Origin of the sequence: Herbihabitans rhizosphaerae, from assembly GCF_004216555.1 — a bacterium.
GTDB classification, from domain to species: Bacteria; Actinomycetota; Actinomycetes; order Mycobacteriales; family Pseudonocardiaceae; genus Herbihabitans; species Herbihabitans rhizosphaerae.
Map to the genome: position 1 here is coordinate 1 of NZ_SGWQ01000011.1, position 56860 is coordinate 56860.

The following is a 56860-nucleotide window of genomic DNA, read 5'->3' on the forward strand; positions in this document are numbered from 1 at the left end:
GACGGCATGGGGGAGCTGCTGATCCTCGGGTCCGCTGACCGCACGATGGCCGCGTTCCAGCTGATTGACCGGTGTGCGCGGCAGATCAAACGCGCTGGCGATGACCGCACGTTGGCGCAGATTCGGGCGGATGTGGCGTTGGATTTGTTGCTGGGTAAGGACAACTGTCGCCGCAAGGTGGTCGTCTACCTAACGGTGCCGGCCACCGTGCTCGCCGGACTGTCTGACCAGCCCGGTGAACTCAACGGGTACGGGCCGCTCACCGCCCAGGCTTGTCGCGAGTTGGCGGATCAGCACTCGACGTGGCAGCGGGTGCTCACCGACCCGATCGACCACACTGTGCTCAACGTCGGCCGCAAACGGTATCCGTCAGCGGCGTTGGCCGAACACGTCCGGGTGCGGGACAAAACCTGCCGCTTCCACGGCTGCCACAGGCCGGCGGCCACCTGCGAAATCGACCACACCCTTGCCTACGACGACGGCGGACAAACCTGTGACGACAACCTCGGGATGTTCTGCCTGCAGCATCACCATGCCAAACACGACAACGGGTGGACCGTCGAACAACCCACACCGGGACACTTCATCTGGACCAGCCCACTCGGGCGCACCTACGACATGCCAGCCGACGACGAACCGCCGCCGTTCTAGCTTGACTTCCTGCGGAGTGCGCCGGCTTTGCTCTGGGCGGCGACTCGTGCTGCGGCCACCTTCTGGGCGCGCAGGGCCACCTCGATGTCGAAGCGCACGTCCGGGTCGTCTAACGCGCCGCCGAACAGCTGCTCCAGTTTGCGGAGGCGGTATCTGACGGTTTGGGGGTGTACGTCGAGGATTCGGGCGATCTCGGGGGCGCTTCTGCGGGTCTCCAGCCAAGCCAGCAGCGTTGTGCTGAGGCGCTCGCGCTGACCCTCCGTGAGGTCGCGCATGGGGGCCAGGGCCGACTTTGATACCTCGGAGGCGAGGAATGGATCGTTCATCAGCCACAGCACTGACAGGTGCTCATCGAACAGGGTCACTGGTCTGTCCGGCAGAACGCCTTGTGCCACGAGGGAAACGGTGCGCAGGGCCCATCGGAGTGACTCTCGAGCTTCCGCTACGGGTACGGCTGGGCCGACCGCGGCGCGCCAGCCGGGGAGGCAGTCGTCGAGGGTCTCCAGCAGTTCTCGATCAGTGTCGGCGAGCAGCAGGCACGGCGCGTCGCCTTCCAGGTCCACCAGAATCCGGCGGTCGAGGGCGGGCGCTGGGGCTTCGGCAACGTCCGCATCTGTGTTGCGGAGGGCTACGAGGGTGACTCGCTCGGGGACGGCCCACTGAGCCGCCTTGGCCAGGCGGGTGATCTCGGCCGGCCTTCGTCCGGAGAGGATCACCTCGAGCAGCTGGCGGCGCCTCCGCTCCAGCACTCCAGCTTCGCGTGCTTGGGCGGTCGCATGGCCCTCGACCGACAGCGCCGACAGCTCGTCGATGTACACGAACAGCGCCTCGGCGAGGAGGCACAGGGTCTGGGTGGGAATCCCGGCTCGCTGGCCCGTTTGGGCCATTCTGCGCCACGCCACTCGGGCGCCGACCCGATACGCCATTTGCAACAAGTCCAGGATCGGAACTCCGTTGAGCTCGCGAACACCGAAGTCCCGGAACACCTGCGCGCGATCGCCCTGCTGGGCATATGGATCTTTCAGCCGATCGAGAAATTGTGCGATCGCCTGCTGGATTCCGTCGATCACCGACCGGCCCACAATGCCGCTGGCGTCCTGGGCGAGCGCCGGAATTGTCCGTTGTATCTCCCGGAGTATTTCGTCGGTCAAACTTGGGATCCCAGGGCGGAAAACCTCGGCGAGGTTGCCCGGCAGGGCGGACCACAGCGTCACTGACCTGGGGTCACGCGGCACGGACGGCGGCGACAGCATTGAGTCGAACGCGATCATGACCTGGTCGCTCGACCCGTGGGTCGGTTCCGTGTCCGTCTCCGGCACTGGCCGGCCTCCCGTGATGTTGTCGCGTGACTGCTGATGCGGCGGGAGTGGCCCCATTAATTCCGCGCGACGCCATCCCCAGCCGATTCGCAACGTACCGGCGCACGCCGTACCGCGAAACCGAGCGAGTCGCGAATGGTCACCGAGCGAATACTGCTTGGCGAAAATCTGTTCGTCCGCGATAAACTCGTCAGCTATCCGAGTGGTTCTCGCGACTTCGACGTCGTCCGGTGTACCCGCTTCTGGTACGGCCAGCCTGACCACGACCACGACGAGCAGGCCGACCTCGATCATCGTTGGGGTCGGTGTCCCGGCTGAACGTGGCGGTCGCTCGGCGTCCTGTGCGGTCGGTGCTGGCCCCGCCGGGTCGTCGGACGACGTGGTCACCATGAAGGCGATCAGCGCGCCAGCGGCACGAACGGCAGCGCGGCGGGACGCGCCCAGCGCCGGTGCTGCCGGACCTTCGATCGCCACCACGGTGGTCCAGACCAGACGACCGCGGCGGCTCCGATACGCAGTGCGCGACACTTCCCGCAGCCGCGCATAACCCCTTGCCGTGCGGGTTGTCCAGCACGGTCATCACGGTCGTGTCGGCGAGCGGACGCGGCCGGTCTCCTGTCCAGCGATCACTCGTTCAGCACCCGTGATTGTCGGCGCGGAACTACTGTGCTGGTCAGCCCGCCTTGCGGCCACCGGTGGGCAGGTGCGGATTGCCGGCCGGCTGCTCCTCGGAGAGCAGGCTGCGCGCGCGCAACGCGATCTCCAGGTCCAGCCTGGCGTCCGGATTCTCCAGCGCCGGCCCGAAAAGCTGCTCCACCTGCCGCATGCGGTAGCGCACGGTCTGGGGGTGGATGTCCAATCGCGCGGCGATCTCCGGCGCACTGCCCCGGGTATCCAGCCAGGCGAGCATCGTGTCGGCCACCCTGGCGCGCTGCTTGGCCGTCAGGTTGGCCAGCGGCGCCAGCCTGCGCTTGATCAACTCGGCGACCAGGAACTCGTCGGCCAGCAACCACAGCGTGGACAGATGATCGGCGCACCAGGTGATCGGCGCGTTCGGGATGATCCCGCGGGTCACCAGGCAGATCGCCCGCCGCGCCCAGCGCAGTGAGGTCGCCGCGTCGGCCAGCTTCACCGTCGGGCCGATACACGCGCGCCGGCCGTCCAGCGCGGTCTGCAGGCCCTTGGCGTGCTTGTCCGGCTCGGACACGATCAGGAACGGCGTCTCGCCGTCCAGGTCCATCAACACGTCGTCCGGCACGTCCGGGCGGGTGAACTCGTGGTGGTCGTCGCGCGACTCGAGCGCGACGACGGCGAGCGACTCCGGCAGCCGCCAGCCGGCCATCTTCGCCAGCCTCGCGATCGCCTGCCGGGACCCGGACGGCTCGGACAGGATCAGTTGCGCGAGCTTGCGCCTGCGCCGTGCGGACAGGTCCGCCGACTCCGCCTGCGCCTCGGTGTAGCCCCTGATCGACAGCGCGGAGATCTCGTCCACGTAGGCGAAGATCGCCTCCGCCGCGACCGTGAACACCGCGGTGGGCAACCGCTGCTGCTGGCCCCACGCGGCGACGTGCCGCCACGCCACCCGGCCGCCCACCCGGTAGGCGGTCTGCAGCGCGTCCAGGCTGCGGCCCTCGTTGAACTCCGTGCGGCCGAGCTGGCGGAACACCTCGGCCCACTTCTCGTCCAGGGCGCTGCCGGTGCCGATCGTGTCCAGGATTCGCAGCACCGACTGCTCGACGCCGGCGGTGAGGATCGCGCCGAAGTGACCGGTCAGTGGGCGCGCGTAGGCGGGGATGGCGAGCTGGATCTCGCGGATCATGTCGGTGGTGAGTTGGCCGACCATCGGACGGAACCTGATGACCAGGTCCTTCGGCAGGGATGCCCACAGCGTGCTGGCCCGGTTTCTGGCCGGACGTGGCGTGCCGCCACGGTACTGGCCGGCACGCCCGGCTGGGCGGCGTACACCCATTTCAGTCGCCATGATCGTCCTCTCGCGAATCGCAATTCCGGCATTCATCAAACCGGCGGACGGGCATATCTTGTCACTCAGACCATAAGTTCACCGGGTTAGCGGTGTCAATGTGAACACTGGGTGTCTTCTTAGTCCATCGAATGACGAACGTCGGCGTTCACTGCTTTTCTGTCAGCGATGTGCAATACCGGCGGTATTGTTTGTGGATCGGTGCTATCTGAGGGCCGGCGGCGCTGCCGCCGGCGGCCGCTCCCTGGTGGCCTCGCAGGCGGCCAGTCTTGCCCTACTTGGCTTCCCGCACCACGTCATACACAAGAAGTCTGGCGTTCCTTGTCACGATGATGACAAGGAACCACGCATGTGGGCGCTCTCACGGCGCAGCCTTGTGGCACCCGGTAGCGCGTTAGTAACGTTCATATTCACGGCCAGGGGGAATGCTCAGCCTTGGTCGGGCCCTGCGCGTCTTCGATCAGTTTGTCAATCGTCAACGATGTCGTAAAGGAACGGAACATGATGAGTCGTCTGTTCGCCGTTGTCACCGCCGCGGCAGCGGTACTTGTCGCCGCGACCGGGTGCGGATCGAGTTCGGCGACGGAGACGAACGAGAAGGCCGTCGCGTGGTCGGAGCAGGTGTGCAAGACCATCGAGGCCGGTGGGCTGAAGCTCTCCCAGCTGCCGAAGGTCGACCCGGCGAATCCGAGCAGCCAGAAGGACGGCGCGCTCGGCTACCTCGGCACACTCGTCGAGTCGCTGGACGGGGTGGCCAACGGCATCCGTGCCGCCGGCGTGCCGCCGGTGACCGATGGACAGTCCACAATGGACAAAGCACTCGGCACGGTGGACAAGGCCAAGGCCTCGATCGAGGGCGCGCGCGCGTCGATCGGGAAGGCGCCGGCCAACGACCCCCTCGCGCTGCAGAAGGCGATGGCCGAGGCCGGCGGCGCCCTGCAGGTCGCCAGTGCGGAAGGGCCGGCCAAGGACCTCAAGGCGAACCCCGAGCTGAGCAAGGCGTTCGCCGAGTCGGCCACCTGTCGCAAGGTTGGAGGGGCCAATGGCTAGCCGAATCGTGATCCCCAAGTCCGACGCCAAGCGTTCGCACCGCGCGTCGGTCGGAGTGCCGGCCAGTGACCTGCTCGCCCGCGAGGGCAGGGAGCCGGTGCAGCACAAGCCGCCAGCGCACGCCGCCGCCTACCGCGGCGCGCTGGCGGCGACCACCGGCGTGATGATCATCGCCGGCGCGCTGTCGGTGGTCTGGTCCGACGGGCAGGACGACGGGCCGAGCTCGCTGCCGAACGGTGCGCTGCCACCCGCCGCGGCCGCTCCCGCGCTGCCGAAGGCGGAGCAGCCGTCCGACGGCCCGCTGGCGAATCCGGTGCAGAACGTGGCCATGACCTCGCCGGCGCCACCGCCACCACCTCCGGCGGCGCCCGCCCCGGCGGCACCGGCACCCGCCGCGGCGGGCCCGGCACCGGCTCCGGTGGCGCGACAGGCGGCGGCTCCCGCGCCGAAGCCGGTCGCCAAGCCGGCTCCACGCCCGGCACCCGCGCAGACCTACGACTACAAGTCGTATCGGCAGTACGTGCCGGTCCCGGCGCTGTCCTACATCGACCGGTACAGCATGGGCTGGGGCTGACCCGCCAAGACTTCGCGAGTCCCGCGCTGTGACACCCCGAGTCCCGCGCTCTGCACGATGCAGGGCGCGGGACTCGCCGGTGCAGGGCGCGGGACTCGCGCGTTGTTACTCGGCCAGCCGTTCGCGGAGGAGTTCGGCCAGCTCCAGGGTGTCCAGCGTCGCCGGCTCGGTGGACTCCAGGAAGTCGATCAGCAGTTGGCTGAACCGGTGCGGGTCGGAGCTGTGTATGAAGTGGCCGGCGCCGCGCACGATCTCCAGTCGTGAACCGGGCATCAGGCGCGCGGCCTCGTGCGCGTGGCTCACCGGGATGATCTTGTCCCGGTCGCCCCAGATGATCATCGACGGTATCACCTCGGACAGGTACAACCGGTCGATCGCGCTGGCCCGCTGGCCGTGGATGTCGGTACTCGTGCGCGCGGTGTGCACGTACGCCGTGCGCTTCGCGGGGTCGGCGAGCGAGGCCAGGTGCTGGGCCAACTCGCGAGTCTCGGCCGACCACGGGCGGCGCATCTTGCCGATCGCCGCGCTCGCGGCGCGCACCGTCGTCCGGTTCACCACCGCCGCCAGGAACAGCTTCGCGCCGGGCAGATCGGTCGCCCGGATCAGCGGGGTCACCTCCTTGCCGAGCCCGCCGCTGCCCGCCAGCACGATCCGCCCGCACAGTTCCGGGAACTGGTAGGCGAACTGCAGCGCGATCCCGCCGCCGAGCGAGTGCCCGACGATGGTGGCGCGCTTGTGGCCGAGCAGGAGCAGCAGATCGCGCAACCCGGCGGCGAACGCGCCCATCGAGTAGTCGCCGCGCGGAGTCGCCGACTCGCCGTGGCCGAGCAGGTCCGGTGCGATCACCTCGCCGCCGTAGCCCCGGTCGGCCAGCTCCTCCATGACGGGCAGCCACGTGCGCCCGCTGCCCGCGATCCCGTGCAGCAGCACGAGTGGGTCCGTGCCACCCCCGGCGAGACGGCGGTAGCTGACCCGGTGGCCGTGGATCTCGATCTCACGGCTGGTGATCGTCATCGGTGACCTTTCTCGATCATCGGGTTCTGCGGAAGTTCCTGGCCGAGATCGCGCCGCCCAGCAGTGCCGCGCCGGCGATCAGGAGGACTGCCATGGCCAGCGCGCTGCCGACCGGCTTGCCGAGCGCCAGCGCGCGGGTGGCGTCGATCGCGTAGGTCACCGGGTTGGCCTTCGACACCGCCTGCAGCCACCCCGGCATCGAGTTGACCGGCATGTACGCGCTGGAGGAGAACATCAGCGGGAACATCACCACGAACGACGCGGCGTGCATGATCTCCGGCTTGTGCTGCCAGGTCGCGAGCGCCACGAAGATCCAGCTGAGGCCCCAGCCGAACACCACGCACAGCAGCATGGCGGCGATCGTGCCCATCGCGTTCGGCGGCTGGAAGTCGAGCAGGTACACCGCCGCCAGCACGGCGACGGCCAGTTGCACCGCGAGCCGCACCGCGTCGGACACGGTGCGCGCCATCAGCACCGCGAGCAGGTTCACCGGCATGGCGCGCAGCCTGCCGACGAACCCGGTGTACACCTCGGCGAGCAGCCCGACCCCGGAACTCATCGCGGTGGCCAGCGCGATGTTGACCATGGTCGCCGGCATCAGGAAGTTCAGGTAGCTCTGGTACTCGGCGACGCCGGGCAGCGTGCCGAGGGCGGAGAACACCTGGCTGAACAACAGCAGCAGCACGATCGGCTGCAGCAGTCCGAAGAACACCAGGCGGTAGTCGGAGAACGCGGCGCGCAGCGAACGTCCGGCCAGCACCGCCACCTGCGTGCTGAGCCGCGTTCCTGTCCACTGTGGACCTTGGCGCTGCGGCGGCTGGTATCCGTTGTGCCGCAAGTAAAGCGTGACCGTCGCCTCGGGGTCGTAGGACCGAGGATCGTGCCTGGCCGGGAGCGCGTGCCTGCTCATGAGGCCGGCCATCCGTGCTCGTGCAGCGTCATGTACACGTCGTTGAGCGTCGGCTCGGCCGTGGTCAGGTCGGTGGCGAACACCCCGGCGGCGTCCAGCATGCGCACCAGCGTGGTGACGCCCGCGGCGCCGGTGACCGGGACGGTGACCGTCCTGCGCGCCTCGTCGGCGGTCGGGTTCGCGGCGAGCCCGAGTACGGCGATCGCGCGCCGCATGCTGGTGTCGTCGGCGAAGGTGACCGTGGCGGTGCGCGATCCGAACGACGACTTGAGCTGGGTCGGCGTGCCGCGCGCGACCACCCGTCCGGCGCCGAGCACCACCACGTCGCTGGCCAGGTGATCGGCCTCCTCCAGGTACTGCGTGGTGAGCAGCACGGTGGTGCCGTCGGCGGCCAGCCGTTCGATGAACCACCACAGCGCCGCGCGGCTCATCGGGTCCAGCCCGGTACTCGGCTCGTCCAGGAACAACACGTCCGGCCGGCCGAGCACACTGGCCGCGAGATCCAGCCGCCGCCGCATGCCGCCGGAGTAGGTGGCCACCTTGCGGGTGGCCGCGTCGGTGAGGTCGAACAGCGCGATCAGCTCGTCGGCGCGCTCCTTGGCCTGCTTGCGGCTGGCGCCGAGCAGACGGGCGAGCAGGATCAGATTTCCGCGCCCGGAAAGGGAATCGTCCAGCCCGACGAACTGGCCGGCCATCCCGATGTGCCGGCGGATGTGCCGGCCGAAGCGCGTCACGTCCCACCCGCAGACGGTCGCCTCGCCGGAGGTCGGAGCGGACCGGGTGGCCAGGATGTCGACCAGCGTGCTCTTGCCGGCGCCGTTGTGGCCGAGCACCGCGAGCACCGATCCGGCCTTGGCGTTCAGCGTGACGTCGATCAGCGCCTCGACCGAGCCGTAGGACTTGCCGAGCGAGCGGACGTCGATCCGCACGTCCCTGCCCGGCTGGTGCATCGCGTCTTCCTCACCGTCCCACGGACCACGGTCGGCTTGACGATACGGGCGAGGGCGGCGTGCGACAGCCGTCGTACTCACCAGAAGCCGGTATTCAGATCCCTTTACACAGGCGGGGCTCGCGGATTTGTCAGTCGGTGACAAGTTCCGCGAGGCGGCGGCGCAGCAGCTCCCGCTCGGCGGTGTTCCCGGTGCGCTCGATCGCGGCCCGGTAGGCGGCCGCCGCGTCGTCGGCGCGCCCGAGCCGGCGCAGCAGATCGGCCCGGATCGCGTGGAACAGATGGTACCGGTCCAGCTTCGGCAGACCGTCCACAATGGACAGACCAGCCGCCGGGCCGTCCACTTCGGACACCGCGATCGCGCGGTTCAGCTCGACGACCGGGGTCGGCGCGACGGTGAGCAACTGGTTGTAGAGCGTGACGATCTGCGGCCAGTCGGTGGCCTGCGCGGATGGCGCGTCGCTGTGCACCGCGATGATCGCCGCCTGGATCTGGTACTGGCCGGGTGCGTTGCGCCGCAAGCACTTCCGCACCAGATCCTGCCCCTCGGCGATCAGCTCGCGGTCCCAGTGCGACCGGTCCTGCTCGGCCAGTGGCACCAGGTCGCCGGACGGTGTGCTGCGGGTGTCGCGCCGGGAGTGGATCAGCAGCATCAGCGCGAGCAGCCCGCTGACCTCCGCCTCGTCCGGCATCAAGTCGGCGAGCAGCCGGCCGAGCCGGATCGCCTCGGTGCAGAGATCCTCGCGGCCGAGCGCGTCGCCGGCGCTGGCCGTGTACCCCTCGTTGAAGATCAGGTACACCACGGCGAGCACGGCGGTCACCCGCTCGGGCAGGTCGGCGTCGCGCGGCACCCGGTAGGGGATGCGCGCGTCGCGGATCTTTCCCTTGGCGCGCACCAGCCGTTGCGCCATCGTCGGCTCGGGCACCAGGAACGCGCGGGCGATCTCGGTGGTGGTGAGCCCGCCGAGCAGGCGCAGGGTCAGCGCCACCCTGGCCGCGGGCGCGAGCGCGGGGTGGCAGCAGGTGAAGATCAGCCTCAGGCGGTCGTCGTGCACCGGGCCGTCCTCGGGTGGCGGCTCGCCGTCCGCGTGCAGCAGCGCGGCCTGCGCGTGCTTGTCCTCGCGGGAGGACTCGCGGCGGAGCTTGTCGATCGCCTTGTTGCGAGCGGTCGTGATGATCCAGCCGGCCGGGCTCGGCGGGACGCCCTTGTCGGGCCACCGCCGAAGCGCCTCGGTGAACGCGTCCTGGACCGCCTCCTCGGCGATGTCGATGTCGCCGAACACGCGCACCAGCACCGACACGGAACGGCCCCACTCCTCGCGAAAGACACGCTCCACCTCCGAGACGTCCACGTTGCGTGCTCCTTCCCTACGAACGGGGGCATGCCGGATCGACACCGGGCACGCCCGATCCTCCTCCACCGTGCGGATCACCGGTGCCGGGGATAGCGGTGCGGCGACTGTTGTGCGGGCGATGAAAACTCGTGGCGAATTCGTACGAAGGGGTGAAAAGTTGGAGGTCCGCCCGCTCGTCAATGGTCGGAACGAGTGGCGTCAGAGGTGCGTAAATGGCGGACGAAATGTGTCACTTCGTGCCAAGAACCGCAGGTCGTACGGTGCATTTGGCCCAGGTCGATCACCCGTCGGGGTAGGTCACATTGACACGTATGGACCAGTGGTCGTTACTTTCCGCATTGCGGCGCTCAGTTAATCGCCAGTGTGGGTGAAATGTGGTGCGCATCGCATTCCGTTACGCCGACCTTCGGGGAAACAAATGCCGACCGCAGACCCGGGAATCGACCCGCGCACCGTCCGCGTGCCACGGCACTCCGGCGCCGGCCGGTGGTACCCGGGCCGGCGTCGGTGGGCCGACCGCGAGACGTGGGCGCGCGAGGCGACCGACCTGCTCACCGCCGGCGAGCGCTCCCGCCGCACGCCCGTGGTCGCCGTGATCAGGTTCGCCGAGCGCGACCGCGTCACGGCCAGGTTCGGCGCCGCCGGGCTGGCCGCCGTGCACGACCGGGTCGCCGCGCAGCTGTCCGCCGACCTCGCCCGGCACGAGCTGATCGGTCTGGACGACGGCGACGGGATCATCGTGCTGCTGCGCGGCACCGCCGACCGCCAGGTCAGCCGCCGGCTCGGCGCGCTGATCGCGCGCATCGGCCGCACGCCGATCGAGCTGGACGGCGACACCATCCAGATCACCCCGATCTGCGGCTGGACCACCGCGACCAGGGGAACCGCCGCGCTGGAGCTGCTGCGGCGGGCGGCCGAGGCGAGCGACATCGCCGGCAACCACCTGGACCTGATCCCCAGGCGCTGGCGGCCCGAGCGCCAGGACGACAGCGAACCCAAGCTGCCGAAGTCGCTGCGCACCGCGGTGCAGATCGCGCTCACCGTGCTGCTCGGCGTGTGCCTGCCGTTCGCCGCGCTCGTCGGGCTGCAGCAGGTGGGCGTCGACCTCGGCACACCGGTGTACCTGCTGGTGACCGTGTCGCTGGTGGTGACCACCGCGCTGATCTGGGCGGAAGGCCTGCACGCGCTGGACCCGGCCCGGCTGCCGGCCGCGCCGAGCCACTACCCGCGCGCGTCCGCGGTGATCGCCGCGTACCTGCCGAACGAGGCGGACACGATCGTCGACACGATCCGCGCGTTCCAGGCGCAGGACTACCCGGGGCCGCTGCAGATCGTGCTGGCGTACAACACGCCGCGCGATCTTCCCGTGGAGGACACGCTGCGCGCCATGGCCGCCGCCGACCGCAGGCTCGTGCTGCTGCGGGTGGACGGCTCGACGTCGAAGGCACAGAACGTCAATGCCGCGCTGCAGGTCGTGGACGGCGAGTTCACCGGTCTGTTCGACGCCGACCACCAGCCGAGCGTGGACGCCTACCGCCGGGCGTGGCACTGGCTGGCCGACGGGGCGGACGTGGTGCAGGGGCACTGCGTGATCCGAAACGGCGGCGACTCGTGGATCGCGCGCACGGTCGCGGTCGAGTTCGAGTGCATCTACGCGGTCAGCCACTCCGGGCGCGCGCAGCTGCACCAGTTCGGGCTTTTCGGTGGCTCCAACGGTTTCTGGTCCACCTCGGTGCTGCGCGATGTGCGGATGCACGGCCACATGCTGACCGAGGACATCGACTCGTCGTTCCGCGCGCTGCTGTCCGGGCACCGGCTGGTGTACGACCCGCTGCTGCTCAGCCGTGAGCTGGCGCCGGTGACCCTGCGCGCGCTGTGGAACCAGCGGATGCGGTGGGCGCAGGGGTGGAGCCAGGTGTCGCGCCGGCACCTCGCCGCGGCGCTGCGGTCGGACCGGCTCAGCCGGCGCAACAAGTTCGGCACCGCGTTCCTGCTCGGCTGGCGCGAGGTGTACCCGTGGCTGTCGCTGCAGATGTTCCCGGTGATCGCGTACCTGGCGTGGCGCGCGGGCGGTCCGCAGAACCTGGACTGGGCGATCCCGACGTTCGTGCTCACCTCGTTGTACACGCTGTCGGCAGGTCCGGTGATGGTGCTGTTCGCCTGGCGGCTCGCGGCACCCGAGGTGCGGGAGAAACGGTGGTGGTTCGCCGCCTACCTGGTGGTGTCGACGCTGCTGTACACGGAGTTGAAGAACCTGGTGAGCCGGGTGGCGCACCTCAAGGAGCTGGCCGGCGAGCGCCGCTGGGTGGTCACGCCCAGGCAGGGTCCGTCGTGAGCGGGCAACGGCAGGGGCGGTTCAACCTGGAGGGCTACCGGGCGCTGGCCGCCGTGGTCGTGGTGATTTTCCATGCCTACCAACACAATCGGTACCCGCCGCAGTGGTTGTGGCCGCTGGACGGCACGCTCGCGCACCACGCGCTGATGAACGTGGACATGTTGGTGGACATGTTCTTCGTGCTGTCCGGGTTCCTGCTCGGGCTGCCGTACGCCAAGGCGGCGCTCGGGGTCGGGCGGCCACGGCCGGCGCGGGTCTTCCTGCTGCGCCGCGCGGTCCGGCTCATCCCGCTGTACCTGATCGTGGTGCTCATCGTGTGGGCGATCAGCAATCCGGTGTTGCCGGGCGACTGGCGGGATCTGTTGCTGCACTTGACGTTCATGCACGTGTGGAGCGACGAGAAGATCTTCTACACCAACGGGCCGGCGTGGACGCTCGGCGTGGAGGCGCACTTCTACGTGCTGCTCGCCGTGCTCGGCGTCCTTGGCCAGCGCTACCTGGTCCGGCTCGGCTCGCGGCGCGCCCGGCTGTCGATCATGGTCGCCGTGCCGGTCGCGCTGGTGGCGATCAGCCTGGGGTACAAGGCGTGGGCGGTCTACGTCATGCGCTTCCCGGTCGAGGGCTGGTCGATCTGGTTCAACCCGGTGGCCAAGCTGGACGTGTTCGCGATCGGGCTGCTGCTCGCGGTGGCGTGCGCCGCCGGGGTGCGCTGGCCGAACGCGGTGGCGCGCGCCGCGGTGGGGCTGGCTGGCGGCGGCGTGATCGCGCTGGGCGTGTGGCAGCGCTACGAGCACATGCCGGACACGTTCACCCACACGTTGTTCGGACTCGGGATCACGCTCGTGATCGCCGCGACCGCGTTGAGCACCGGGCCCGGACCGCGGTGGCTGCGCTGGCGGCCGATGGTGTCGCTGAGCCTGGTGAGCTACAGCCTGTACATCTGGCACGAGCCGGCGCTGCGGCTGCTGGACACCCTCGATCTGCTGCCCACCCCCGGCCCCGGCGCGCCGTTCCCGGTCACCGCCGCGCTGCTGCTGGGGTTGTCCGTTCCGCTGGCGTATCTGAGCTACTGGATGATCGAGGTCCCGGCGACGCGGATCGCGGCGGCCTTCGACGACGACGGGCGCCCGCGCGACTACTACCACGGGCTCGATCCGGCGCCACGCGCGCGCTCTTGACCGTCTGCCAATAAGAGTGCGACAGTGGACTGATGACGCACGTCATCGACACACTTCACCCACTGGGGCCCGGCTCAGTGTCCTGGCGGATCAGCGGCGACCGGCGCGCGGTGCTCGGCGGTGGCGCGGCACTGTTGCTGCAGGTCGGGCACCCGACCATCGGGGCGGGAGTACAGCAGCACTCGAACTTCATCGAGGAGCCGTGGGACCGGCTCGACCGCACACTGCAGTCGCTGTGGCGGCTGATCTTCGGCGGCGAGCGAGCGGTCGAGGAGTCGCGACGGCTGCGCGAGCTGCACAAGACGATCAAGGGTGTGGACCACCACGGGCAGCGCTACCACGCGCTGAACCCGGAGGCGTACTGGTGGGTGCACGCCACGTTGTTCGACGTGCTGCTGCGACTGGAGGAGTTCCTCGGCAACCCGCTGAGCCCGTCCGACCAGGTCCGGCTGTACGACGAGTGGCGCCAGCTCGGCCGGCTGCTCGGCATCCCCGAGCGCCTCATGCCGAACACGCTGGACGGCTTCCAGTCCTATGTGGACGATATGATCGCGACGACCCTGGAGCGCAACGAGACAGCGGCACTGGTGCTCGCTTCCCTTCGCCTGCAAGGGGTTTCCAAGCCGCCGGTGTGGTACGTGCCGGGCTGGGCGTGGCGCGCGGCCAAGCCGTTCGGCCGCAAGGTCGGCCACCTGACCACCGCCGGTCTGCTGCCGCCGGCCGCGCGCCCGATCTTCGGGCTCGACTGGACCGACGAGGACGCGGTGAGGTTCCGGCGTCTCGGCGTGGCGGTGGGCAAGGCAGGCAAGCTCATCCCGCCGAGGGTGCGCCTCTACAAGGCGGCATACGTTGCCAGGCGCGCCGCCGGGTTGCTCTGAGCCGTGCCACAGTAGAAGGCATGAGTGCCGAGGCGGTTCCCCAGCGGCGCAGGCGACTGGACCCCGACGCGCGCCGCGAGCAGATCCTCGCGTGCGCGCTGAAACTGTTCGGCGAGCGCCCGTACGCCGCGGTGTCCACGGCCGACATCGCGGCCGAGGCCGGGGTCGCCCGCGGCCTGTTGAACCACTACTTCGGCACCAAGCGCGAGCTGTACCTCGAAGTGGTCACGGTGCTCGTGCGGATGCCGACCGCGGAGGAGTTCGTCCGTCCACAAGGGACACTGCGGCACCGGATCGACGTGAGCGTGTCGTGGTTCCTGGACATGATCGCCGAGCACGGCGGCATCTGGATGCGGGTGATCGGCGCGGAGGGCGTCGGCGCGGATCCCGAGGTCGAGCGGATCATGGACAGGGCCGACGAGGTGGCCGCGGACCGGGTGTTGGACGCGGTCGGGCTGACCGACGTGACCGAGCACCGCGAGGAGCTGCGCGCGATGCTGCGCTCCTACGGCGGGCTCGCCAAGGCCGCCTGCCGGGAGTGGCTCACCCGGGAGAACCTCGGCCGCGACCAGGTCCAGCTACTGCTCAGCCAGGCCCTGTACACGATCGTCAAGGACGTGTTTCCTACCGTCCGCGAGTGATCAGCTCGCGGTACCAGTGGAACGAGTCCTTCGGCGTGCGGGCCTGGGTCTCGTAGTCCACGTGCACCAGGCCGAACCGCTGGCCGTACCCCTCGGCCCACTCGAAGTTGTCCACGATGGACCAGGCGAAGTAGCCGCGAACGTCCACACCGGACTCGATGGCCCGCGCCACCGCGCGCAGATGCCCGTCGTGGTAGGTGATCCGCTCCTGATCGCGCACCCGGCCGTCGGCGTCCACGGTGTCCGGGTAGGAGCAGCCGCTCTCGGTGACGTACACCGGCGGCAGCGCGTCGCCGTAGCGGTTCTTGAACGTCACCAGGATCTCGCGTAGCCCGTCCGGCACCACGGCCCAGCCGAACCCGGTGGTCGGGTAGCCGGTGATCGTGCGCGGCTCGAACGGCAGGCCCTCGGGCAGGCGCGCGCCCTCCAGGACGGGCGAATCCGCCGTGCCGCCGCCCGGTTCGCCGACCAGGGCCGGCTGGTAGTAGTTGATGCCGAACCAGTCCAGCGGGGTGGAGATGATCTCCAGGTCGTCGGCCACGGTGTCCGGCATGGCCGCGGTGATCAGTGGGTCCGGGTACTCGCCGCGCAGGATCGGATCGGCGAAGGTCCAGTTCACGAGCGTGTCGTAGGCGTCGGCGGCGGCGCGATCCTGCTCGCTGTCCGAGGCGGGCCAGGTCGGCGTGTGGTTGGACGCGATGCCGATGTTCGACGCGCCGGCCGCGCGCAGTGCCCGCGTCGCCAAACCGTGTCCCAGCAACAGGTTGTGCGCCACGGTCAGCGCGCCGAAGCCCAACTCACGGCCCGGTGCGTGCGCCCCGACGGCGTGCCCGAACATCGTCACCACGACCGGCTCGTTCAGCGGCATCCACAGGTGCACGCGATCGGCGAACCGCTCGGCGGCGATCGTGGCGTAGTCGGCCAGCCGGTACGCGGTGTCGCGGGATTCCCAGCCGCCCTGATCCTGCAGCGCCTGCGGCAGGTCCCAGTGGAACAGCGTCACGGCGGGCTTGATCCCGGCGGCGAGCAGCTCGTCGATCAGCCGGTCGTAGAAGTCCAGGCCCGCCGGGTTCACCTGGCCCGATCCGCTGGGCAGAATTCGGGGCCAGGCAAGGGAAAACCGGTAGGAGTCCACTCCGAGGTCGGCCATCAGCGCCACGTCCTCGCGGTACCGGTGGTAGTGGTCGCAGGCCACCGCGCCGGTGTCGCCGTTCTTGATCCGTCCGGGCTGCGCGGTGAAGGTGTCCCAGATGGACGGTCCGCGTCCGCCCTCGGTGACGGCGCCCTCGATCTGGTACGACGCGGAGGCGACTCCCCAAAGGAAGTCCGGCGGGAACTCTTGCGGCACGGGACCCTCCAGACTTGACGATGATTCATGTTCGACTCTAATGCTTCGTCAAGGAAGCGCTGGCGATCCTGATCTTCACCACACGCGGTACTGGTGGTCGGACGGGAGCAAGCTTGCCTGGTCCAACCAGGACTCGGCGTTGTGGCGTGCGGCCGTCATTTCCCGGTTTCCAATTTCTATAGCGGCGCCTGGATGCTTGGAGTTCTCGTCAGTGAACAAGGCCCAAGGATACTTGCCCTCGGGTGTGGCTTTGAGTGTCCACGTGCGACCGTCGTGCCAGGTGGTTTGAAACGTCGTGCGGTCCAGCGTTTTCCATTTCAAGGGCGCGCTCCGCACTGTCCCCTTTGCTCATGGGTCGACGCTAAAGCGGCACGTGTGTGGTCGCCAGTGTCAGTCGCGCACTCACATAAACTGGTCTCTGGCGGAGAGTAGCAACGCTCTCGCTCGCTCGCCCGACAAGGCGTGACTACGAAAGAAGTCGAACAGGTTCTCGTGATGGGAGATATCGCGCGGATCGCTTAGCGCGACCTCTCCCGAGAAGAGTTCTTCGATCACCAGACGATCGTCGTAGATGACGAACGAGTTCAGGGCTGCGCCGGAGACCTCGGCGGTCTGCGGGACTATCGCAATGTCGATATTGGGCCGCAAGGAAAGCTCGGCCATATGCGCGCACTGGTCAGCCATCGCGTGTCGGGGTGCTCGTTTCCAGCGAACAGCCTGCTCGGTGAGCACGAATTGAAACTCGCGGTTTGGGTCGTTCAACACCGTCTGTCGATTCAGGCGGGCGCTCACCGCCTTGTCCACGTCGCGTGCCGGGCTGCTGTCCACCACGGGTGACAGAGCGGCACGCGCGTACTCGGGCACGTGAAGAAGGCCGCTTGGTATGGCAGGGTTGAAAAGACGCTGTAGCGTGCAAAGCTGCGCGAGGGCTTTGAGCTCGGATTGCTTTCGCCACAAGCCGAGTTCGGCTACGGCGCGCCACGACGTGTGTTCGACGTTGGCCTGTCGCGCCAGTGTAATCAGGTCACGCGCGGCTTCGCTGGGGATCTTGAGTGCCTTGAGTACTCGCTCGACATCCAGCACAGATGGAACGACCCGATTGGACTCGATCCGGCTGTACTTCGACTGGGACATCGCACAGCGAACGGCCAGCCTCTCTTGTGAGAGACCGGCCGCTTTGCGAAGCCGTCGTAACGCCTCGGCCAAATCGGCGCGTGACTGCCTCCCGTCAGGTTCGATACTCAAGGAATGATGCAGCCTTCGCAAGTGCTAGGTCTCGCAATGAACGGTACTTGTCCAACTCGGACGGATCGGCAAGTTCTCGGTTGCGTAGGGTGCCGTCATCATTGAAATTGAGCAGCGCGACCGTCGAATCGTCGAACAACCAGAAGTCCTGCTGTGGAAGATCGATGGACTTCTCTGTCAGGTCGAGTATGCGATAGTCCTCGCCCGCCCGCTCTCCCGGGCCGAGCCGCAGACCGTCAGCGCGCTCGACCGGAGTTCCTTGGAAGACCAACGTTCCTGTATCGGAGAGGTAAACGGCGGGGCAGTCTCCGTCCTCACAACCGCCGGACACCTTGCGTAGCTCCATGCCTACAGGCTCGTTGATCGGCTGAGCCGCGACAAGAGCCGACACGCGTCAGTCGCGCTCTCGCATAAACTGCCGCGCCTAATGTGGGCCACGGTGCGACGGCAAGATCTCGGTGCGGCACACTGTCGGCGACCGCCGGGGAGCAGGGGGTGAGCGTTGGACGAGACCGTCGAGCCGTTTCCCGTCCGGCCGGAGATTCCGAGCCGGTATCGGCTGCTGCGCGTGCTCGCCGAGACCGAGATGAGCTCGGTGTACCTCGCCGAGGACACCGAGCTGAACGACCGCAAGGTCGCGATCAAGGCGCTCGGACCGGAGCTGGTGCACCGCGCCGGGTTCCTCGAACGGTTCCGTCGCGAGGTCGACCTGGTCGCCGCGCTCGAGCACCCCAACGTCATCCCGATCTTCGAGGCCAAGGCCACGGCGGACCTGTGCTACCTGGTCATGCCGTACGTCGACGGGCCCAACCTGCGCCGGCTGCTGCACCTGAACGGCCCGCTCGGCATGGACGCCACCGTGCACCTCGCACGCCAGATCGCCGCCGCGCTGGACACCGCACACGAAGCCGGCCTCGTGCACCGCGACGTGAAGCCGGCCAACGTGCTCGTCGAGCCAAGGACGCGGCACGTGTACCTGTGCGACTTCGGCATCGCGACCACCGGCTCGTCCAAGACGATCACGCCGGACGGCCACTACGTCGGCACGCCGCTGTACGCCGCGCCGGAGCAGATCCGCTCGTTACCCGTTGACCGGCGCTGCGACGTGTACGCGCTCGGCTGCGTGGTCTACGAGTGCCTGACCGGCGAGCCGCCGTTCGTCCGGGACAGCCCCGCCGCGGTGCTGCACGCGCACCTGCACGACCAGCCGACCGCGCCGCCCGGCCTGCCGGCGTCGGTCGGCGCGGTGATCTCCCGCGCGATGGCGAAGAACCCCGGCGACCGGTACCCGACCTGCACCGCGATGGTGGACGAGCTGATCGCGGCGGCCGACGGGCGGCCGACGACTCCGCCGCTGCCGGAGTTCCAGCGGCTCAGTCGTTGGCAGGCGTTTCGCCGCCGGCCTGGCCCGCTGATCGGCACGGCCGCCGCCGTGATCGCGCTGCTGGTCGCGGCCGCGGTGATCTTCCTGCCCGAAGGCGAGGGCGGGAGCGGTCCGGAGTTGGATCCGGCGGCGCTCGCCCGAGTCCCCGAAGCCGTGCGCGTGGACTGTCAGGGCGGCGGGTCCGGATTGCCCGGCGCGACGGCGGTGGCCACCTGTCGGGACGCGACGGTGTCCCTGTTCGCCGATCGGGCGGCCATGGACGCTGCGTACGAAGGAGTGCGCCAGCAGGCCGGGGTGACCCGAGGCACCGGCGACTGTGCCAGTGAGACCGGCGCCGAGCACCGCAATCCGGCGACCGGCAGGGCGCGCGGCCGGATGCTGTGCCACAGCCGGGACGGCCAGACCACCGTGCTGTGGACCGTCGACGCGGACACGGTGATCGTCCGCGCGTCCTCCGCCGACGACAAGGCGGTGCGCGCCAAGTGGGCCACCGCTCCGGAATTCCCTACACAGCAAGAGAAAGACCTGATCGACCTGCTTGGCGAGCGCGACTGCAAGCGCCTGCAGGCCGGCCACATGGACCGCGCGCCCGAGGCGGTCGTCGGGCTGGACTGTCCGCCGGACGCGGGCGGCGCCCGGTCGGTCGCGTACTTCCGGTTCGCGACCCTGCCCGAACTGCAGCGCACCTACGACGCGCACGTGACCGCCGTGCGCGCGCCGACCGGCGTCTACTGCCCGGACGGCAAGGCGCCCGGGTTCCTGGCCAACCGCCGCTACGACATTCGCAGCGTCGAGGTGGGCAGCGTGCTGTGCTACCCGGGTCCGCAGAGCACGCTGGTGATGGAGTGGAGTGCCGAGCCGCTGCTGATCCTCGGGCAGGCGATCGGCAGCGACGTCGAGCTGTTGACCGGGTGGTGGAAGAACAACCACGGCCCGCGAACCGCCCCGCTGGTCGCCGCGGTCAACCAGCAGGCCGACCCGCCGTTCCCGTCCGAGCAGGAGCGCGCGCTGCTCGAGCACATCCCGCCGGCGTCGCGCACGAACTGCATCCGGCCCTCGCCCGAACAGGTGCGCGTCAACGTTCCTGGCAGCACTCAGGTGGTCGGCATCGTGTGCGGGCCGACGGCCGGCACGCCGATCGTCTTCTACTACCAGTTCCCCGACGCGGTCGCGATGCGTGCGAACTACGAGGCTGGCGGGTACCCGAAAGGGCCGGACTGCACGACGCTCCCGCCCAACTTCAGCGGCGAGTCGACGTACTCGCGCGGCGGGTCCACCGGCCGGCTGCTGTGCCACACCCACGAGAAGGGCTTCCGCTACATGTCGTGGACCGACGAGCGGCTGGCCATCCAGGCGTTCGCGTTCCAGGGCTACCAGCCCGCCGACATGATCGCGTGGTGGCACACCCAGGCCGGGCCGGTGTAGGTCCGGGAGGGGTCCCGGGGGTACGGGGGACACTGGTGCGGCACGACTCGTGAACACCAGGGAGGCGGCCGTGACTCGAGAGGCGACCAGCACAGCACCAGGATCGCTGAGTGCGCGCGCCGTCACCGGAGAGATCACCGTGACACCGGACCGGGGGCCGGTGCGGTTCGGGCGCAACAAGCCCGACGTGGAGATCTGCATCGGTGAGGACGATCTGCTGGTGAGCCGCCAGCACGGGGTGCTCACACACCGGTCGGGCCGCTGGTGGGTGACCAACCTCGGCCGCACGCCGATCCGGATGACGAACTTCATGATGTTGTACAGCCGCGCCGAGCCGGTGCCGCTGGGGTCCGGCCGCACGCCGTTGTACCTGCGCGGGTCGGACAGCCGCGAGCACGTGCTGGAGCTGTTCGTGGCCGGCGCGGAAGGGGGCACGCCGCCGCCGAGGTACGGGTACGACACCGTCGTGCCGAGGCCGTGGTGCCTCGACGAGGAGGAGCGCCTCGCGGTGGTCGTCGTGGGCCAGAACTACCTGCTCAACGAGCCGCAGCCGAGGCCGCTGGCCCGGCAGAGCGCCGCCGACCTGCTGAACGACCTGCGGCCGGACGACCAGTGGAGCGACCGGCGGGTGGAGCGGGTGATCGCGCGGGTGCGCACGAAGCTGTCCAACGGCGGGGTGCCGTTCCTGATGCGGGAGGAGCTGGAGGAGCCGATCGGCAACAGCCTCACCGAGAACCTGATGCGCGAACTGGTGCAGAGCACCACGCTCACGCCGTCCGACTTGGACCTGCTCGACGGCTGAAACCCTTACGACGCAAGGAAATCCAGCACCAGTGGGCTCGCCGTGGCGCGGAACTCCTCGAAGTAGGCGTGCCGCGCCCCGGCGATCAGCTCCAGCCGCGCGTGGGGAATACGACTGACCAGGATCGGCGCGTTGGCCGTCGGGTTGAGCCGGTCGTCGTCCCCGTGCACGACGAGCGTGGCGGCCCGAATGCCGGGCAGTGCGTCCCACGCGTCGTGCTGATCGCTCGCGGTCAGGTGCCGGCGGCGGGCGCGCACGGACAGTCGCGGATCGCCGAGCGTGCGGTACGGGCCGGGGTGGGTGGCGAGCCAGCGGGCGTGTACATCAGGTCGAGCAGCGCACGGCGCACCGCCGTCTGGTCCGGATCGCCGAGCGACCGCCGCACGTCGGAGTCGCGCTCCACGCCGTGCCCGCCGCCGGGGGAGGTGCAGCCGAGCACCAGCCGGCGGACCCGCTCGGGGTACAGCGCGGCGACCCACTGCGCGACCCGCCCGCCCATAGACGTGCCGTACACGTCGGCGCGCTCGACGCCGAGGTGATCGAGTACGGCGATCACGTCACCGGCGAACTGGCCGTCCTCGGCCTGCGCATGTGACACGCCCGTGACCCTATTGCGCGAGTCCCGCGCTGTGCACCGGCGAGTCCCGCGCTCTGCACGATGCAGGGCGCGGGACTCGGGGTGTCTGAGCGCGGGACTCGCGAGGTCGGGGCAGTCGCTAGCCGAGTGCCGCCGGGTTGAGCAGGGTGCGCGGACGCTCGCCGTTCAGGCCGGCGAGCAGGTTCTCCACGGCGAGCAGCCCCATCGCGGTGCGGGTCTCGATCGTGGCGCTGCCCAGGTGCGGCAACAGGGTCACGTTGTCCAGGTCGAGCAGTGCCTCGGTGACCTGCGGCTCGCGCTCGTACACGTCCAGCCCCGCGGCGAAGATCTCCCCGGAGCGCAGCGCGTCGGCGAGCGCCTGCTCGTCGACCATCGGCCCGCGCGCCGTGTTGACCAGCACCGCGGACCGCTTCATCGCCCGCAGCGCGTCCGCGTTGATCAGGTGCCGGGTCTGCGGGGTGAGCGGCGCGTGCACGCTGACCACGTCGGACTCGCCGAGCAGGTCGCCCCACTCGCGCCACTCGACGCCGAGTTCGGACTCCGCGTCGGCGTCCAGCCGGATCGCGTCGTTGTAGATCACGCGCATGCCGAACCCGTGCGCCCGCCGGACCACCGCGCGCCCGATCCGCCCGCAGCCGACCACGCCCAGCGTCTTGCCGTGCAGGTCGTGGCCCATCATCATCGTCGGGCCCCAGATCCACGGCGTCCGCGCGCGCATCAGCCGCTCACCCTCGCCCAGCCGCCGGACACAGGCCAGGATCAGCGTCCAGGCCAGGTCGGCGGTGGCCTCGGTGAGCACGTCCGGGGTGTTGGTCACCAGCACCCCGCGCTTGGTGCACTCGGGCACGTCGATGTTGTCGAAGCCGACCGCGTGGTTGGCCACGATTTTCAGCTCGGGTCCGGCCGCGTCCAGCAGCTCGGCGTCGACCTTCTCGGTGAGGATCGTGAGCAGGCCCTGCTTGCCGGCCGCGCGGCGCAGCAGGTACTCGCGCGGGATCGCCTCAGGCGGACCTTCGTAGAGATCGACCTCGCAGTGCCCGTCCAGGGCGCGCATGGCCTCCTCGACCAGCGTTCGGGTGACCAGAACCGAGGGTTCGCTCATCGGGCAACCTCACTCAGCAACGTGCGGAACGCGTCGATCGCGGCCTGGATGTCCTCGATCGAGTTGGCGTAGGAGAGCCGCAGGTGGCCCTCGCCGTGCGCGCCGAACGCGGTGCCCGGCAGGCACGCGACGCCAGCCTGCTCCAGCAGCATGGTGGACAGCTCGGCGGCGGGCATCCCGAGTTCACTGATGTTGGGGAAGGCGTAGAACGCGCCGCCCGGCTCGACGCAGGACACGCCGGGCAGGTCGTTCAGACCGGACACGATCACGTCGCGCCGCCTGAGGAACGCGGCCTTCATCTTGTCGACCTCGTCCCACGGCCCGGTCAGCGCGGCGATCGCGGCGTGCTGGCTGAACGCCGACGTGCAGGACGCCGTGTTGATCAGCAGCCGGGTGACCGGCTCGACCAGCGCCTGCGGGAACACGCCGTAGCCGAGCCGCCAGCCGGTCATGGCGAAGGTCTTGGACCAGCCGTCGAGCAGGATGGTCCGCTCGACCATGCCGTCGATGTCGAGCAGGCTGCGCCGGTCGGCCGCGTAGTCCAGTGCCCAGTAGACCTCGTCGTTGAGCACCAGCAGGTCGTTCTTGATCGCGATCTCGGCGATGGCGTCGACCTGCTCGGCGCTCAGCGAACTGCCGCACGGGTTGTGCGGCGAGTTGACGATGAGCAGCTTGGTGCGGTCGGTGACCAGCGAGGCCAGCTCGTCCGGGTCGACGGTGAACCTGTTGCGCTCGCGCAGCGGGATCGGCACCGGGGTGGCGCCGGCGAACGCGGTGAGCGACTCGTACATCGGGAAGCCGGGGTTGGGGTAGATCACCTCGTCCCCCTCCTCGCACAGCGCCATGATCGCCAAGAACATGATCATCTTGGCGCCCGGCGTGACTACGACCTGCTCGGGCGTGGTGCGCAGCCGGCCGGTGCGTTCGAGGAAGTCGGCCACGGTGGACCGCAGCTCGGGGATGCCCGGCGCGGGCACGTAGTGCGTGTGGCCCTCCTCGAGTGCTTTCGCCGCGGCGGCCCTGATGTGTGCCGGTGTGTCGAAGTCGGGCTCGCCCAGCTCCAGGTGGACGACCTTTCTGCCGGTGCGTTCCAGCGCCCTGGCCCTGGCCAGGACCTCGAAGGCGGATTCGGTTCCGAGTCGTTCCATCCGATTCGCTAGCTTCACCGGCGGGTTCCTTTCGCGGCTCTGTGATGATGGCGCGCATGACGCTGCCGCCGGCTCGTGGTCGGTCGGCAGCGTGCTGATCACGATCGGTCCGGCGGTGTCGCCGAAACAACCGGGGTGGTAATCCGTAGCCCTACGTATCTAATTCCGAGATGGGCTCCGGCGCTACCTCCGATGCGACGAAGATCTTGTCGTCTGTTAACTGTCAAACCGTCTGAGGGGTTGCGGGGGCGATCACCGCTTGGCGACGCTGAGTGCGTGCGGGTGGTTCAGGACGACGCGGTCGTCGATCAGTCCCTGCTGGAACGGATTCACGACGAGGTGCGGCCGCTGATCGGCACCGGGCGCGTCGCCGACTACATCCCGGCACTGGCCGCGGTGAACGCGCGCGGCTTCGGTCTGGCCGTCGCGAGTGCGGACGGCGAGGTGTTCGGCGTCGGTGATTACCGGGTGCCGTTCTCCGTGCAGAGCCTGTCCAAGGTGTTCGCGTTCGGGCTCGCGTTGTCCCTGGAGACCGGCCGGATCTGGGACCGCGTCGGGCACGAGCCGTCCAACCACGCGTTCAACTCGCTGCTCCAGTTGGAGCGCGACCGGGGCGTGCCGCGCAACCCGTTCGTCAACGCCGGTGCATTGGTGACGGTCGACCAGTTGCTGAGCCGGACCGGAGACGCGGTCGGGGCGCTGCGCGCGTTCGTGCGCGCCGAGGCGGCCAACCCCGACATCGACGTGGACAAGGCGGTCGCGACCTCCGAGCGGGATAACTGCCACCGCAACGCCGCGCTCGCGCACCTGATCGCCAGCTACGGCAACCTGGACAACGACATCGACGCGGTGCTCGACCACTACGTCGCGCAGTGCGCGCTGGCCATGAGCTGCCGGGATCTGGCGCTGGCCGGCCGGTTTCTGGTGCGCCACGGCGTGCGCGCGGGCGGCGGCCGACTGCTGTCGGCCGCCGACACCAAGCGGCTCAACGCGACCATGTTCGTGTGCGGCATGTACGACGGCGTGGGGGAGTTCGCGTATCGGGTCGGCCTGCCGGCCAAGAGCGGGGTGGGTGGCGGCATCGTCGCGGTGGTGCCGGGCCGATACGTGATCTGCGTGTGGAGCCCCGGACTGGACGCCAGCGGCAACTCGGTCGCCGGCGTCGCCGCGCTCGAAGCACTGTCCGCCGCCACGGGTTGGAGCGCGTTCTAGCACGCGACAGTGTGCATTGTGTTCCGGATTGGTTTGCAATCCGGGTCTACCCATGCTGGCGGGATGTAGTACGGGATCCCATCGCGCATGATGATTTCCCAGTCTTGTTGGTGGATGATGGTGTGGTGGAATCGGCAGAGTAGTGTCATTGTTTCTTCGCTGGTGATTCCGCCGTTGAGCCAGTGGATGATGTGGTGTGCGTCGGTCCATTCTGGTGGTCGGTCGCAGCCGGGGAAGGTGCAGCCTTTGTCGCGTGCGATGAGTGCTGCTCGGATTGCCGGGGTGGCGGTTCGTTGTTCGCGTCCGACGTCGAGTGGTTTGCCTTCGCTGTTGAGCACGATGGGTGTGATTCCGGCGTCGCAGGCGATCTGTCGGATGGTTTGTGGTGTGATCATCGCACCGAAGTCACCATGGCCGAGGCCGATTTGGTCGCGGAGTTGTTCGTAAGAAATTGTGATCGCCAGGTGCGGCCGTCGTCCGCCGTCTTGCGGCAGTGTGTCCGAGTTGAGCACCCGGTGCGCCAACTCGACCAGCGCGTCGGCCCACCTGCGGGCGGCGGATCGGTCGTCGTCTTTTCCGGCGGGTTTCGCCAGCGGTGACAGCGCTGCCTTGAGAACTTCGGCGCACTCCGGCGAGAGCCGTCCGCGCAGCAGGATCATCCCGTCAACGTCCTCGACCATCGAGAACTCCATCCGCTTGCGGGCGGCTTGTTCTTCCAGGACAACTTGTTCGGGTTGCAGGTGCGCGCGGGTGCGGGTGGCGAGCTTGCTGAGTTTGACGGGGTCGAAGCGGTGGGCTTCGTCCACGAGGAGTTGTTCGACCTCGGCGTGATGTTCGTCGGGAAGTTTGTCGAGGGTGGTGCGCACGATCTGTACGTGGTCGCGGTTGATCACGCCGTCGGCTAGTGCTTTCGCCGTGACGGGGAGCTGCGGTTCGATGGGTTGTCCGGTGAGTGTGGTGGAGCCGAACAGGGCGTTGGCGTCGGCTACTCGCCGTCGTGCGTCGGCGGGTGTGATCCGCACGGTGTCCCGCAGGAATGAGGATGTGGAGTAGGCGCCCATTTCTTTCGCGAGGCCTTGCTGATGGATTTCGTGGATGAGTTGAAGTCGTTCGTATTCGAGTTGTTGAATGTGGGTTTCGCGAGCCCGGAGCTCGTGGATTAGTTGTTGTCCCCTCATGCCTCGATTCTACCGAAAAAGGTCGACCACTATGGGGTGAACAATGGGAGCAAGGTGGCGGCGCGGTACGGGCAAAAGGCAGGCGGAGCCTGCCCGTAGCGCCAGCCTTTTAGGGCCGATCGAGGCTCACAAGTCCAGGGCGAGCGAAGCGAGTCGCGTAGCGACGCCGTAGGCGCCCTTGACTTGTGAGTATCGGCCCGCACAATTCCGCGCCGCCACACCCCAAGTGCCACCCCCACCCCGATGCACAGCGCGGAACTCACCAGTGCACAGCGCGGAACTCGCGAACCTAGCTCTCCCAGCTCCAGCGAAAGCCATAGCAGCCAGGAGCGAAGTCGAGCGCCACGCCGTGCACCGAATGCGTCTCGTCCAGCGACACCGCCTTGACCTGCTCGCCGCCGTCGTGCCGGATGACCTGCTCGCAACGCACCGGCAAGGCGGCCGGGTCGAAGCAGACCTCAAGCACGAACTCGCGCGCCGGCAGCCGGAACTTCCGCTCGTAGTTGGTGGCCAACGGATACGGCGCCCGGTTGACCAGCTCGTGCTCGATGATGATCGTCTCGCCCCGGCGCAGCGCGGCCGGGAACAGCAGCTCGGCGACCAACAGCCCGCTCGCCGGCTCGTCGACGACCTTGCCGAGCCGGCAGTTGCGCACCGCCTCGACGATCGGCAGCGCGCGGTCGTGCTCATCCAGATGCACGACGACCACCCACCGGTCCGGGCCGTCGGCGTCCGCGCGCAGCACCTGGCGCGAGGCGAACGAGCGCTCACCCCGGTCCGGCCCCACCGTCACCCGATCGTGCTGGCTGATCCGGGTGAGCCGGTCGTCCCAGTGCGTGTCGACCTGGCTGACGGCCTGCTCCACCTCGCTCGGCCGAGGCCAGAACGCGCCGAACGTGGGGCTCTCGGTCACGCTGTTGAGCCACCGCCCGCGCGGCCGGGGCGGGCCCAGCAGTGCTGCCAGCGAGCCCGCCGGCACCTCGAGTAACGCTTCCAGGTGGCTGATCGCCGCCAGGGAGGACCGGCGCTCCGGGCGGCTGCGGCCGGACTGCCAGTAGCTCAGCGTGGCGAGGCTGATCGTGATGCCGTGCGTGCGCAGGTGCGCCTGCAGCCGTTCCAGGCCGAGGCCGCGCGCCTCGATCGCGGCGCGCAGCGTGTCGGCGAACTGGCGCTGTTCTGGAACCCCCTCGGGTACCCCGTGCCGGGGCAACGCTCCGCCGGACATGCTGACTCCTCGACGTGTCACTCCTGAAAGGACGACCATAAGCCTTGGTCGGGCCGAGGGAAAGAGCGTGCGATGGCGCGCTTCACTGTTAAATGTGAAAACAACGCCAGCGGAATTGGTCCGACGTTAACTGTTAAGCCGGCGTCTCGCTATTCATGTCGCTGCTCCCGGCATAACGTTTCACCACCCTGCTCATCAATTCTCGTGAGGGAGACCAGGCATGCTTTTGCGGAGAAAGGTCATGGCCGCGGTATGCGGCTCGGTACTCGCGACCGGAACGTTCGCGGCCTCCGCCGCCGCGGCGTCGCCGGACGCGTCCGCCGCCAGAGCGCCCGAGGCGACCGTCAGGGGAGTCGCCTCGGCGTTCGGCGTTTCGGAGGAGGTCGCGCGCACCCAACTGCGGCAACAGGACGAGGCGCACCGGGTGCTCGACTCGATGCCGGCGGCGCTGCGCGCGCAGCTCGCCGGGCACTGGTTCGACCCGGCCACCGGGAAGCTGACGGTCGCGGTGACCAGTGAGGGTGCCCGACAGCAGGCCAGTGCCGCCGGAGCCGAGACGAAGATCGTCGTGCGCGGGAAAGCCGAGCTGGATCGGCTCCTCGGCGAGGTCCGTGCCCTGGTCGGCGACGGTGTGCCCGGCGTGTACGGCTGGGGCGTGGACGTGCGGGCCAACGCCGTGCGCGTCGCGGTCAACCGGTCGGTGCGCGCCGCCGCCACGGACGAGTTCACGACGCGGGCGTCGGCGTACGGCGAGGGCGTGCGGGTGGTGGAGACCGACTCGCAGCCGAGGCGGCAGTCGAATGAACAGGCCGGCACCATCCAGACCGGCAACCCGTGGTGGCCGGGCGGCGAGTCGAACTGTTCGGTCGGCTTCAGCGTGACCGACGCGCAGGGCGGCAAGGCGTTCCTGACCGCCGGGCACTGCACGAACAATGCCGATCAACCCGCCTACGGTCAGAGCGGGCAACAGAACAAGATCGGTACCTCGAATCCGGGAAACAAGTACTTCTACAACGGCCGTGAAGGCGATATGGGACTGGTGACGGTCACCGAGCCGGGATGGACGCTTTCCGCCGAGGTGAACACCTGGAACAATCCGGCGATCACCGTGTCCGGTTCGGCCGAGGCGATGGTCGGCGATCGGGTCTGCCATTCCGGGAACACCTCGAAATGGCAGTGCGGCGAGGTGAAGTACACGCACAAGGCGGTCGACTACGGCGGCGGTCTGATCATCGAGGACATGACCTGGACGACCGCCTGCTCGCTCGGCGGCGACTCGGGCGGCGGCTGGCTGCTCGGCGACAAGGCGACCGGTCTGCACGACGGCGGGCCGTCGCAGTGCGTGCCGAACCCGTCCGACGACGAGCTGTCGATCTTCCAGCCGGTGAACGAGCCGCTGGCGCTGTGGAACCTGAAGCTGGTGACCGGTGGCGGTTCGGACGACGCGCAGGCGCCCACCGCGCCCGGCAACCCGCGTTCGACCGGCAGCACGGCCACCAGCGTGTCGCTGGCCTGGGACGCCTCGACCGACAACGTCGGCGTGACCGAGTACCAGGTGTTCAACGGTTCGACGTTGGCGACCACGGTGGCGGGGACCAGCGCCACGGTCACCGCTCTGACCGCGGATACCGAGCACACGTTCACGGTCAAGGCGAAGGACGCGGCCGGCAACGTGTCGGCGGCCAGCGCGCCGGTGACCGCGCGAACCCGGCCAGGGGACTCCGCGCGCACCTTCACCAACGGCACCGATCACCCGATCAGGGACTTCCGGGTGGCGATCAGCCAGATCGGCTCGACCGCCGCCGACTCGGTGAGCGATCCGATCACGGTGGCGGTCTCGGCGACGCACACCTGCTACGAGGACCTGAACATCACGCTGGTCTCGCCGAGCGGGCGGGCCTACGCGCTGGCCCGCACTCCCGGCGGCTACTACGACTGCACGGCGTTCCCGCAGGGCAAGACGTACACGGTCGCGCCCGCCGTGGAGCGGGCCGCCGGCACGTGGACGCTGCGCATCGGGGACAACGGCCCCGGTGACACCGGCACGCTGGACAGGTGGTCGATCACCGTCTGAGCTGACCCAGGACCACCCTGCTCATCGTGGTGCTCGGTGGCGCGTTCCTGGTGCGCTCACGCCGGCGCCGCGACCGCCCGCAGGCGGGGAGCTGACTCGAACGTGTAGTCGTCGAGGCTGAACCAGCGGCTGGTGATCATGGTTTCGAGGGTGGGCGACGCGCGGAACGGGACGTCGCCGTGCTCGTCGAAGTAGTAGCTGTTGGCCAGCGCGCACGAGTCCTGGAAGAACACCTGGTGCTTGCGCCGCCCGAGCATCGACTTGAAGTACCGGTCGTTGGCCTCGCGCGTCACCTCCACCCGGCTCGCCCCGGTTCGCCGCGCGGCGGTCAGGCAGCGCACGATGTGCGCGGTCTGCGTCTCGATCAGGTTGAAGTAGGACGAGCCGTTGTAGCCGTAGGGCCCGAGAATGGTGAACAGGTTCGGGAAGTTCGGGACGCTGACGCCCTGGTAGGCCTGGAACCTGTTCTCGTGCCAGAACTTCTCCAGGTCGATGCCGCCGCTGCCGCGGACGGTGAACGCGGGCATGTTGCCCTTCTCGAAAACCTTGAACCCGGTGGCCAGGATCAGCACGTCGACCGGGTGCTCGACGCCGTCCGCGGTGCGCACGCCGGTGCCGGTGACCGCGTCGATCGAGGTGGTCTCCAGCGTCACGTTCGGCCGGTTGAAGGTCGGCAGGTACTCGTTGGAGAAGCTCGGCCGTTTGCAGCCGAGGGCGTAGCGCGGCGTGAGTTTGTCCCGCGTCTGCTCGTCGCGCACGGCCCGGCGCAGGTAAGCGCGCCCGAGCCGCTCGCCGGCGCCGGCGGTGGGCAGCAGCCGGTGGAAGTGCGCGGCCAGCGGGAAGGTCAACTCCACGTACGCCTGGCTGATCAACCGGGACAGCCGCTTCGTGCCGGGCACCCGGCGCAGCGCGGCGCGCACCGGACCGGACAGCGCGGTGTCCAGCTTGGGCAGGCACCAGATCGGGGTGCGCTGGAACACCGTCAAGTGCTCGACGTCCGGCGCGATCGACGGGATCACCTGCACCGCCGAGGCACCGGTGCCGATCACCGCCACCCGCTTGCCGCGCAGATCGACGTCGTGGTCCCAGCGCGCGGTGTGCATCACGGTGCCGCGGAAATCGGCGAGGCCGTCGATGGCCGGCGGCTTGGGCTGGGTGAGCACCCCGGTCGCGCCGACCACGAACCGGGCGGTGATCGAGGCGCCGCCGGCCGTGTCCAGCCGCCACAGGTGGGTGTCGTCGTCGAACGTCGCGGCCACCACCTTGCTGCCGAGCCGGATCCGGCGGCGCACGTCGTACTTGTCGACGCAGTGCTCGGCGTAGGCCTTCAACTCCTGGCCGGGCGCGTACACCCGCGACCAGCCGGCGACCTGCTCGAAGGAGAACTGATAGCTGAACGACGGGATGTCCACCGCCACACCGGGGTAGGTGTTCCAGTGCCACGCGCCGCCGACGCCGTCGCCCTCCTCGAGGATCACGTAGTCGTCGAACCCGGCCCTGCCGAGCAGGATGGCCGCCCCGATGCCGGAGAAGCCGCCGCCGATGATGGCGATCTCGTGGTCCGCGGTCGTGCTCATGCCGGCCGTCCTTCGGTGATCTCGTCGCGGGCGAAGACGGAACCGGGGCCGAGCACGACGCAGTCCACGTGGTGCTCGACGCCCTCGGCGGTGCGGACGCCGTCGGCGACGAAGGCGTAGACCGGCCAGGTGATCAGCTTGCAATCGGGGTGGCGCAGCGCGGCGTAGTAGCCGACGCTGACGGCCGTCCGTCGAGAGCCGAAGCGGGCGTGCGGCGTGAGCAGCCGTCGAATCCACGGGTCCTTCACCTGCGTGCGCAGGAAGAATCGGGCGACCGCCGCGCTGACCGCCCGCCCGCCGGGCACCCGAACGGGCACGACCCAGTCCGGCTCCTCCTGGAACACCTTCACCGATCGGGCGGTGGCCGCGACCTCCGGCACGATCTGTGCCGCCTCGCGACCCGGCGCGACCACGGCCACCCGTTGCCCGGTGAAGTCGTGGCTGAACCACTCGATGCCGCGGAGCACCTCGCCGCGGAACCCGGCCGTGGTCATGACGCGACCGGCTCGTGGGTGATCTCCTCGGTCCACGACTGCGGCTTGCCCAGCAGCCGCCGGGGGATCTTGCTGGTCAGCTTCACCATCGGGTCGGCGAGGTACTTGTGATAGGCGTGCGAGCGGTCGACCACCATCGCCGCCTGCGCCTTGAGTACGTGGTAGGCCGGGATCCGCTTGGTGTGCTCGCCGCGGCTGCCGACGCTGGCGAACCGCTTGACCGCGTTGTAGAGCTTGTTCTCCGGCAGGCCCATCGCCACGATGTTGTCCCGCATCTTGTTGATCAGCGGCACGAACACGACGATCAGGCCGATGATCACCTGCGGCTTGAGGTTGCCGATGGTCTCGATCAGCAGCTTGTGCCTCGGGCCGGCGCCGATCAGCTCCAGCACCTGGAAGTCGACCGTGATGTGCCGGGACTCGTCGGAGTTGATGTGCTTGAAGACCTGGTGGCAGACCGGATCGGTGACCTCTTCGAGCAGGAACTTCACCAGCGCGCCGTCCAGTGCGCACTCCAGCAGCGGGATCAGCGTGGCAAGGCCGGTCAGCGGCAGCGTGTCGCCGAAGTCGTCGAGCACCTTGATGGCCAGCCGGACGTTGATGTTCGGCTCCGGCATCGCGCCGTTCTCGTCGAGCATTCCCCAGCGCTTCATCAGGGCCAGCTCGGCGTTGGCGTGCTTCTGCTCCTCGGCGTGGAAGTAGCGGTAGATCTCCTGGATCTCGGGTGTCGGGGCTTTCCTCGCCAGCGAGGCGAACCCGCGCGCGCCGATGTGCTCGATCCACACCAGGTCGGCCATGAACGGCCGCATCTTGGCGCGCAGCTCGTCGGTCATCGTCTCGGCGCCGGGAGCGTCCCAGTCGATGTCGGCCAGCGACCACTGCTTGTCCTTGATCGTCTGCAGCATCGCCGCGAAGTCGGTCATGGTCGCTCCTGTTTCTTGCCGGCGTCGGGCACGAGCCGCCCGAGCAGGCCGGCGATCCGGGCGTACGGGGTGGGCAGGAATCGCTTGGCGCGCCAGAGAATCTGCGCGTCGGGCTGGGGCACGACGTAGAGCCGGCCGCGGTCGTGCGCGTCGAGCGTGGTGCGCGCGACTCGTTCCGCCGAGAAGCCGACGACGCCGGCGATCTTGCGGGCCAGTTGCCCGACGCCGGGGTCGATCAGCTCGCCGCCGAAGATCGCGGTGCGCACGAACGTCGGGCACAGCACGGTCACCCGGACGCCGGAGCCGGACAGTTCGGCGGCCAGCGTCTCGGACAGGCTGACCACTCCGGCCTTGCTGACGTTGTAGGCGGCCATCTTCGGCGCGGCGGTGAACCCGGCCGCCGAGGCCACGTTGATCACGCCGCCGGTGCGTTGACGGCGCATCGCGGGCAGGAACTCGTGGCAGCCGTGGATCACGCCCCACAGGTTCACGCCGAGCGTGCGCCGCCACTCGTCCAGCGTGCTGTCGCCGACCACCCGGCCGCCCGCGCCGACACCGGCGTTGTTGATCACCAGGTCGGGTTCCCGGCCGAGCCAGGACCGGGTCGCGGCGGCCAGTTCGCCGACCTCGTCGGGGTCGGCGACATCGCAGGGTACGGCCACCGCCTCGGCCCCGGCCGCCTTGATCTTCGTGACGGTCCGCTCGGCTGCGGCGAGGTCGATGTCGGCGCACACCACCCGGCCGTGACGGTCGGCCAACTCCAGTGCGAATGCCTCGCCGATGCCGCTGCCGGCACCGGTGACCACGGCGTGCGCGCCGTGCGTTCGCTTGCCTGCCATCAGGACGCCTCCTGGACGATCGCCGGGCGCGCGGGTACCCGCGCGGTGAGGAACGCGCAGGCCCGTTCCATCGCGGGCCGGGCGTGTGGGGTCACCTTCGGCAGTGCCTGGAATACGTGCATCTGGCCGGGGACGACGTCCAGTTCGCAGTCCGATCCGGCCCGGCGCAGCGCCCTGGCCAGCTCCACGGCGTCGGTGGCGAGCATCTCCCGTCCGCCGGCCTGGATCAGCGTGGGCGGGAAGTCCGTGACACCGGCGAAGGACAGCCGCAGCCGTGGCGAGGCGGGATCGGCGTCTCGCGTGTACAGGCCGATCAGCCGCCGGGCCGCCGCGGCGGTGACCATCGGGTCCGGCCGCATTCGTTCGCGGGCGGCGGCGAGGGTCAGCGTCACGTCGTACAGCGGGGAGAACAGCGCGAGCCCCGCCGGTGGCACCCGCCGCTCGCGCAGCAGTTGCAGCGTGAGGTCCACGGCCAGGTGCCCGCCCGCGGAGTCGCCGGCCAGCAGGATCCGGTGGTGGCCCTGCTCGACGAGCTGGTCGTATGCGGCGCGCACGTCGTCGGCCGCACTCGGGAAGCGGTGGCGTGGCGCGAGCCGGTAGTCGCACGCGAACACCGGCAGCCCGGTCCCGGCGGACATCCGGGTGGTCAGGCCGCGATGCGTCCTGGCTGAGCACAGCGCGTACCCGCTGCCGTGGATGTAGAGGACGACGGCGTCCTCGCGGGTCACCTCGGGTCCTCGAACCCACTCGCCGCGCACGCCGTGCCGCGGGTCGACCGGCTCGATGCGGCTGTTCGGCAACGGGGGACCGGCCAGGCGCAGGCTGGTGGCGACGAGTCGGCGGGAGAACAGGATGCCGGCCCGGTTGCTCGGGACCACGGCGGCGAGCGGCTTGAGCGTCATCGCGGTGAGGGCCGCGGCGACCTCGGCCCGGGACAGCCGAAAGTGACGCGGGCCATTCTGAAGGCGCATGCCCTCAGAATGAATCTGAGGGCACCTGCTGTCAAGATGGACCGATGACCTCGTCAGCTCGGCGCTATGGCGGCAAGACCGCCGACCAGCGACGTGACGAGCGACGGAACGCGCTGGTCGAGACCGCCGTGGAGATCTGGCAGGAGCAGGGCTGGGCCGCGGTCACCATGCGCGGGGTGTGCGCCAGGGCGAACCTGACCGACCGGTACTTCTACGAGAGCTTCGCCAACCGGGACGATCTGCTCACGACCACCTGGGATCGCGTCCGGGACGAGACCCTCGGCATGGTGCTCGGCACGGTCGCCGAGCACGCGGACCGCCCGCCGCTGGAGCAACTCGACGCGGCGCTCGACGTGATCGTGCGGCACATCGAGGCGGAACCCGCGCGGGCACAGATCCTCTACGGCGACCACTCCGGCAGCGCCGTGCTGGAGCAGCGCCGCCGGCAGAGCGTGCAGCAGGCCAGCGACATCATGATCGACCTGGCCCGGCCGTTCCTGCGCGCCGGCGTCGACGAGCTCGCCTTCCGCACCGCCGTGCTGCTCGGCATCGGCGGCTTCGTGGAGATCATGCTCGCCTGGCGGTCCGGCCTGCTCGACGTGAACGCCGACGTGCTGGTCGATCAGCTCGCCGCGATCGGCCGATCGCTGTCCCGGGACTTCCTGCGCCCCGACTGAGCGCTCAGTCCCACCAGAGCGCGATCGCGGGCCGGCCGTTCAACTCCGCCTTGGCCACGTCGTCCGGTCCGAGACCGGCCACCCACCCGGCGACGTCACCGGCGGATGCGGCGGTGAGCACGTGGACGGTGTCGCTGAACGGCCACTCGCCGTCCGGCATCACCTCGGAGATGCCGACCAGGACGTCATCGACCTCGGGCCGATCCCGTACCGCGCGCAGCACTCTGGCGAACGTGCCGACGCCGGGATGCTCGTCGAGGTTGCAGCCGATCGAGGCCGGATCGTCGTTGCCGTCGAAGAACAACTCCAGGCCGACCGCGGCTGGGTCACCTTGACGCTCGATCTCGGCCAACAGGTCGGTCAACACGTGGCAAACTCTTCCACGAATGGAGATTTGGGGGTGCTCGTTTCGGGTACCCCGCACGCATGGGTGCGCATCCATTGCCGAGATACCGGTACGAAGAGGTCCCACTCGGGCCGTTGTCCAACTATGCGCGGGCCGTGGCGGCGGCGGTCGGCGTGCCCGATCACGGGTACTGGTGCGAGGTCGGGCGGCTCGCCACGATCTATCTCGCGCTGGACGCCCGGCACCCCGAGTTTCCCGATCTCGACCTGGCGCTGGCCTGGAACGAGGTCAACGGCTGGTCCGCCGTGCTGGAGATCCGGCAGGGCGCCGAGACGATCGCCATCGCGTACCGGGGCGAGACGGTGCTCCCGACTCCCCGGGAAGCGCGCACGTTCATGGCCGACCTGCTCGCCGGCCACTGTCCGGGCCAGTTGGAGCCGCCCAGGCTGCGCCCGCCCGGCCGCCGCGACGTGCTGCATCGCGAGCTTCGCCGTTACCGCCAACGGCTCCCGCATTGATGTCGCGTCCTGGTGACCCCTGTCCGTTGGTCATCCGGTTCGCTTGTCGGGATCGCGCCGACGTGTCGACAACGCGGGCGTCAACCGTGCCGCGGGCGGTAGCGGCGAGGCGTCCGACGAGGCGCGGAGTGCCTGGATCGCGAGCGCGGCGAAGCGTCGGGAGGCCGCGATCCGGGCGGCCGGGGAGGTGGCCTGGATGCCGCTGTTGGCCATGAGGATGAGGATCAGGTCGTCCAGGACGAAATCGGCGCGCAGGTGGCCGGTTTCCTTGGCGCGGCGGGCCAGTTCGGCGATCGATTTCAGCGTGCGCTCGCGGTCCGCGGTGAAATCGATCGCGTTGGGGTAGGTCGACATGAAGGCCGCGGTGAAGCCGTGGTCGCGTGCCTGCAGTTCGCAGACCTTCTCGATCACCAGGCAGAAGCCGCGCCACGGATCCGGGTCGGCGAGGCCCTCGTCGGCCACGACGTAGCAGGCGCGCATCTGGTCCGTGAACGCCTCGGTGACCAGCAGCTCCTTGGTCGGGAAGTGGCGGTACAGGGTGGCCGGGCCTACCTCCGCGCCGCGGGCGATCTCTCGCATGGGCGCCTCCAGACCTTCGGCGGCGAACACCGCGCGGGCCGCGTCGAGTATGCGTTCTCGGTTGTCCCGGGCGTCGGAGCGCAAGGTGCGAGGCAAACGGTCGGTCACCGCTCTCACTTTAGCTAAACGGACGGCGGCGTCCGTTAGCGTCGGTGGACATGAGAGCAGTCGCGATCCATACGTTCGGAAAACCAGAGGGGCTCGCGATCGTCGACCTCCCCGACCCGAGTCCGGCTGACGGGCAGGTACTGATCGCCACCGAGGCGATCGGCGTGGGCGGTGTCGACGCAGTGATCCGCAGCGGCATTCTCGGCGCCCGGGGTTTCGAGGAGGGGCACATCCTCGGCAGCGAGATCGCGGGCACGGTGACCGCGGTCGGCGATGGCGTCGACCCGTCGTGGGTCGGTCGGCGCGTCTGGTCTTTCACGGGCCTCGGCGGCGGCTACGCCGAGCAGGTGACCGCCGCCGCCGCGACGCTCATCCCGCTCCCGGCGACCCTGTCGGCCGTCGACGCGGTGACGCTCGGCAGCTCCGGAATGGTGGCCCATTTCGGCCTTCGCCATGCCCACTTCGCTCCCGGCGAGTCGGTGCTCGTGCGCGGCGCGGCCGGCGGCATCGGGATCATGACGGTCCAGCTCGCGGCTCGTGCCGGCGCCAGTGCGGTGGCGGTCACGACATCGTCGGCCGAACGCGGCGGTCGCCTTCGCACGCTCGGCGCGACGCACGTGCTGGACCGCGCCGGCGATGGCGGCCAGGACGCTCCCTCGGGCTACGACGTCGTCATCGACATCGTCGCGGGCGCCGCCACGCCGTCGTTCCTTGCCAAGCTCAACCCGAACGGTCGCATGGTGGCCGTCGGCGCGGTCGCCGGCTTCCCGCCCGCCGACTTCGGCACGGCGATGATCTCGGCGTTCCGGAAATCGATGTCGTTCGCGACCTTCAGCGCGGACACCGTGCCCGAACCCGACCAACGCGCCGTGACCGCCGAGCTGCTCGCCGCTGGAAGTCGCGGCGAGCTGCACCCGGTCGTGCACGAGGTGCTGCCCCTGGAGCAAGCCGTACTGGCTCACCGGAAAATGGCGGCCGGGGAGGTGTTCGGCCGCATCGTGCTCACGCCCTCGGGGGCCTAGACTCCGCCGTCCGACTGTGGACCTAACGTGCCAGTATCCGAACATCGGGGGTCTGGGGGTCGTCCCCCAGAGATACGACGAGCGACCCCGGTCCGCGCTCTCCGCGGACACGTCCCCGGTGCGAGTGGGGCCGGGGGGACTCGAACCCCCACTGGCTGGAACCTAAATCCAGTGCCTCTGCCAATTGGGCTACGGCCCCCAGGTGGGGCCAGCTTAACCAGTGACGGCGTGGTCGATGCACGGGTCAGTGCGGCGTGATCTACCGTGGTGGCTCACACGAGGACGCTCGTAGGAGGACACGTGGCGCGCGATCCGGACACCATCCAGCGTGAGATCGAGCAGGCGCGCGACGCGCTGGCGTCGACGTTGGACCAGTTGAGCGACAAGACGAGCCCCAAGCGGCTGGCCGAGGACGCCAAGACGAGCGCCCAGGCCAAGCTGGACGACCCCAAGGTGAAGTACCCGCTGATCGGGGTCGGTGCGCTGGTCCTGTTTCTGCTGATCCGCAAGCTGTTCCGCTGACGGCGGCGGGACCCGCCGCCCACGCGTGGGGCGGGTCCCCGCTCGTCGTGTTCTCAGTGCCTAAGCCTTTGCCGTCTCGGCCGGTTTCTCGACCGTCTCCGCCGCCGGCTTCTCGGCACTCGCCGCGCCTCCGGTCCTGCGCCGGCGGGGTTTCGGCTTGGCCGCCGGCTTCTCCTTCTCCGCGGGCTTGGCCTCTTTCTCGGCCACCTGCTCGACCGGCGCCGGCTCCCTCGATGCCTCCGGCATGGTCATCCGCGCGGTCAGATACGCCGAGGTGAACTCGAACGCGTCGCCGTCGAGCAAGTGCACCACGGTCCTGTGTTCCTCGTTCGGCGCCAGCTTCTCGACGAGCTGGTCGGCGCGATCGCGCGCCGCGATCAGACCGGGTGCCGTGGCGGTCAGCGTTTTGCCTCTGCCGGTGACCGTGATCTTCCAATCGTCCCCGTCCGGGACGTAGTTCGCTTCGATCGGGTCCATTTTGCGCCCCTCTCCGTAACACCGTGCTCCCACTGTGTTGACCACGACGGCGTGCACCTATGACGCAGCTAAACCGATCCGACGTGATTTCGCGCGTTGGAACACAAGATCACTCTTGCTGATCGATACAGAGAGTGCTTTCGGTACTCGACGCTCGGTTACTTTTCGGCGGGGAGCGAATCCTTCAGCCCGCTCCACATCAGCCGCATTATGTGCTCGGCGGCCTGCTCCGGCGTGACGTCGCCGCGTCGCCCGCACCACAGGGCGAGCCGCTCGCAGCCGCCCACGATGATCTCAGCGAACGCGTCCAGGGCGCCCTGCGCCACTTCCGGCGCGTACGCGCTCATGGTGACGCTGATCAGGTTGGTCTGCTGCTGCCGCACGGCCTCGACCTCGTCGGCGGTCTGTGGACCGACGACGGCGGCCTCCGAACTCAGCAGCGACCAGGCCACGCCGTGGTCGACGGCGAATCGGAAGTACGCGACGAGCCCGGCGCGGAACGCGGTCTCCGGATCGTTCGCGGCCGCGGCGGTCGCCTCGGCGGTGACCCGCAGCAGCTCCGCCCTCGCCTGCCTGATGCACGCGACGAGCAGGCCCTCCTTGGAGCCGAAGTACTCGTAGAGCATCGGCTTGGACACGCCGACGCGCTCGGCGATCTCGTCCATGGAGGCGGCGACGTACCCGCGCTCGGCGAAGACCTCCTCGGCGACCTCCATCATCTGGCGTTCGCGCTCGGCTCTCGGCATCCGGCGCTTGCGCGGGGTCGCCTGTTCGGAGGTCGTCACGAAATTGACTCTACCGCAAGTAACCTACTCCAGGTAAGGTGGACGACGAGTAACACTCGCGGACCTGGAGGACGAACAAGTGGGCGAGCGCACCGATTACGGCACCGTGATCGTCGGCACCGGGTTCTCCGGTCTCGGCATGGCCATCCAGCTCAAGAAGGAGGGCCGGCACGACTTCGTGGTGCTGGAGAAGGCCCACGACGTCGGCGGCACCTGGCGGGACAACACCTACCCCGGCTGTGCCTGCGACATCCAGTCGCACATGTACTCGTTCTCCTTCGAGCAGAACCCCGACTGGACGCGCTCGTTCTCCGGGCAGGCCGAGATCTGGGACTACCTGCGCGGCGTGGCCGACAAGTACGACCTGCGCAAGCACATCCGGTTCGGAGTCGAGGTCACCGGCGCCGAGTGGGACGGCGAGACCGCCACCTGGCGCGTCGCCACCGGGGACGGCCGCACGTTCCGCGCGCGCTACCTCGTGTCCGGCATCGGCGGGTTGCATATCCCGAACGTCCCCGCGCTGCCCGGCATCGAGAAGTTCAAGGGCGAGACGTTCCACTCCGCGCGGTGGAACCACGACTACGACCTGGCCGGCAAGCGGGTCGCCGTGGTCGGGACCGGCGCGAGCGCGATCCAGTTCGTGCCCCGGATCGCGCCCGAGGTCGGCGAGCTGCATCTGTTCCAGCGCACGCCGCCGTGGGTCATGCCCAAGCCCGACCACGCCATGCCGCAGTGGTCCAAGACGCTGTTCCAGAAGGTGCCCGGCGCGCAGCGGTTGTACCGCAACTTCCTGTACTGGCTGCTCGAGGTGCGCGCGGTCGGCTTCAACGGTCACCCCGGCCTGCTCAAGGCCGCGCAGAAGCTCGCCGAGCTGAACATCAGGCGCAACGTGAAGGATCGCGAGCTGCGCCGCAAGCTCACGCCCGACTACGTGATGGGCTGCAAGCGCGTGCTGATCGCCAACGACTACTACCCGACGTTCAACCGGGACAACGTGCACCTGGTGACCGACGGTGTGGCCGAGGTGCGTGCGCACAGCATCGTGGACTCGGCCGGCGTGGAGCGCGAGGTCGACGCGATCATCTACGGCACCGGGTTCCACGTCACCGACGGGTACGACTACCTCAGCATCACCGGGCGGGACGGCCGCGATCTGGCCAAGGAGTGGCGGACCAACGGCATCCACACGCACAACGGGATCACCGTCAGCGGGTTCCCGAACCTGTTCTTCCTGCTCGGGCCGAACACCGCACTCGGGCACAACTCCGTCGTGTTCATGATCGAGTCGCAGATCCGGTACGTCGCGGACGCGATGAAGGTGACCGAGCGCAACGGCGCGGACACCATCGAGGTGCGGTCGGCCGCGCAGCAGGCGTTCAACGAGGAGATCCAGCGCAAGCTGGAGAACGGCGTGTGGACGCAGGGCGGCTGCAAGAGCTGGTACCTCGACGCCAAGGGCGTGAACCGCACGATCTGGCCGGGCTTCACGTTCCGGTACTGGGCCCGCACCCGCAAGGTGGAGCCGTCGGACTTCGAGCTGGTCTCCTCACGGGCGCACCGCGATCCGGCCCCGCGCCGCCGCGGCAAGAAGATCCCCGCCTGAGTCTGACCCCGACGGACTTTAGCGGGCTAAAGTCCGGCCCCACCGGGCGCGTGGGCCGCAACGCTGTGTGATCGCAGCAGGTCGAAGGCCTGTGGATGAGCGATTTGACATGGGCGTCCGCGTGTGCCCGCGTACTTTAGCCCGCTAAAGTCCCGCACGGCGCAAAGGTGCAGGTCAGAGGGTTAGGCGTCGGCGGGGGAGCTGCCGAGGTGGCGCAGTCTGGCGATCAGGTCCCTGGTTTCCATGCCGCACAGTTCGGCCATCCGCTCCAGCGCGGTGATGTCCAGCCGCACCTGCGGACCGTTGCCCCGGCCGTCGCCGTTGCTCTCCGCGAGCTTGCCGCGCGCCCAGCGGCGCAGGGGCAGCAACTCCGGCTGGTTGTCGTTGACCACCTGGCGCAGGTCGAGCAGCAGATGACCGCGCGGGGATCCGGTGAACACGCGGTCGTGCACGCGCGCGATCACCTCGTGCGGGAGTTCGTCGAGCGCGAAGCAGATCTCCACGAGCCGGACCACCGAGCACTGCCGGGTGCCCAGCTCGTAGGTGGCCAGCGTCTGCAGGGAGATGTCGCTCTGCAAGTGGGCGTTGAGGTCCTTGCGGGTCCAGCCGCGCTGCTTTCGCAGCCGGCGCAGCTCGTCGCCGAGCACCCGCTGGTAGGTCGCCGCGTCGATCCGCACTGCCTGCCGCCTTCGTTCTAGCGGGGCCCGCGGTGTCGGGCCCCCTCCCGGCGGGCCAACATCGCGTGCGGCCCGCACTAGAGGAAGCGACGAAGGTCCGGTTCCTTACGCGGTTGACGCAGATCATGCTCCGGATTGCTCCAAATGGGTGGCGAATCCGGGCGTTCAGCGCAGGTCAAGGGGTCAGTTGACGCACCCTGGGGAGTTCGGCTGGGCCGCCATGGCCGGGCCGTTGAGCTGCAGCAGCGGCTCGGGTGCGAGGCGGTTGCCGCCACCGGTGGCCTTGTCCTTGCCCAGCAGCACGACCACCTTGCCCTTGCTCAGGCTGGTGTCCTGTTCGAGCGCGAAGCCGCCGCCCAGCGCCGCGGCGACCCGCTCGGCGCTGGCCCGGTCGCCCTTGGCGTACTGGATCGCCGACTTGGACCGCGACTTCGCGGTGTCCGCGGTGCCGCCGGTGAAGCCCTGGTTGGTCAGCTCGGTCAGGATCCGGTTGGCGAGCCCGTCCACGGTGGTCGTGTTGCGCACGTCGACGGTGATCGCCGCGTTCTGCGCGTTGCCCGGTGGCGTCGACGAGGTGGGCGGCGACTCGCTCGTGGGCTGCTGGCCGCCGAGCATGCTCTTGAAAAAGCCCTGGACGTCGCGTGGGATGACCTCGATCGCGTCGCCGTCCGAGGTGTTCAGATCGAGCCGCCCATGTGGGACCGTCCTGAAATCGACGTTGCCGCCGCTGATGGTCTGCATCTTGGTGGCGAAGTCGATCACGTTCCAGTTCTTGTCCAGCACCACCGACTTGCGCACCGCATCGGCCAGTGCCGTCCGCTTGTCGGAGTCGGTGAGCGTGCCGCTGGACAGCACCTTCTTCGCCATTCCGCTCATGAACACCTGCTGGCGCACGATCCGGTCCAGGTCGCCGTTGGGCAGGCCGTGTCGCTGCCGGACGAACGCCAGCGCCTGCGCGCCCTGCAGGATCTGTTGGCCGGCCGGGAACTTCGCGCCGGAGTAGCGGTCGTTCACCGGTCCGTTGAGGCACACGTCGATTCCGCCGATCGCCTTGCTGATGTCGTAGAACCCGAGCAGGTTGACCGCGGCATAGTGGTCGATGGTCACGCCGGTGAGCTTCTGCAGGGTGCCGATCAGGGTTTTCGCGCCGACCTGGTTGGAGCGCACCTCCAGGTCTGCCTGGTCGGTGACGCCCTCCTTGCGCAGCTTCTCCATGCCGGCGAGCTTGGCCCTGGCGTACGCAGAGTTGATCTTGTGTCGTCCGAAGCCGGGACTTTCGTTGCCGACCGGGGGGATCTCCACGTAGGAGTCGCGCGGGAAGGACACGCCGATGGCCTTCGAGCCGTCGTTCGGGATCCGCACCAGGATCAGCGTGTCGGTGTTCAGCTCGCCGTCGGACTGGCCCGCGCTCAGCTCGGCCAGCTTCTCCTTCGGCAGCGGCTTGCCCTGCGCGTCGGTGCGGCTGTCCATGCCGACCAGCAGGATGTCCACCGCGCCGTCGGCCGGACGCTCGCCGCCACCGCCCTCGCCGATCACGTCGGCGGTGGTGAATCCGCCGGTCGTGTCCGCGTACACGCCCCAGTAGTAGCCGGTGAACGCGAGCACCAGCGCCGACACCAGCCCGAGCACGGTCTTGCCGCCGGTCAGGGCGTTGCGCCGGCCGGGGCTGATCGGTTTGGGGCGCGCCGGTGCCGGCTGGCGGGGGCGCTCCGACGGCCGCGGCTCCCAGCGCGCGTCGGTCGGACGGCGGCGCGGCTGCGGTGCGGCGCCCCGACCCGGTTGACCGCCGGGCTGGCCACCCGGCGGAGGCTGGCGGCGGCCGGGAGGCGGCGGACCGGCGTCACGTGTCGACGGCACCCGCGGTCGAGCCGGGCGGCCTTGGTTGCCCCCGGGCCTCGGCGGCCGGTTGTCCACTCGTCCTCCTCCCGTCGGGTTAGCCCGCGACTGTGAGCGATCATCCCTGTTGTCGTGACGCGTGCGTTACCCACCCCTGGTACCCGGTGAGACGTGGCGGACGCGCCCGAGGTTGTCCGTAGGGTGGCACAAGTCGCATCCGCCGATGGGCCATACCGCGCAACCACGGCGTGCCGCCGGTCACGGTGCCGCGGTCTGGACCGCCGGTTCGGTGACCCCGAGTCGCAGCACGATACCCGCCGTGACCAGCATGATCGCCGCCGCGCCAGCGTGCACCGCGATGCCGAGCGCGGAGTCCGTGGTGATCGCCAGCGCGGCCGCGGCGAACGAGGACAGCAGCCACACCCGCGCGCGCCAGGCCAGGTCGGTGCGCACCACGTGCAGCAGGTACCAGCCGAGCAGCACGTGCACCAGGTTGTGCATGGGGCTGGACGGCAGCCCGAGCACGGTCGGCGCCGGCGCGCCGGTGAGTCCGCAGACCGCGAACGCCAGGATGCCGAGCGTGCCGAACCCGACCCCGAGTGCCGCGGCCACCACGTCGGCGGCCGATCTCGGGCGGCGCGCGGTGACCGCGGCCGGCCGGTGCCGCTCGAACCAGCGGAACGCGATCACCGCGGGCAGTGCCACCAGCGCGAGCGCCACCAGGGTGCGCGGCCGCAGCAGCCAGGTGACGCCGGTCGTGGGCAGCGTGTCCGCCCGGATCGCGGCGACCAGGCCCACGACGGCCATCAGCACGGCGACGTAGCCCAGGTAGGCGGTCATCGGCGCGGCGCGCACGATCTCCAGCGGTCGCCAGGTGACCGGCCGGACGGCGTGCCGGCGGCCCAGGGTGTACAGCGCGGCGAGTTGGGCCGTGCCGAGCAGCAGCACGCACAGCGGCGAGGGGGCGAGCGAGGTGACCGCACCGGTCGGCACCGTGATCAGCATCGCCGACGCGCCGCCGACCGTGGTCAGCAGCACCAGCCCGGCCGACGCCAGCGCACCGGTGACGGCCAGTGTCACCACTGGCAGCCGGGCCAGCGTGCCGTGCGCGAACGCGAGCTGCGCGAACAGCACGGCGAGCACCACGTCCCCCGCACCGCCGGCGGCACCAGTGGCCGCCGACTCGGTCAGCCAGTCGACCAGCGCCACGAGCAGCGCCAGCGCGCCGGGCACCAGCAGACCCAGCCGCTCGTGCAGCCAGCCGAGTACCGGGGTGACCGCGACCGTGATCAGGTACAGGCCGAGCAGCCACAGCGGCTGCACGACGATCCGCCCCACCGTGGTGACCGCCGTGTCCGGCGCGCCGAGCAGCTCCAGTGACAGCGGCACGACGAGCCAGGCGGCGAGGAACGCGAACGCCGGACGGATCAGCCAGCCGGTGCGCGCGGCGAGGTAGCCGCCGTAGCCGGCGCCGGCCGCCTGCGCGTCCCGCCAGCTGATCAGGTTCGCGTGTCCGCCCGCGAAGAAGAACACCGGCGCGAGCTGCAGCAGCCAGGTCAGCGGCCACAGCCAGCCGGGCACGCCGGCACCGCCCCAGTGGGCCAGCGCCAGGGCCGACTCGCCGAGCACGATGCCGGCCAGGCTGATCGTGCGGGCGTGGGTGAACCGGCCGGCCGGCGGCGGGGTGACCGGGAGCGCGGCGCCGCGAAGTCCGGGCAGCCGGCGGGGCATCCGGATCCGGGTGAGCAGCAGGATCGCGGCCATGATCAGCGCGATCGTCCACGGCTCGACCGGCGCGTGCACCGGCGGTCCCCAGCGCTGGTGCCAGGAGTTGACCACCAGCCCCACCGAGTACAGCGACGCCACGACCTGGCACAGCTCGGCCGAGGAGCGCGGGTTGGTGTCGCAGCGGCCGTGCATGTCGGCGGACAGCTTGTCGTCCAGTGCGCGGCGCAGCCGCGGGTCCAGGGTCTGGCCCTTGGCGTAGGAGTAGCGCAGCAGGTCGTACCCGAGATCGTGCGCCTTGCAGCCGACCGAGTAGTCCCAGCGGGTGTTGTCGTCGCCCCACGGTGTCGAGCAGCCGCCGTCCACGTGCACCGCGCGCGTGGTGCCGTCCGGGGCGGGCAGGTGCACCGGGGTCACGCCGGTCACCGTGGTGAAGTCTGCCGGCAGCTCGGTGATCGGGTCGCGGCCGGACTCGGGATGCAGCAGCGCGTCGATCGCGCGGGTGGCGGCGATGGTGTCCGCCGTCGGCGGGGTGGGAGTCGGTGCCTCCGACCGGGAGGCGATCACGCCGAAGCCCAGCACCGCGAGGGTGACCGCGATCAGCCACAGCGATCTCGGCAGACGGGGGAGCGGCCACCGCGCGGAGAGGTGCGCGGGGTCCTCGGGCGCCGTGATCACGGCGCGGGAGTCGTCGAGCGCCGAGTCACCTGTCGGAGGTTACCCCGTGTGACGCGTCCTGGTCCCCGGATATCGCGAGCTGTGACGCGGGCGCCATCCGCACCTGGTTGCGGCCGTTCTCCTTGGCCTCGTAGACAGCCGCGTCGGCCGCCTGGATCAGGCCGTCCAGGGTGTCGGCGTCGGTCGGGTAGACGGCGACGCCGATCGACGTGGTGCGGTCCGCGACCTCGATCGGCTCGCCCATTTTGTCCGTGGTGGTGACGCGCAGCTCGGCGATCGTGCCGCGAAGGCGCTCCGCCGCGATGGCCGCCTCGTGCTCTCGCATGCCGGGCAGCAGCAGCACGAACTCCTCGCCGCCGAACCGGCCGATGGTGTCCGCGGGCCGGGTCTCACCGCGCAGTGTTTCGCCGACACCGCGCAGCACGTCGTCGCCCGCCGGATGCCCCCAGGTGTCGTTGATCGCCTTGAAATGGTCGAGATCCACCATCAGAAGCGCGAACCGGCCGTTTCCCCGGCTCGCCCGCTCGAACTCGCGCAGCGCGGAGTCCCGCCATCCGCGCATGTTCAGCAGGCCGGTCTTCGAGTCGGTCCGCACGTCGACCTGAAGTTGTCTTATGTCCGCGATTCGGTCGCCGAGCACTCCCACCAGTACCATCACCGCCAACACTGCAGGGGCATTGATCAGCAGGACGGCTGTGATGATTCCTAGTGCGACCGTTGTCAACTCCAGCTCGTTGTCCTCCTTGGTGCCGAGCACGGTCGCCCAGGAGAGCTTCGTGGTGGACAGCGCGATCGCGCCGCCGATCACGATCGCCTGGATGGCCACGTACACGAGCGCGACCACCGCGAGGATGCCCAACTCGCGCAGTGAGTCCAACCAGCCGAGGTCGATCCAGTGGCGGTCACCCGACAGGCGAAGCAGCCCGTCGGCGGCGACTGTCGCGAGCACCGTGCCCGCCGCGGAGAAGGTGAACCGGTACAGCGGCCTCCGAACAATGAACCAGCGCTGAGCGCGGGTGATCAGAATCAGCAGCAACGTGAGTGGCAGCGGCAGCACGAGAACCGCCGGAAACGCCCAGATGGTCACCAGGCCGATGTGCGTGGTCGGCTTACGCCGCCGCCGGTTCTCTTCGTGGCGGCGGGACACCTGCAGGTGCACCACGGCGCACAGGGCGAGTGCCACCAGCCGGCCCCAGTCCTGTGTGGTCGGGTTTCTGCTGGTCAGCGCCGCGACGATGGCGCCGCTGACCGCGAAGAGGTCCAGCAGAACCACGTACCAGACGACTCGGCGTGGCTGTGACCACAACGCCCAGGTACGCAAGTGCGCGGCAATTGGGCGCAGCATCTGTCCAGCTTGGCACGAAAGAGTCAAAATCGTACGTACCGGTCGTTCCTCGCGGCCGGCGGGTCGTCCTGCCACAGCCACCCGGGCGGCAGGTTCGGTTCTCGCCGCCTCGGCGGTGGGGGCCGGCCGTCGTTCAGGCAGGTCGTCCAGCCAGCTCACGCCGCGGCGCCCACGCGTGCCGCGCCGGTCCCCCGAGAGGTGGTGAGACCCTGTGGTCGAGCGTGACTGGTGATCTTTAGCTCGCGTCGTCGGTTGGGGGTCACACCACGAGGAGGTTTCTGATGCGCGTCGAACGTGACTGGTGAAGCGACCTTTCTATCCATTAGTCGCAAGGCTCAGATTTTCGTTGCTGAGTCGGTGCCAGGCCACTGCCGCTGGCACGGCTATCAGGATTCCCACACCGCCGGCGAGGGCGATGGTCATCGCCGGTCCGATGCCTTCCGCAACGGCGCCACCCAGAGCCACCCCCACGCCCTGGGCGACCCGAAGCCCGGTGCGCGCGATGCCGATCGCGCCGCCGCGCACCTCGTCGGGCACCCATGTGTTGAACATGGCGATCACGGTGATCTGGTAGGCCCCGACCGCGCCGGACAGCATCAGCAGCAGCAGTGCGACCGGCAGGCTCGGTTTGAGCGCGAACACGGTCAGCAGGGCCAGCGCCGTGACCGCGAGAATGCCCACGATCCGCTTGCGGGTGTCCGCCGTCAGGTATCGGGACAGCACGAACGTGCCGATCACGTATCCGAGCGGATCGGCGGCGAGCAGCCAGCCGGTGGCCGCCGCCGGCGCGTTCATCTCCGAGGCGAGCGGTGCGGCCAGACCCTCGGGCACCACGGCCAGGCCGACCAGCCACGACAGCGTGAGCAGCACCCGCACGTCGCGCCGGCCGAACGCCCACCGCGCGCCGTCGAACATCCTGGTGGCGGCGCCGCCGGCGGCCGGCCGGTCGACCACCCACCGCTGCACGATGAACGTGGTGATCGCGAAGGTCGCGGAGTTGATCGCCAGCGCCCAGTGCGCGCCGATCGCGGTGACCAGCAGGCCGCCGACCGCGAGCCCGAGCAGCATCATCGTGTTGGTGGTCATGCCGCGCAGGTCCTGGCTGCGCAGGTACATCTCGTCGTCGGTGAACACCTGTCTCGTGGTGGCGTTCTGTGCCGCGAAGAACGGCGACTGCACGACCTGGACGGTGATCAGCAGCGCGCACATGATCAGCAGGTGCGTGCCGGGAATGGCCATCAGGCCGACGAGCACGGCCTGCAGCCCGGTGCACACCACCATCACGCGCTTGCGCGGGTACTTGTCGGCGAGGTGGGACAGCCCCAGCCCGCCGGCGAGCGCCGGGAGGAAGGTCAGGGCGTACACGGCGGCGGCGGCCAGCGCGGACCGGGTGCGCTCGTACACCAGGATGGCCAGGGCCACCTTGGCGAGCTGGTCGCCGGCCACCGATTGCGCCTCGGCCATCCAGAGCGCACGGAACTCGGTCACCGCGAGAGGCGCGGTCATCCCGGGCGCCGTTCGACTCACGTTCTACTTCCCCTCGCCTGTGTGGCAGGCGCATGCCTGTCACCGTCCCCGCGTTCGGTAACCCTAACCATCGTCCACCATGACAGCTGGTATCGCGGTCGTTACCGTTTGCCAAACAGGCCCAGCTGGATGGCGGCGTCCCTGGCTAGTGGTCACCGGCCCCTCGCACACAGTACTCAATCGGTTGGCGCGCTGTGTCCCCGATTCGTTACGCCGTGCTGAATTCGCGCACACTTCGGCCTTCCGCTCTGGTGCGGACTAATGGCCCTGACGCGTTCGCCGCACGCCCGGAACCGCTCGGCGCGACCCGCCGGAAGGTCGTCTCCTCGACCATGATCGTCGCGGAAAACTGGCGGCCCACACAGGCGTGATCAGGGAGGACGGTCGATGAGCAACCTGGATGGCAAAGCGGTGGTGGTGACCGGAGCCGGTCGCGGGCTCGGCAGGGCGTTCGCCGTGCACGCGGCGCGCGCCGGTGCCGCGGTCGTGGTGAACGACGTGGACGTGGAGCTGGCCTACGACGTCGTCGGGGTGATCGGCGAGGACGGCGGGTGCGCGGTGCCGAGCGGGCACTCGGTGGCCGATCCGGCGCAGGCCGCGGCGATCGTGGATCTCTGCGTGAAGGAGTACGGCACGATCGACGGGCTGGTGAACAACGCGGGCCTCAACTACGAGGCGCTGCCCTGGGAGGAGGACCTCGATCAGGCCAGGGAGCTGATCGAGGTGAACGTGCTCGGTGTGGTGCACACCGGGGTGGCCGCCGTTCGGGCGATGGTGGAGCGCGGCGGCGGCGCGATCGTGAACGTGTCCTCCGGCGCGTCGCTCGGCCAGCGCAAGCTCGGCGTGTACGCGGCCAGCAAGGGCGCGGTGGCGTCGCTGACCTACTCGTGGGCGCTGGACCTGGAGGATTCCGGGATCCGGGTGAACGCGGTCTGCCCGCTCGCGCACACCAGGATGGTGCGCAAGAGCGAGCGGGCGCTGCGCGACTGCCCGCCGGACCGCACGCCGGACCGGATCGCGCCGCTGGTGCTCTACTTGCTGAGCGACCGGGCGCAGGGCATCACCGGGCAGATGATCCGGTGCAACGGCCCGCAGCTGCACATCGTCGGCCAGCCGCACCTCAAGCAGCCGATACTGGAGCGGGAGACCTGGGACGCGCGGAGTGTCGAGCGCGCGTTCGACGAGGTCTTCCACGCTCATCTGGAAAACTACGGGCTGGAGAAGCGGGTGCCGCCGAGGCTGCGGGAGTGGCTGGCTCCCAGCGCGGCGGGGTAACCCGGCGAACCGGGGACGTAACCACAGGGCCGGCGCGCCGTTGATTGGGCGACGACGTCGTCACGGTACCGCTCATGGGGGGTTGTCGTGTTGTTTCATGTGCTCGGGCGGCTGGAGGTGCGCACCACCTCCGGGCATCCCGTCGCGCTGGACGACCCGCTGCTGCGCCGGCTGCTGCTGGTGCTGTTACATCGCGGCGACCAGTGGACCGGGGTGGAGCATCTGGCCGACGCGCTGTGGAATCGCCACCCGCCGCCGGAGGCCGTGGACCTGATCACCGAGGCCGTCCGGTCGCTGCGCCGCGATCTTCCCGTGCGGGTGGACGGCGGCTGCCGGATCGAGGACGGGCGCGGCGGGTACCGGCTGCGCGCCGCGCGCGACGAGGTGGACAAGTCGATCTTCATCGACCTGGCCGCCATCGGCGCCCGCGCGATGGTGCGCCTCGACCCGGCCACCGCGACCACCGCACTGCGCGCCGCGCTCGCGTTATGGGTGCCCGACGCGCTGGAGGGCGAGGACATCCCGGCGCTGACCGACGAGTTCACCGTGCTGGCCGACGCGCGCTACGCGGTGCGCGCGGACCTGGTCGAGGCGCTGCACTCGCTCGGCGCGCACACGGACTCGGTGCCGATCCTGTCGGCGATGGTGGCGGGGCGGCCGGCCAGGCAGCCGGCGTGGTGTCACCTCGTGCGCGCGCTGCGCCGGGCGGGCCGGCCGGACGAGGCGATCGACGCGTACCTGCGGGCGTGTGCCGCGCTGGCCGAGGCGGGGGTCGAGCCCGGCGTGGAGTTGCGGACCGCTCACCTCGCCACCCTCACCGGTCAGCCGGACCAGTCCGGCCAGGTGGCGGTGGGCGTCCAATGAGGACTGTCCACAGTGGACACCGTAGTTGACGATCCGCCACTTGGGGCGCGAGGCTGAGGGCCGACCGAGGGAGTGCCGCGATGCCGATGATGCCGGTGACGGATTCGATGTTCCTGCTCGCCGAGTCGCGCGAGCACCCGATGCACGTCGGCGGGCTGCAGTTGTTCGAACTGCCGGACGGCGCCGGCCCGGACTGGGTGAACGACACCTACCGCGAACTCCTGTCCCAGGTGGACATTCGATCGCTGTTCCGCAGGCGCCCGCGCGGCCCGGTGTCCAGCCTCGGCCAGTGGTCCTGGACCAACGACGACGAACTGGACCTGGAGTACCACGTCCGGCTGTCCGCGCTGCCCACCCCGGGCCGGGTGCGTGAGCTGCTCGAGCTGACCTCCCGCTGGCACGGCACCCTCCTCGACCGGCACCGCCCGCTGTGGGAGGCGCACATGATCGAGGGGCTGGAGGGCAACCGGTTCGCCTCCTACACCAAGGTGCACCACGCGCTGCTGGACGGCGTCTCGGCGATGCGGCTGCTGGAGCGGTCGCTGTCCACCGATCCCGCGGCCGACCTGAGCGCGCCGTGGACGCAGCCGATGCGCAAGGGCGCGACCGAGAAACCGGGGGCCGACGCACCGGGGCGTGGGCTGAACATGCTGCGCCAGGCGTTGTCCGACGTGGCGAGCGCACCGGCGGCGTTCGTGCGCGCGGCCAACCAGTTCTTCGGCGACCAGGCCGCCACGCTGCCGTTCACCGCGCCCAAGTCGATGTTGAACGTGCCGATCACCGGCGCGCGCCGGTTCGCCGCGCAGTCGTGGTCGCTGAGCCGGATCAAGGCGGTCGGCAAGGGGGCCGGCGCCACGGTCAACGACATCATGCTGGCCATGTGCGCCGGCGCGCTGCGCCAGTACATGATCGACATGAACGCGCTGCCGGACACGCCGCTGGTGTCCGCCGTGCCGGTGTCGCTGCGCCAGGACGACAGCGCGTCCGGCAACGCGGTCGGGCTGATCCTGTGCAACCTGGCCACCACGACCGAGGACCCGGCCCAGCGGCTCGCCGAGATCAAGGCGTCGATGAGCCGAGGCAAGCGGGTCTACGACGGCATGAGCCAGATGCAGATCCTCGCGATGAGCGCGATCCCGATGGTGCCGCTGGCGCTGGCGCCGATCCCGGGCGCGCTGCAGATCGTCCCGCGCGGGTTCAACGTGCTGATCTCCAACGTGCCGGGGCCGCGCCAGCCGCTGTACTTCAACGGCGCGCGGCTGCTCGGCACCTACCCGGTGTCGATCCCGTACGACGGGCAGGCGCTCAACATCACGGTCACCAGCTATATGGACAACCTGGACTTCGGGCTCACCGGCTGCCGGCGCAGCGTGCCACACCTGCAGCGGCTGCTCGCGCACCTGGAGACGGCGCTGGCCGACCTGGAGAAGGCGGTGCTCGGCCCGGCCGGCTGAGCCGCGATGAGTTCTCGTGCCGGCGGGTGTCTACCTGTTCGACCGGCGGGTGGTCCGCCGGCCTGAGGAGGACTCCCGATGAGAACGTTCGCCAGGAAGGCGGCCGTCGCCGTGGCCTGATCGACGGCGCGAAGTACCGCGTCGAGGTGCCGGACAACTGGAACGGCACGCTCGTGCAGTTCAGCCACGGCTACTACGTCCCCGAGTGGATCCCGGACCCGATCTTCCTCACAATCCATCAGGAGACCGAGAAGTGGTTGCTGGACAACGGGTTCGCGCTGGCCGCCTCGGAGTTCAAGAACCAGGGCATCGGGTACGCCGTGGAGGACGCGGCGATCGACCAGCGCGCGCTGCTGGACTGGTTCGACCGGAATGTGGGCACGCCGCGGCGCACGATCGGCACGGGCATGTCAGGGGGTGCCACGATCGCGGTCCTCCTGGCCGAGCGGAATCCCGGCCGGTTCGCCGGCGTCAGCACGATCTGCGCCGAGTACGACAGCACCGGCAGTTGGAACGCCGCGCTGGACGTGAACTTCGTGGTCAAGACGCTGCTCGCGCCGAACGAGCGGATCGAGTTGGTGCGTGCCGCCGACCCGAAGGCGAGCGCTGCGGCGCTGGCCGCCGCGGTGGTGCGGGCGCGGACCTCACCCGCCGGCCGCGCGAAGCTGGCGTTGGCCGCCGCGATGGCCAACGTGCCGGCGTGGCACGCGGTCGGCCAGGCGCCGCCGGTCGAGGTGGCGGAGCGCGTCCTGGCACAGTCCAACTGGCTCGAGACCATGTTCGCGCTCGGGATGGGGCCGACCGGCCAGGCTGATCTGACCGCGCACACGGGCGGCACCCCGTCGTGGAACACCGGTGTGGACTACCGCCGTCAGCTCGCCAAGTCGGCCAACCACGAGCTGGTGCGCCAGGCCTATCGGGAGGCCGGCGTCGACCTGCGGGCCGACCAGGACGCGCTCGCCTCGGCCGAGCGGATCAGCGCGGACCCGGCTGCCGTCGCCTACACCTACCGGCACGGCGTCGCGCGCGGATCGGCCGGGTTGCCCACGGTCACGCTGCACACCGTCGCCGACGCCGGATCGACCGACCAGGAGCGCTGGTACGCCGAGCAGGTGCGCCGGCACGGGGACGGCCGCGACCTGACGCAGTTGTATCTGGATCGCGCCGGGCACTGCGCGATCACCGCGGCCGAGGAGATCACCGCGCTGCGAACCCTGTTCGAGCGGATCGAGAACGGCCGCTGGCCGCACCACGACCCGGCCGCGCTGAATGGCGCCGCGTCCCGATTCGGCGAGGGTTTCCACGACGCGCTCGACATCGAGCACGGCGGTGAGGTGGCGGTGACGCCGGGCTTCACCCGGTTCACGCCGGCGCGATCACTGCGACCGTCTCGTTAGCCACTCTTGCGGCGGAACTCCCGCTTACCGGCGACCGGGCCGTGCGCGTTGTGCACCTTGGAGTCGGCGTCTCGGTGCGACGCGCCGGCCTGGGCGTTGGCCTGCTTGCGCTCGAGCGCCTCGCGGAACCGGCGCTTGACGTCATCCTGCTGGTCGGTCGTGGTGGTGTCGTCCGACTTCGGTTCCTCAGCCATGGGAACAGATTGGCACGGCCGTACCGCCCGCGTCGAACCCATTCCCCGTTTGGTGTACCCGGTCACCGTGACGCGGTGACCACCGCGTCGACGACCTGCGGACCCTGATGCAGCGCGAGGTCGTTGTGGTTCGCACCAGACACGATCACCACCCGCCTGGGTTCCGGTGCGGTGTCGGCGACCGTCCTGCTCTGCGCGGTGGGGACGATCGAGTCGGTGTCGCCGTAGATGACCGTGGTCGGCACGCGGAGCTTGCGCAGGTGTTCCAGCAGCGGGAAGCGGTCGCGCAGCAGCGTGCGCACCGGCAGGAACGGGTAGTGCTCCTCGGCGACGGCGGCGAGTTCGGTGAACGGCGAGCGCAGGATGAGCGCCGCTGGCGGGTGTTCGGTGGCCAGCTCGGTGACCACGGCGGTGCCGAGGCTCTCGCCGTAGTAGACGATCTTGTTCGGCGGGACGCCCAGCTCGCCGACGAGGTACTGACGGGCAGCCCGCGCGTCCGAGGCGAGGCCCTGCTCGGTGGGGTCGCCGGGGTTGCCGCCGTAGCCGCGATAGTCGAACAGCAGCACGGACAGCCCGCGCCTGGCCAGTTCGCCGGCCAGCGGTGCGCGCCCGGATCTGTTGCCCCCGTTGCCGTTGGCCATCAGCACCACCGGCGATCCGTCCACTGTGGACTGTATGAACCAGGCGCCCAGCCGCAGTCCGTCGTGAGTCGTCAGCGTGACCTCGCGCGCCCCGGGAAGTACCGAGGACGCCGGCGGCGGAGTGCCGGACGGCAGGTAGATCAGGCGGCGTTGGAAGACGTAGGCGAGTACCAGGACGGTGACCACGAGCAGGAGCAGTGCGGCCAGGACGATCAACGTGATGCGCACCCGCCTAGTGTGCGGGAGCGTTTCGCGCCGCTCGTTCGTTGTGGCCATGAGAGGGTTCGCCCCACACGTTGTTTGGAGTAGTCGTCGTGCCCGTGTTGCTGCTGATTCTGCTCGCCATGGTCGTCGAGATCACGGTGATCGTGCTCGTCGGGTCGGCCATTGGCGCGCTGGCGACCATCCTGTTGCTGGTGCTCGCCTCAGTGGTCGGCATCGCCCTGCTGCGCCGAGAGGGCACGCGAGCGCTGGCCGCCTTCGGTGACGCGGTGCGCTCGCGGCGTGCGCCACAGCGTGAGATGGCCGACGGTGTGCTGATCGGTGTGGCCGGCATGCTCGTGCTGGTCCCCGGCTTCGTCAGTGATGTACTCGCGCTCGCGCTGCTGTTGCCCCCCACCCGCGCCCTGATCCGCAAACGCCTCCTGCGCCGTGCTGAGCAGCAGCAGAAGGTGGCCTACCCAGGCGGAATGGTGGTGGACGCTGTGGTCGTCGACACCGAGCCCCAAACGCGGTCCCAGTCATCGTCGCCGTCAACACCCCAGCCTCGTCGCCCGATGATCGTGGAATCCCCGGACGACTAGCCCAACCGGGTGACACCCCCTGCTACCGTCACGCCCGCATTCCGGGTGAGCATGGCGAGGGGGAACGGCGATGGCCGATCTCGGTGGGTTCGGTAAGGGTCTGTTGCGCAAGGCGCACTCCGCCGCGGAGTCAGCGGAAGTGGCGCTGCGCAAGCGAATCGGTGACGAGGAGAAGGACGGCCCGCCGCCCAAGCCCGAGGAATCTCAGTCGGTTGCCCCACCTCCGGTGGTGGAGGACGGCGTCGAGCTGACTCCCGTCGGCGAGTCCGACGAGCCGGACGAGCGCGCCGATGCCGCGGAGGTGGCGGACGAGACCAACCGCCTGCGCCAAGTGATCGAGGGTTTGTTGCCGCCGCCCGGCCCGATCACCGAGCCATGGGGGATCGGTGTCGGCACGTTGCTCGCCGAGCAGCCCAGGGTGCCCAAGCGCCTGCGCGGGATCGTGCGGAAGCTCGATCGCTACGGCGGAGTCGCGTTGTCCCCCAAGGGAATCGTGTACGACGGTGACGATGTCGAGTGGGAGGACATCACCGAGATCCGCACCCGCAACGTCGTGGACTACATGTTGGCGGACGGTCTGCAGCAGCAGGTCGAGTCGCTGCCGCTGCCGTGGTTCCCGGGGCGGCGCAAAGCTCTCGACGCCCTGAGCCAGGCACTGAACGCCCTCACCCTCGCGGTTCTCAAGGACGCGGTGGCCACATCGGCCTTCTCCCTACGAATCCCCGCCGAGATCGAGTACAAAGGTGCGTTCCGCCGCACCAAGGAGCTGAGTGCCAGCGCGGTCGGCGCGATGATCATGGCCGAGCCTCAGGTGGCCGCCTGCATCCTGGAGACGGCCCGTGCGCGTGGCATCGCGGTGAAGGACGACGACGAGTCGATGCTCACCGCCGAGCAACGCGCCGAGGACATCCGTCGCAAGCTGGCCGAGGTGGAGAAGCACCTGGAGAAGGTGCAGAACATGGGCTGGCGGAAGAAGAAGGACTGACGCCGCGAACTACGCCACGCCCACATGCATGGTGTTGCGGATGGGTTTGCGCTGCGGGTCTACCCATGCTGGCGGGATGTAGTAGGGGAATCCATCGCGCATGATGATTTCCCAGTCTTGTTGGTGGATGATGGTGTGGTGGAATCGGCAGAGTAGTGTCATTGTTTCTTCGCTGGTGATTCCGCCGTTGAGCCAGTGGATGATGTGGTGTGCGTCGGTCCATTCTGGTGGTCGGTCGCAGCCGGGGAAGGTGCAGCCTTTGTCGCGTGCGATGAGTGCTGCTCGGATTGCCGGGGTGGCGGTTCGTTGTTCGCGTCCGACGTCGAGTGGTTGGCCTTCGCTGTTCAATACGATGGGTGTGATTCCGGCGTCGCAGGCGATCTGTCGGATGGTTTGGGGTGTGATGAGCGCTCCGAAGTCGCCTCGGGCGAGGCCGATTTGG

The 56860-nt window shown here is 69.5% G+C and carries 54 protein-coding genes and 1 tRNA gene (1 of these 55 cut by a window edge); 22 read left to right on the forward strand and 33 right to left on the reverse strand.

The genetic code is table 11. The features are described from left to right. Positions 1-651, forward strand: a 651-nt coding sequence (locus tag EV193_RS33515) for an HNH endonuclease signature motif containing protein (RefSeq protein ID WP_242613680.1), incomplete at its 5' end; no start/stop codon positions are given. Here EV193_RS33515 and EV193_RS26235 read toward each other — a convergent pair. Both EV193_RS26235 and EV193_RS26240 read right to left on the reverse strand, forming a co-directional pair. Continuing rightward, the gene (locus EV193_RS26235) at positions 648-2447 is read right to left on the reverse strand and encodes a PucR family transcriptional regulator (protein WP_242613681.1); all 1800 of its coding nucleotides are present in this window, start codon (positions 2445-2447) and stop codon (positions 648-650) included. The two genes, EV193_RS33515 and EV193_RS26235, sit on opposite strands and share 4 nt — an antisense overlap. Positions 2448-2643: 196 nt before the next feature. Next, complete coding sequence (locus tag EV193_RS26240; protein ID WP_242613682.1) at positions 2644-3951, reverse strand: PucR family transcriptional regulator; 1308 nt, start codon at positions 3949-3951, stop codon at positions 2644-2646. Positions 3952-4452: 501 nt separating this feature from the next. On the opposite strand from EV193_RS26240, the gene EV193_RS26245 reads away from it, so the two are divergent. Continuing rightward, positions 4453-5001, forward strand: a complete 549-nt coding sequence (locus EV193_RS26245; RefSeq protein WP_130347563.1) for a hypothetical protein — start codon at positions 4453-4455, stop codon at positions 4999-5001. Next, a complete protein-coding gene (locus EV193_RS26250; RefSeq protein WP_130347565.1) occupies positions 4994-5575 on the forward strand; it encodes a hypothetical protein in 582 nt (193 codons plus the stop codon). The genes EV193_RS26245 and EV193_RS26250 overlap by 8 nt, the downstream gene beginning before the upstream one ends. Before the next feature lie 105 nt (positions 5576-5680). Here the strand turns inward: EV193_RS26250 and EV193_RS26255 are convergent, their stop codons facing one another. The 4 genes from EV193_RS26255 to EV193_RS26270 all read right to left on the reverse strand — a co-directional run bounded on the left by EV193_RS26255 (position 5681) and on the right by EV193_RS26270 (position 9800). Continuing rightward, a complete protein-coding gene (locus EV193_RS26255; protein WP_130347567.1) occupies positions 5681-6589 on the reverse strand; it encodes an alpha/beta fold hydrolase in 909 nt (302 codons plus the stop codon). A 16-nt stretch (positions 6590-6605) separates the two neighbouring features. Then, positions 6606-7499, reverse strand: coding sequence for an ABC transporter permease (locus tag EV193_RS26260; protein WP_130347569.1), 894 nt, complete (start codon positions 7497-7499; stop codon positions 6606-6608). Further along, on the reverse strand, positions 7496-8449 hold the full coding sequence (locus tag EV193_RS26265) for an ATP-binding cassette domain-containing protein (protein ID WP_130347571.1): 954 nt from the start codon (positions 8447-8449) through the stop codon (positions 7496-7498). The genes EV193_RS26260 and EV193_RS26265 overlap by 4 nt, the downstream gene beginning before the upstream one ends. 130 nt (positions 8450-8579) lie before the next feature. Then, positions 8580-9800 (reverse strand): RNA polymerase sigma factor, encoded by a 1221-nt coding sequence (locus tag EV193_RS26270; RefSeq protein ID WP_165401514.1) that lies wholly within the window; start codon positions 9798-9800, stop codon positions 8580-8582. Positions 9801-10221: 421 nt separating this feature from the next. Between EV193_RS26270 and EV193_RS26275 the strand changes: the two genes are divergently transcribed. From EV193_RS26275 to EV193_RS26290, 4 genes are read left to right on the forward strand one after another with little or no spacing between them, the layout of a single operon-like run. Continuing rightward, complete coding sequence (locus EV193_RS26275; protein ID WP_130347573.1) at positions 10222-12138, forward strand: glycosyltransferase family 2 protein; 1917 nt, start codon at positions 10222-10224, stop codon at positions 12136-12138. Next, a complete protein-coding gene (locus EV193_RS26280; RefSeq protein ID WP_130347575.1) occupies positions 12135-13316 on the forward strand; it encodes an acyltransferase family protein in 1182 nt (393 codons plus the stop codon). The genes EV193_RS26275 and EV193_RS26280 overlap by 4 nt, the downstream gene beginning before the upstream one ends. 32 nt (positions 13317-13348) lie before the next feature. Further along, a complete protein-coding gene (locus EV193_RS26285) occupies positions 13349-14194 on the forward strand; it encodes an oxygenase MpaB family protein (RefSeq protein WP_130347577.1) in 846 nt (281 codons plus the stop codon). 20 nt (positions 14195-14214) lie between these two features. Then, entirely contained in the window at positions 14215-14835 is a 621-nt protein-coding gene (locus EV193_RS26290; RefSeq protein WP_130347578.1) for a TetR/AcrR family transcriptional regulator, read from the forward strand. Here the strand turns inward: EV193_RS26290 and EV193_RS26295 are convergent. From EV193_RS26295 to EV193_RS26305, 3 genes are all read right to left on the reverse strand, one after another. Beyond that, positions 14819-16195, reverse strand: a complete 1377-nt coding sequence (locus tag EV193_RS26295) for a GH1 family beta-glucosidase (protein WP_130347580.1) — start codon at positions 16193-16195, stop codon at positions 14819-14821. The genes EV193_RS26290 and EV193_RS26295 overlap by 17 nt on opposite strands. Before the next feature lie 390 nt (positions 16196-16585). Next, positions 16586-17449 carry a helix-turn-helix domain-containing protein gene (locus EV193_RS26300; protein ID WP_341273200.1) on the reverse strand — a complete coding sequence of 288 codons (864 nt, stop codon included), beginning with the start codon at positions 17447-17449 and terminating at the stop codon, positions 16586-16588. Further along, on the reverse strand, positions 17412-17774 hold the full coding sequence (locus tag EV193_RS26305) for a DUF6879 family protein (RefSeq protein WP_130347582.1): 363 nt from the start codon (positions 17772-17774) through the stop codon (positions 17412-17414). The genes EV193_RS26300 and EV193_RS26305 overlap by 38 nt, the downstream gene beginning before the upstream one ends. 156 nt (positions 17775-17930) lie before the next feature. Between EV193_RS26305 and EV193_RS26310 the strand changes: the two genes are divergently transcribed. Continuing rightward, positions 17931-20237, forward strand: coding sequence for a serine/threonine-protein kinase (locus EV193_RS26310; RefSeq protein WP_130347584.1), 2307 nt, complete (start codon positions 17931-17933; stop codon positions 20235-20237). Positions 20238-20307: 70 nt separating this feature from the next. Continuing rightward, on the forward strand, positions 20308-21039 hold the full coding sequence (locus EV193_RS26315) for an FHA domain-containing protein (RefSeq protein WP_242613685.1): 732 nt from the start codon (positions 20308-20310) through the stop codon (positions 21037-21039). A 5-nt stretch (positions 21040-21044) separates the two neighbouring features. Here the strand turns inward: EV193_RS26315 and EV193_RS34605 are convergent, their stop codons facing one another. The 4 genes from EV193_RS34605 to EV193_RS26330 form a co-directional block, all read right to left on the reverse strand. After that, the gene (locus EV193_RS34605; RefSeq protein ID WP_341273201.1) at positions 21045-21296 is read right to left on the reverse strand and encodes an alpha/beta fold hydrolase; all 252 of its coding nucleotides are present in this window, start codon (positions 21294-21296) and stop codon (positions 21045-21047) included. Further along, the gene (locus EV193_RS34610) at positions 21272-21637 is read right to left on the reverse strand and encodes an alpha/beta fold hydrolase (RefSeq protein WP_341273202.1); all 366 of its coding nucleotides are present in this window, start codon (positions 21635-21637) and stop codon (positions 21272-21274) included. Before EV193_RS34610 ends, EV193_RS34605 begins: the two co-directional genes overlap by 25 nt. Positions 21638-21755: 118 nt before the next feature. After that, positions 21756-22739 (reverse strand): 2-hydroxyacid dehydrogenase, encoded by a 984-nt coding sequence (locus tag EV193_RS26325; RefSeq protein WP_130347588.1) that lies wholly within the window; start codon positions 22737-22739, stop codon positions 21756-21758. After that, the gene (locus tag EV193_RS26330; protein ID WP_165401515.1) at positions 22736-23905 is read right to left on the reverse strand and encodes a pyridoxal phosphate-dependent aminotransferase; all 1170 of its coding nucleotides are present in this window, start codon (positions 23903-23905) and stop codon (positions 22736-22738) included. The genes EV193_RS26325 and EV193_RS26330 overlap by 4 nt, the downstream gene beginning before the upstream one ends. 264 nt (positions 23906-24169) lie before the next feature. Here EV193_RS26330 and EV193_RS26335 point away from each other — a divergent pair, with 264 nt between their 5' ends. Then, the gene (locus EV193_RS26335; RefSeq protein ID WP_341273208.1) at positions 24170-25099 is read left to right on the forward strand and encodes a glutaminase; all 930 of its coding nucleotides are present in this window, start codon (positions 24170-24172) and stop codon (positions 25097-25099) included. Here EV193_RS26335 and EV193_RS26340 read toward each other — a convergent pair. Then, a complete protein-coding gene (locus tag EV193_RS26340; protein ID WP_130347592.1) occupies positions 25096-26277 on the reverse strand; it encodes an HNH endonuclease signature motif containing protein in 1182 nt (393 codons plus the stop codon). The two genes, EV193_RS26335 and EV193_RS26340, sit on opposite strands and share 4 nt — an antisense overlap. A 289-nt stretch (positions 26278-26566) precedes the next feature. Next, a complete protein-coding gene (locus EV193_RS26345; RefSeq protein ID WP_207222811.1) occupies positions 26567-27502 on the reverse strand; it encodes a helix-turn-helix domain-containing protein in 936 nt (311 codons plus the stop codon). Between the two features lie 220 nt (positions 27503-27722). Here EV193_RS26345 and EV193_RS26350 point away from each other — a divergent pair, with 220 nt between their 5' ends. Next, positions 27723-29576, forward strand: a complete 1854-nt coding sequence (locus EV193_RS26350) for a proprotein convertase P-domain-containing protein (RefSeq protein WP_242613687.1) — start codon at positions 27723-27725, stop codon at positions 29574-29576. A 56-nt stretch (positions 29577-29632) separates the two neighbouring features. Here EV193_RS26350 and EV193_RS26355 read toward each other — a convergent pair whose 3' ends face one another. The 5 genes from EV193_RS26355 to EV193_RS26375 are packed head-to-tail and all read right to left on the reverse strand — an operon-like array spanning position 29633 to position 34380. Continuing rightward, positions 29633-31153 (reverse strand): flavin-containing monooxygenase, encoded by a 1521-nt coding sequence (locus EV193_RS26355; protein WP_130347594.1) that lies wholly within the window; start codon positions 31151-31153, stop codon positions 29633-29635. Further along, positions 31150-31647: an NAD(P)/FAD-dependent oxidoreductase gene (locus EV193_RS26360; RefSeq protein WP_130347596.1), complete on the reverse strand. Its 498-nt coding sequence runs from the start codon at positions 31645-31647 to the stop codon at positions 31150-31152. The genes EV193_RS26355 and EV193_RS26360 overlap by 4 nt, the downstream gene beginning before the upstream one ends. Continuing rightward, a complete protein-coding gene (locus EV193_RS26365; protein WP_130347598.1) occupies positions 31644-32570 on the reverse strand; it encodes a ferritin-like domain-containing protein in 927 nt (308 codons plus the stop codon). Before EV193_RS26365 ends, EV193_RS26360 begins: the two co-directional genes overlap by 4 nt. Then, positions 32567-33409 carry an SDR family NAD(P)-dependent oxidoreductase gene (locus EV193_RS26370; protein WP_130347600.1) on the reverse strand — a complete coding sequence of 281 codons (843 nt, stop codon included), beginning with the start codon at positions 33407-33409 and terminating at the stop codon, positions 32567-32569. Before EV193_RS26370 ends, EV193_RS26365 begins: the two co-directional genes overlap by 4 nt. Further along, positions 33409-34380: an alpha/beta hydrolase gene (locus tag EV193_RS26375; protein WP_130347602.1), complete on the reverse strand. Its 972-nt coding sequence runs from the start codon at positions 34378-34380 to the stop codon at positions 33409-33411. The genes EV193_RS26370 and EV193_RS26375 overlap by 1 nt, the downstream gene beginning before the upstream one ends. Positions 34381-34424: 44 nt before the next feature. On the opposite strand from EV193_RS26375, the gene EV193_RS26380 reads away from it, so the two are divergent. Beyond that, positions 34425-35057, forward strand: a complete 633-nt coding sequence (locus EV193_RS26380) for a TetR/AcrR family transcriptional regulator (protein WP_130347604.1) — start codon at positions 34425-34427, stop codon at positions 35055-35057. 4 nt (positions 35058-35061) lie between these two features. On the opposite strand, the gene EV193_RS26385 is transcribed toward EV193_RS26380, so the two are convergent. Next, positions 35062-35424: a hypothetical protein gene (locus EV193_RS26385; RefSeq protein ID WP_130347606.1), complete on the reverse strand. Its 363-nt coding sequence runs from the start codon at positions 35422-35424 to the stop codon at positions 35062-35064. Positions 35425-35483: 59 nt separating this feature from the next. Here EV193_RS26385 and EV193_RS26390 point away from each other — a divergent pair, with 59 nt between their 5' ends. Beyond that, positions 35484-35921: a DUF6292 family protein gene (locus EV193_RS26390; protein ID WP_130347608.1), complete on the forward strand. Its 438-nt coding sequence runs from the start codon at positions 35484-35486 to the stop codon at positions 35919-35921. 30 nt (positions 35922-35951) lie between these two features. On the opposite strand, the gene EV193_RS26395 is transcribed toward EV193_RS26390, so the two are convergent. Then, positions 35952-36608 carry a TetR/AcrR family transcriptional regulator gene (locus EV193_RS26395; RefSeq protein ID WP_130347610.1) on the reverse strand — a complete coding sequence of 219 codons (657 nt, stop codon included), beginning with the start codon at positions 36606-36608 and terminating at the stop codon, positions 35952-35954. Positions 36609-36658: 50 nt separating this feature from the next. Here EV193_RS26395 and EV193_RS26400 point away from each other — a divergent pair, with 50 nt between their 5' ends. Beyond that, positions 36659-37630: a zinc-binding dehydrogenase gene (locus tag EV193_RS26400; RefSeq protein ID WP_130347612.1), complete on the forward strand. Its 972-nt coding sequence runs from the start codon at positions 36659-36661 to the stop codon at positions 37628-37630. 125 nt (positions 37631-37755) lie between these two features. Here the strand turns inward: EV193_RS26400 and EV193_RS26405 are convergent. Continuing rightward, positions 37756-37829, reverse strand: a tRNA-Leu gene (locus EV193_RS26405). Between the two features lie 101 nt (positions 37830-37930). On the opposite strand from EV193_RS26405, the gene EV193_RS26410 reads away from it, so the two are divergent. Further along, positions 37931-38152, forward strand: coding sequence for a DUF3618 domain-containing protein (locus EV193_RS26410; protein ID WP_130347614.1), 222 nt, complete (start codon positions 37931-37933; stop codon positions 38150-38152). A 60-nt stretch (positions 38153-38212) separates the two neighbouring features. On the opposite strand, the gene EV193_RS26415 is transcribed toward EV193_RS26410, so the two are convergent. Next, a complete protein-coding gene (locus EV193_RS26415) occupies positions 38213-38629 on the reverse strand; it encodes a hypothetical protein (RefSeq protein ID WP_130347616.1) in 417 nt (138 codons plus the stop codon). A gap of 158 nt (positions 38630-38787) precedes the next feature. Further along, complete coding sequence (locus tag EV193_RS26420) at positions 38788-39414, reverse strand: TetR/AcrR family transcriptional regulator (protein ID WP_341273203.1); 627 nt, start codon at positions 39412-39414, stop codon at positions 38788-38790. 79 nt (positions 39415-39493) lie between these two features. Here EV193_RS26420 and EV193_RS26425 point away from each other — a divergent pair, with 79 nt between their 5' ends. Then, positions 39494-41017, forward strand: coding sequence for a flavin-containing monooxygenase (locus EV193_RS26425; protein WP_278044219.1), 1524 nt, complete (start codon positions 39494-39496; stop codon positions 41015-41017). A gap of 182 nt (positions 41018-41199) precedes the next feature. Here the strand turns inward: EV193_RS26425 and EV193_RS26430 are convergent, their stop codons facing one another. The 5 genes from EV193_RS26430 to EV193_RS26450 form a co-directional block, all read right to left on the reverse strand. Next, positions 41200-41694, reverse strand: a complete 495-nt coding sequence (locus tag EV193_RS26430; RefSeq protein WP_130347620.1) for a helix-turn-helix domain-containing protein — start codon at positions 41692-41694, stop codon at positions 41200-41202. Positions 41695-41877: 183 nt separating this feature from the next. Beyond that, positions 41878-43551 carry an LCP family protein gene (locus EV193_RS26435; RefSeq protein ID WP_130347622.1) on the reverse strand — a complete coding sequence of 558 codons (1674 nt, stop codon included), beginning with the start codon at positions 43549-43551 and terminating at the stop codon, positions 41878-41880. A gap of 237 nt (positions 43552-43788) precedes the next feature. Beyond that, complete coding sequence (locus EV193_RS26440) at positions 43789-45933, reverse strand: phospholipase A2 (RefSeq protein WP_130347624.1); 2145 nt, start codon at positions 45931-45933, stop codon at positions 43789-43791. A gap of 25 nt (positions 45934-45958) precedes the next feature. Then, positions 45959-47278, reverse strand: coding sequence for a GGDEF domain-containing protein (locus EV193_RS26445; RefSeq protein ID WP_130347625.1), 1320 nt, complete (start codon positions 47276-47278; stop codon positions 45959-45961). 315 nt (positions 47279-47593) lie between these two features. Then, positions 47594-48784: an MFS transporter gene (locus tag EV193_RS26450; protein WP_130347627.1), complete on the reverse strand. Its 1191-nt coding sequence runs from the start codon at positions 48782-48784 to the stop codon at positions 47594-47596. A 408-nt stretch (positions 48785-49192) separates the two neighbouring features. On the opposite strand from EV193_RS26450, the gene EV193_RS26455 reads away from it, so the two are divergent. The 4 genes from EV193_RS26455 to EV193_RS26470 all read left to right on the forward strand — a co-directional run bounded on the left by EV193_RS26455 (position 49193) and on the right by EV193_RS26470 (position 53795). Then, positions 49193-50080 carry an SDR family NAD(P)-dependent oxidoreductase gene (locus tag EV193_RS26455; protein WP_130347629.1) on the forward strand — a complete coding sequence of 296 codons (888 nt, stop codon included), beginning with the start codon at positions 49193-49195 and terminating at the stop codon, positions 50078-50080. 87 nt (positions 50081-50167) lie between these two features. Further along, complete coding sequence (locus EV193_RS26460) at positions 50168-50944, forward strand: AfsR/SARP family transcriptional regulator (protein ID WP_130347631.1); 777 nt, start codon at positions 50168-50170, stop codon at positions 50942-50944. An 80-nt stretch (positions 50945-51024) separates the two neighbouring features. Beyond that, a complete protein-coding gene (locus EV193_RS26465) occupies positions 51025-52398 on the forward strand; it encodes a WS/DGAT/MGAT family O-acyltransferase (RefSeq protein WP_130347633.1) in 1374 nt (457 codons plus the stop codon). A 26-nt stretch (positions 52399-52424) separates the two neighbouring features. Then, positions 52425-53795: a DUF6351 family protein gene (locus EV193_RS26470; RefSeq protein ID WP_242613688.1), complete on the forward strand. Its 1371-nt coding sequence runs from the start codon at positions 52425-52427 to the stop codon at positions 53793-53795. Here EV193_RS26470 and EV193_RS26475 read toward each other — a convergent pair. Both EV193_RS26475 and EV193_RS26480 read right to left on the reverse strand, forming a co-directional pair. Continuing rightward, positions 53792-53989, reverse strand: coding sequence for a DUF5302 domain-containing protein (locus EV193_RS26475; RefSeq protein WP_130347635.1), 198 nt, complete (start codon positions 53987-53989; stop codon positions 53792-53794). The two genes, EV193_RS26470 and EV193_RS26475, sit on opposite strands and share 4 nt — an antisense overlap. Before the next feature lie 62 nt (positions 53990-54051). Next, positions 54052-54858, reverse strand: coding sequence for an alpha/beta hydrolase (locus EV193_RS26480; RefSeq protein ID WP_242613689.1), 807 nt, complete (start codon positions 54856-54858; stop codon positions 54052-54054). 86 nt (positions 54859-54944) lie between these two features. Between EV193_RS26480 and EV193_RS26485 the strand changes: the two genes are divergently transcribed. Next, complete coding sequence (locus tag EV193_RS26485; protein WP_130347639.1) at positions 54945-55433, forward strand: FxsA family protein; 489 nt, start codon at positions 54945-54947, stop codon at positions 55431-55433. Between the two features lie 70 nt (positions 55434-55503). After that, positions 55504-56418 (forward strand): hypothetical protein, encoded by a 915-nt coding sequence (locus EV193_RS26490; protein WP_130347640.1) that lies wholly within the window; start codon positions 55504-55506, stop codon positions 56416-56418. Positions 56419-56427: 9 nt separating this feature from the next. On the opposite strand, the gene EV193_RS26495 is transcribed toward EV193_RS26490, so the two are convergent. Next, positions 56428-56860 carry the 3' portion of an HNH endonuclease signature motif containing protein gene (locus EV193_RS26495; protein ID WP_130347642.1) on the reverse strand. 749 nt of this gene lie beyond the right edge of the window, so the window shows 433 of its 1182 coding nt (coding positions 750-1182); its start codon lies off the right edge, out of view; the stop codon is at positions 56428-56430.

Bases quoted from the DNA above. Each gene is read 5' to 3' on its own strand.
- EV193_RS26265 (WP_130347571.1), bottom strand. From the start codon at position 8,449: ATGCACCAGCCGGGCAGGGACGTGCGGATCGACGTCCGCTCGCTCGGC.
- EV193_RS26340 (WP_130347592.1), bottom strand. From the start codon at position 26,277: ATGAGGGGACAACAACTAATCCACGAGCTCCGGGCTCGCGAAACCCAC.
- EV193_RS26465 (WP_130347633.1), top strand. From the start codon at position 51,025: ATGCCGATGATGCCGGTGACGGATTCGATGTTCCTGCTCGCCGAGTCG.
- EV193_RS26445 (WP_130347625.1), bottom strand. From the start codon at position 47,278: ATGCTGCGCCCAATTGCCGCGCACTTGCGTACCTGGGCGTTGTGGTCA.
- EV193_RS26400 (WP_130347612.1), top strand. From the start codon at position 36,659: ATGAGAGCAGTCGCGATCCATACGTTCGGAAAACCAGAGGGGCTCGCG.
- EV193_RS26260 (WP_130347569.1), bottom strand. From the start codon at position 7,499: ATGAGCAGGCACGCGCTCCCGGCCAGGCACGATCCTCGGTCCTACGAC.
- EV193_RS26380 (WP_130347604.1), top strand. From the start codon at position 34,425: ATGACCTCGTCAGCTCGGCGCTATGGCGGCAAGACCGCCGACCAGCGA.
- EV193_RS26390 (WP_130347608.1), top strand. From the start codon at position 35,484: ATGGGTGCGCATCCATTGCCGAGATACCGGTACGAAGAGGTCCCACTC.
- EV193_RS26290 (WP_130347578.1), top strand. From the start codon at position 14,215: ATGAGTGCCGAGGCGGTTCCCCAGCGGCGCAGGCGACTGGACCCCGAC.
- EV193_RS26325 (WP_130347588.1), bottom strand. From the start codon at position 22,739: ATGAGCGAACCCTCGGTTCTGGTCACCCGAACGCTGGTCGAGGAGGCC.
- EV193_RS26275 (WP_130347573.1), top strand. From the start codon at position 10,222: ATGCCGACCGCAGACCCGGGAATCGACCCGCGCACCGTCCGCGTGCCA.
- EV193_RS26370 (WP_130347600.1), bottom strand. From the start codon at position 33,409: ATGGCAGGCAAGCGAACGCACGGCGCGCACGCCGTGGTCACCGGTGCC.
- EV193_RS26355 (WP_130347594.1), bottom strand. From the start codon at position 31,153: ATGAGCACGACCGCGGACCACGAGATCGCCATCATCGGCGGCGGCTTC.
- EV193_RS26360 (WP_130347596.1), bottom strand. From the start codon at position 31,647: ATGACCACGGCCGGGTTCCGCGGCGAGGTGCTCCGCGGCATCGAGTGG.
- EV193_RS26350 (WP_242613687.1), top strand. From the start codon at position 27,723: ATGCTTTTGCGGAGAAAGGTCATGGCCGCGGTATGCGGCTCGGTACTC.
- EV193_RS26415 (WP_130347616.1), bottom strand. From the start codon at position 38,629: ATGGACCCGATCGAAGCGAACTACGTCCCGGACGGGGACGATTGGAAG.
- EV193_RS26255 (WP_130347567.1), bottom strand. From the start codon at position 6,589: ATGACGATCACCAGCCGTGAGATCGAGATCCACGGCCACCGGGTCAGC.
- EV193_RS26375 (WP_130347602.1), bottom strand. From the start codon at position 34,380: ATGCGCCTTCAGAATGGCCCGCGTCACTTTCGGCTGTCCCGGGCCGAG.
- EV193_RS26345 (WP_207222811.1), bottom strand. From the start codon at position 27,502: ATGTCCGGCGGAGCGTTGCCCCGGCACGGGGTACCCGAGGGGGTTCCA.
- EV193_RS26455 (WP_130347629.1), top strand. From the start codon at position 49,193: ATGAGCAACCTGGATGGCAAAGCGGTGGTGGTGACCGGAGCCGGTCGC.
- EV193_RS26240 (WP_242613682.1), bottom strand. From the start codon at position 3,951: ATGGCGACTGAAATGGGTGTACGCCGCCCAGCCGGGCGTGCCGGCCAG.
- EV193_RS26490 (WP_130347640.1), top strand. From the start codon at position 55,504: ATGGCCGATCTCGGTGGGTTCGGTAAGGGTCTGTTGCGCAAGGCGCAC.
- EV193_RS26245 (WP_130347563.1), top strand. From the start codon at position 4,453: ATGATGAGTCGTCTGTTCGCCGTTGTCACCGCCGCGGCAGCGGTACTT.
- EV193_RS26250 (WP_130347565.1), top strand. From the start codon at position 4,994: ATGGCTAGCCGAATCGTGATCCCCAAGTCCGACGCCAAGCGTTCGCAC.
- EV193_RS26450 (WP_130347627.1), bottom strand. From the start codon at position 48,784: ATGACCGCGCCTCTCGCGGTGACCGAGTTCCGTGCGCTCTGGATGGCC.
- EV193_RS26285 (WP_130347577.1), top strand. From the start codon at position 13,349: ATGACGCACGTCATCGACACACTTCACCCACTGGGGCCCGGCTCAGTG.
- EV193_RS26305 (WP_130347582.1), bottom strand. From the start codon at position 17,774: ATGGAGCTACGCAAGGTGTCCGGCGGTTGTGAGGACGGAGACTGCCCC.
- EV193_RS26365 (WP_130347598.1), bottom strand. From the start codon at position 32,570: ATGACCGACTTCGCGGCGATGCTGCAGACGATCAAGGACAAGCAGTGG.
- EV193_RS26475 (WP_130347635.1), bottom strand. From the start codon at position 53,989: ATGGCTGAGGAACCGAAGTCGGACGACACCACCACGACCGACCAGCAG.